36 protein-coding genes, 1 tRNA gene, 1 pseudogene and 2 riboswitches are annotated in these 53,245 nt (G+C 64.3%); of the genes and pseudogenes, 15 read left to right on the top strand and 23 right to left on the bottom strand.

Annotation, left to right across the window (positions count from 1 at the left end; translation table 11 throughout):
• The 6 genes from I603_RS12420 to I603_RS12395 all read left to right on the top strand — a co-directional run.
• Positions 1–4,500 (top strand): beta strand repeat-containing protein (locus I603_RS12420; RefSeq protein ID WP_157090874.1); only part of this gene is annotated, 4,500 nt, incomplete at its 5' end.
• A 28-nt stretch (positions 4,501–4,528) separates the two neighbouring features.
• Positions 4,529–5,251 carry an OmpA family protein gene (locus I603_RS12415; RefSeq protein WP_068865551.1) on the top strand — a complete coding sequence of 241 codons (723 nt, stop codon included), beginning with the start codon at positions 4,529–4,531 and terminating at the stop codon, positions 5,249–5,251.
• 16 nt (positions 5,252–5,267) lie between these two features.
• Positions 5,268–6,665, top strand: a complete 1,398-nt coding sequence (locus tag I603_RS12410; protein WP_232305379.1) for a TolC family protein — start codon at positions 5,268–5,270, stop codon at positions 6,663–6,665.
• A 24-nt stretch (positions 6,666–6,689) separates the two neighbouring features.
• Positions 6,690–8,828 (top strand): type I secretion system permease/ATPase, encoded by a 2,139-nt coding sequence (locus I603_RS12405; protein WP_068865550.1) that lies wholly within the window; start codon positions 6,690–6,692, stop codon positions 8,826–8,828.
• Positions 8,825–9,859 carry a cell wall hydrolase gene (locus I603_RS12400; protein ID WP_084440100.1) on the top strand — a complete coding sequence of 345 codons (1,035 nt, stop codon included), beginning with the start codon at positions 8,825–8,827 and terminating at the stop codon, positions 9,857–9,859. Before I603_RS12405 ends, I603_RS12400 begins: the two co-directional genes overlap by 4 nt.
• Before the next feature lie 5 nt (positions 9,860–9,864).
• Positions 9,865–11,121 carry an HlyD family type I secretion periplasmic adaptor subunit gene (locus I603_RS12395; protein WP_232305378.1) on the top strand — a complete coding sequence of 419 codons (1,257 nt, stop codon included), beginning with the start codon at positions 9,865–9,867 and terminating at the stop codon, positions 11,119–11,121.
• Here I603_RS12395 and I603_RS12390 read toward each other — a convergent pair.
• Positions 11,067–12,017, bottom strand: coding sequence for a transglutaminase-like cysteine peptidase (locus I603_RS12390; RefSeq protein ID WP_068865547.1), 951 nt, complete (start codon positions 12,015–12,017; stop codon positions 11,067–11,069). The two genes, I603_RS12395 and I603_RS12390, sit on opposite strands and share 55 nt — an antisense overlap.
• Positions 12,018–12,388: 371 nt before the next feature.
• Between I603_RS12390 and I603_RS14610 the strand changes: the two genes are divergently transcribed.
• Positions 12,389–12,673 (top strand): hypothetical protein, encoded by a 285-nt coding sequence (locus tag I603_RS14610; RefSeq protein ID WP_143736663.1) that lies wholly within the window; start codon positions 12,389–12,391, stop codon positions 12,671–12,673.
• A gap of 64 nt (positions 12,674–12,737) precedes the next feature.
• Here the strand turns inward: I603_RS14610 and I603_RS12385 are convergent.
• Positions 12,738–12,811 (bottom strand) — tRNA-Gly (locus I603_RS12385).
• A gap of 76 nt (positions 12,812–12,887) precedes the next feature.
• A complete protein-coding gene (locus I603_RS12380; RefSeq protein ID WP_068865557.1) occupies positions 12,888–13,616 on the bottom strand; it encodes an endonuclease/exonuclease/phosphatase family protein in 729 nt (242 codons plus the stop codon).
• Positions 13,617–13,740: 124 nt separating this feature from the next.
• On the opposite strand from I603_RS12380, the gene I603_RS12375 reads away from it, so the two are divergent.
• Entirely contained in the window at positions 13,741–15,324 is a 1,584-nt protein-coding gene (locus I603_RS12375) for a phospholipase D family protein (protein WP_068865546.1), read from the top strand.
• Positions 15,325–15,336: 12 nt separating this feature from the next.
• On the opposite strand, the pseudogene I603_RS12365 reads toward I603_RS12375, so the two are convergent.
• The 4 genes and pseudogenes from I603_RS12365 to katG all read right to left on the bottom strand — a co-directional run bounded on the left by I603_RS12365 (position 15,337) and on the right by katG (position 23,269).
• Positions 15,337–16,706 (bottom strand): annotated as a pseudogene (locus I603_RS12365) (TolC family protein).
• 8 nt (positions 16,707–16,714) lie between these two features.
• The gene (locus tag I603_RS12360; RefSeq protein ID WP_068865543.1) at positions 16,715–19,828 is read right to left on the bottom strand and encodes an efflux RND transporter permease subunit; all 3,114 of its coding nucleotides are present in this window, start codon (positions 19,826–19,828) and stop codon (positions 16,715–16,717) included.
• A complete protein-coding gene (locus tag I603_RS12355) occupies positions 19,825–20,877 on the bottom strand; it encodes an efflux RND transporter periplasmic adaptor subunit (RefSeq protein WP_068865542.1) in 1,053 nt (350 codons plus the stop codon). The genes I603_RS12360 and I603_RS12355 overlap by 4 nt, the downstream gene beginning before the upstream one ends.
• Before the next feature lie 130 nt (positions 20,878–21,007).
• Positions 21,008–23,269 carry a catalase/peroxidase HPI gene (gene katG / locus I603_RS12350; RefSeq protein WP_068865541.1) on the bottom strand — a complete coding sequence of 754 codons (2,262 nt, stop codon included), beginning with the start codon at positions 23,267–23,269 and terminating at the stop codon, positions 21,008–21,010.
• 245 nt (positions 23,270–23,514) lie between these two features.
• Here katG and I603_RS12345 point away from each other — a divergent pair, with 245 nt between their 5' ends.
• Positions 23,515–24,882, top strand: coding sequence for a M24 family metallopeptidase (locus I603_RS12345; RefSeq protein WP_068865540.1), 1,368 nt, complete (start codon positions 23,515–23,517; stop codon positions 24,880–24,882).
• Here I603_RS12345 and I603_RS12340 read toward each other — a convergent pair.
• Complete coding sequence (locus tag I603_RS12340; RefSeq protein WP_084440098.1) at positions 24,879–25,811, bottom strand: SMP-30/gluconolactonase/LRE family protein; 933 nt, start codon at positions 25,809–25,811, stop codon at positions 24,879–24,881. The two genes, I603_RS12345 and I603_RS12340, sit on opposite strands and share 4 nt — an antisense overlap.
• Positions 25,812–25,949: 138 nt before the next feature.
• Here I603_RS12340 and I603_RS12335 point away from each other — a divergent pair, with 138 nt between their 5' ends.
• Positions 25,950–27,443: a CoA-acylating methylmalonate-semialdehyde dehydrogenase gene (locus tag I603_RS12335; protein ID WP_068865539.1), complete on the top strand. Its 1,494-nt coding sequence runs from the start codon at positions 25,950–25,952 to the stop codon at positions 27,441–27,443.
• An 81-nt stretch (positions 27,444–27,524) separates the two neighbouring features.
• A complete protein-coding gene (locus I603_RS12330; RefSeq protein ID WP_068865538.1) occupies positions 27,525–28,112 on the top strand; it encodes a DUF4136 domain-containing protein in 588 nt (195 codons plus the stop codon).
• 6 nt (positions 28,113–28,118) lie between these two features.
• Here the strand turns inward: I603_RS12330 and I603_RS12325 are convergent, their stop codons facing one another.
• Positions 28,119–28,853 carry an Nmad3 family putative nucleotide modification protein gene (locus tag I603_RS12325; protein WP_068865537.1) on the bottom strand — a complete coding sequence of 245 codons (735 nt, stop codon included), beginning with the start codon at positions 28,851–28,853 and terminating at the stop codon, positions 28,119–28,121.
• A gap of 89 nt (positions 28,854–28,942) precedes the next feature.
• On the opposite strand from I603_RS12325, the gene I603_RS12320 reads away from it, so the two are divergent.
• Positions 28,943–29,761 carry an NTP transferase domain-containing protein gene (locus tag I603_RS12320; RefSeq protein ID WP_068865536.1) on the top strand — a complete coding sequence of 273 codons (819 nt, stop codon included), beginning with the start codon at positions 28,943–28,945 and terminating at the stop codon, positions 29,759–29,761.
• Positions 29,762–29,789: 28 nt separating this feature from the next.
• The gene (locus tag I603_RS12315; protein ID WP_068865535.1) at positions 29,790–31,100 is read left to right on the top strand and encodes a lipopolysaccharide biosynthesis protein; all 1,311 of its coding nucleotides are present in this window, start codon (positions 29,790–29,792) and stop codon (positions 31,098–31,100) included.
• A gap of 1 nt (position 31,101) precedes the next feature.
• On the opposite strand, the gene gcvPB is transcribed toward I603_RS12315, so the two are convergent.
• From gcvPB to I603_RS12250, 13 genes are all read right to left on the bottom strand, one after another.
• Positions 31,102–32,655: an aminomethyl-transferring glycine dehydrogenase subunit GcvPB gene (gcvPB, locus tag I603_RS12310; protein WP_068865534.1), complete on the bottom strand. Its 1,554-nt coding sequence runs from the start codon at positions 32,653–32,655 to the stop codon at positions 31,102–31,104.
• Positions 32,655–34,028: an aminomethyl-transferring glycine dehydrogenase subunit GcvPA gene (gcvPA, locus tag I603_RS12305; RefSeq protein WP_068865533.1), complete on the bottom strand. Its 1,374-nt coding sequence runs from the start codon at positions 34,026–34,028 to the stop codon at positions 32,655–32,657. Before gcvPA ends, gcvPB begins: the two co-directional genes overlap by 1 nt.
• Before the next feature lie 43 nt (positions 34,029–34,071).
• Entirely contained in the window at positions 34,072–34,440 is a 369-nt protein-coding gene (gene gcvH, locus I603_RS12300) for a glycine cleavage system protein GcvH (protein WP_068865532.1), read from the bottom strand.
• Positions 34,441–34,443: 3 nt separating this feature from the next.
• On the bottom strand, positions 34,444–35,577 hold the full coding sequence (gcvT, locus tag I603_RS12295; RefSeq protein WP_084440097.1) for a glycine cleavage system aminomethyltransferase GcvT: 1,134 nt from the start codon (positions 35,575–35,577) through the stop codon (positions 34,444–34,446).
• A 60-nt stretch (positions 35,578–35,637) separates the two neighbouring features.
• Positions 35,638–35,749: riboswitch (glycine riboswitch) on the bottom strand.
• Positions 35,750–35,846, bottom strand: a riboswitch (glycine riboswitch).
• Positions 35,847–35,924: 78 nt separating this feature from the next.
• Positions 35,925–36,875: a sulfite exporter TauE/SafE family protein gene (locus I603_RS12290; RefSeq protein WP_084440096.1), complete on the bottom strand. Its 951-nt coding sequence runs from the start codon at positions 36,873–36,875 to the stop codon at positions 35,925–35,927.
• Positions 36,876–36,878: 3 nt separating this feature from the next.
• Positions 36,879–38,084 (bottom strand): serine hydrolase domain-containing protein, encoded by a 1,206-nt coding sequence (locus I603_RS12285; RefSeq protein ID WP_068865553.1) that lies wholly within the window; start codon positions 38,082–38,084, stop codon positions 36,879–36,881.
• A gap of 32 nt (positions 38,085–38,116) precedes the next feature.
• Positions 38,117–40,744 carry a methionine synthase gene (gene metH, locus I603_RS12280; RefSeq protein WP_068865531.1) on the bottom strand — a complete coding sequence of 876 codons (2,628 nt, stop codon included), beginning with the start codon at positions 40,742–40,744 and terminating at the stop codon, positions 38,117–38,119.
• Between the two features lie 20 nt (positions 40,745–40,764).
• Positions 40,765–41,808, bottom strand: coding sequence for a homocysteine S-methyltransferase family protein (locus I603_RS12275; RefSeq protein WP_068865530.1), 1,044 nt, complete (start codon positions 41,806–41,808; stop codon positions 40,765–40,767).
• Positions 41,805–42,734 carry a methylenetetrahydrofolate reductase [NAD(P)H] gene (metF, locus tag I603_RS12270; protein ID WP_068865529.1) on the bottom strand — a complete coding sequence of 310 codons (930 nt, stop codon included), beginning with the start codon at positions 42,732–42,734 and terminating at the stop codon, positions 41,805–41,807. The genes I603_RS12275 and metF overlap by 4 nt, the downstream gene beginning before the upstream one ends.
• The gene (locus I603_RS12265; RefSeq protein ID WP_084440102.1) at positions 42,731–43,714 is read right to left on the bottom strand and encodes an ArsR/SmtB family transcription factor; all 984 of its coding nucleotides are present in this window, start codon (positions 43,712–43,714) and stop codon (positions 42,731–42,733) included. The genes metF and I603_RS12265 overlap by 4 nt, the downstream gene beginning before the upstream one ends.
• A gap of 89 nt (positions 43,715–43,803) precedes the next feature.
• On the bottom strand, positions 43,804–44,967 hold the full coding sequence (galK, locus tag I603_RS12260) for a galactokinase (RefSeq protein WP_068865527.1): 1,164 nt from the start codon (positions 44,965–44,967) through the stop codon (positions 43,804–43,806).
• Complete coding sequence (locus tag I603_RS12255; protein ID WP_068865526.1) at positions 44,964–45,998, bottom strand: UDP-glucose--hexose-1-phosphate uridylyltransferase; 1,035 nt, start codon at positions 45,996–45,998, stop codon at positions 44,964–44,966. Before I603_RS12255 ends, galK begins: the two co-directional genes overlap by 4 nt.
• The gene (locus tag I603_RS12250; protein WP_232305377.1) at positions 45,995–47,464 is read right to left on the bottom strand and encodes a sodium:solute symporter family transporter; all 1,470 of its coding nucleotides are present in this window, start codon (positions 47,462–47,464) and stop codon (positions 45,995–45,997) included. Before I603_RS12250 ends, I603_RS12255 begins: the two co-directional genes overlap by 4 nt.
• A 114-nt stretch (positions 47,465–47,578) precedes the next feature.
• On the opposite strand from I603_RS12250, the gene I603_RS14605 reads away from it, so the two are divergent.
• Both I603_RS14605 and I603_RS12240 read left to right on the top strand, forming a co-directional pair.
• On the top strand, positions 47,579–49,678 hold the full coding sequence (locus I603_RS14605; RefSeq protein WP_232305381.1) for an alpha-galactosidase: 2,100 nt from the start codon (positions 47,579–47,581) through the stop codon (positions 49,676–49,678).
• On the top strand, positions 49,645–51,576 hold the full coding sequence (locus I603_RS12240; RefSeq protein WP_232305376.1) for a beta-galactosidase: 1,932 nt from the start codon (positions 49,645–49,647) through the stop codon (positions 51,574–51,576). Before I603_RS14605 ends, I603_RS12240 begins: the two co-directional genes overlap by 34 nt.
• A gap of 17 nt (positions 51,577–51,593) precedes the next feature.
• Here I603_RS12240 and I603_RS12235 read toward each other — a convergent pair whose 3' ends face one another.
• Positions 51,594–52,544, bottom strand: coding sequence for an NAD(P)H-binding protein (locus I603_RS12235; RefSeq protein ID WP_068865523.1), 951 nt, complete (start codon positions 52,542–52,544; stop codon positions 51,594–51,596).
• Positions 52,545–53,245 lie beyond the last annotated feature (701 nt).

Raw genomic sequence — 53,245 nt, 5'->3', positions numbered from 1 at the left:
GCACAGGACCGCGACGGATCCGATGCCACCGCCAGCCTCGATGTGCGCATCATCGATGATGTGCCAACCGCCAATGCCGACGCCGACAGCGTCACCGAGGATGGACCGCTGGTCGCCGACGGCAATGTCCTGACCGGCACCGGCGGCAGCGACGCCAACACCACCGACGGGGTCGCCGACCTGCGCGGCGCAGACGGCGCAAGCGTCACCGCCGTCGCCTTCGGCGCCACCACCGGAACCGTCGGCACCGCGCTCGCGGGGCTCTATGGCACGCTCACGCTCAATGCCGACGGCAGCTACAGCTACGTGCTCGACAACAACAACCCGCTGGTCCAGGGCCTCGCCGCCGGCGAGACCCTCACCGAGGTGTTCACCTACACCATCACCGATGGCGACGGCGACACCGCAACCACCACCCTGACCATCACCATCAACGGCGCCGATGACGGCGTCGTCATCAACGGCCTGGATGTCAACGGCGGCGAAGTCGTGGTCGACGAGGATGACCTCGCCGACGGCTCATCGCCCGATGCCGCCGCGCTCACCCGCACCGGCACATTCACCATCGAGACCCCCGACGGCCTCGACACCGTCACCATCGCCGGGGTCACGATCTTCGCAAACGGCGCCTTCATCCCCGGCCAGACCATCGACACACCCGCGGGCCTGCTGACCATCACCGGCTTCACACCCGTCACCGATGCCAATGGCACCGTCATCGGCGCCACCATCAGCTACGCCTATCTCCTCCAGGACCCCATCGACCACACCGCAAGCGGCGAGGACAGCGCATTCGAGAGCTTCGAGGTCATCGTCACCGACACCGACGGATCCGATGCCACCGCCAGCCTCGATGTGCGCATCATCGATGATGTGCCGAGTGCTGTTTCCGGAGCGGTTCTGACTCTGGACGAGACCGCAGGTGTAACAGCAGGTGTCAATCTCCTAGCCAATGATACGCTAGGAGCAGACGGGGCTGTCTTGAGCCAGATCTCGATCGATGGTGGCACGACGTGGTTTGATATTGCCAGCGTGGGCACCACGACTGTCACCGGCCTGCAAGGCACCTATACTTTCAGTGCCAATGGAGACTGGACATTCGACCCTCTGTCAAACCCCAGTGGAGACGACCAGACGGCCGACTTCCTTTACCGGATAACCGATGGCGACGGCGACCAGTCACAAGCACTTCAGCAAATTGCTGTCGCGAACACGGACGTTCCAATTTTCATTGTCGGTTCAGCGGAAGACGATGAGCCTGGAGAAGGAACGGATCACGCAGTTCCAAACCCCGCCGGGCCTTTGGATGGCCCAATTCAAGGGGGAAATCTGGACGATATACTCGTCGGTGACCCTGGCGCCGTTACCATTACTCCCGGACAAGACGCGAATATCGTGCTTGTGCTCGACAGTTCCGGGAGCATGGGTAACACCATCACATTCAACGGCAGCTCCACGACGCGGTTGGCAGCGCTGAAGATCGGTGTGAAGGACCTGATTGACAGTCTGGCTGCATCAGGCGCCGAAAATATCAGAGTCACAGTGATCGATTTCGATACCTTCGGACAAAACCTGGGTACCTTTGACCTGATCGTGAACGGAGTGGTGCAGGCCGATTCAGTCCAAGATGCAAAGACTGCCGTGGATTCGATGGGTCTTGGTGGTGGCACCAATTTCGAAGACGGTCTGTTGACCGCCTTGGAATGGATCAATGGCGGCAACGGGATCGCGAACGCTGACGTCAACGATGTTGTCTTCGTATCCGATGGCAACCCAACCTACTGGATCAACAGCAGCGGAAATCTTGGCGGCACAGGTAGCGAGACGACCGACAACATCAATCTGGCGATGGCCCAGATTCTGGGTTCGGACGGTACAAACGAGCCCCAGCAAATTCTTGCGCAAGGATATTCGATCGAGGCAATCGGGATCAATGTAACTTCGGCATTGCTAGCGAGGCTTAGCGATGTCGAAGACGGCATCGCCAATGGCGGCACCGGAAGCGCTACCAACGTCACGACGGGCGAGCAATTGGCAGCGGTGCTTCAGGTTCGGGGCGGTTCGACAGACTTGGCGGCAGCCGCCAATGATACGATCAATGGCGGTGCTGGCAATGACATCATCTTCGGCGATGTACTCTTTACGGATCAATTGGCGGCGCAACTCGGTGTCAACCTCGCGCCCGGGTCTGGCTTCGCGGTTTTCCAGACACTTGAAAATCGGACGAACAACGAAAGCCTTGATCCAGCAGGCAACGGTGGAGATTGGACACGGGCTGACACGCTTGCATATATTCAGGCGAACCACCCGACCCTGGCAATCGAAAGCGGTCGAAGCGGCGGCAACGACACGATTGATGGTGGCGAAGGTAATGACATCATCTATGGTCAGGAAGGCAATGATATCATCAGTGGTGGTGATGGTATTGATCTGATCGTGGGTGGCACCGGAGCAGATACACTCACAGGCGGCGCGGGTGCCGATACGTTCAGGATCAGCTCGGCCGAAAGTTCAGTGCTGGTAGGCGGAACGGGGAATTCCGGCACTATCACTGGTTACGACCGGATCACCGACTTCGAACTGGGGCTTGATACGCTGGACTTGGTGGGCACCCCGGTGCTGGCCAACTTCAGTTCGACCAACGATTCCACTCTGACCATAAACGGTCAGACCGTGAAATCTCATTCAATCTCGAATGGGATAATTACTTTCGATGATGCGAACACCTTTGCCACGGCCCTGACCATCACCACCGATGCAGATGTGGCTGCTGTCGTGCAGTATTTGCAAAGAAATGACATCGGAAGCGCTGGTGCGACGGTTGCCTTTAATGCTGGAGGCCGGACCTTCATCTATCAGCAAGTCGGAGCAACCCCTGACGCTGCAAATGACATCCTTGTCGAACTACAAAACACACAAATCACTAATCTTTCGACGCTTATCGGCAACCGGATCACTCCTATCGTCCTTGATATGGATGGAGATGGGGCCGAATTCCTCGGTCTGTCTGCAGGTACCTCTTTCGATTACGGATCCGGTGCCATGCTTACGGCCTGGGCTGCTCCTGACGATGGCATTCTTGCGATCGACCTTAACGGTGACGGTGCTGTCAACAATGGTTCAGAAATCATCTTCGGCACGAACGGCCAGACTGATCTCGAAGGCCTAGCCGCCAATTATGACTCCAACAAAGATGGCGTGCTCGACGAACGCGATAATGCTTTCAGCCAGTTCGGCGTCTGGCAAGACCGCAACAGCAATGGCGTTACCGATGAAGGCGAATTCACCACTTTGAGTGATCTCGGCATCACGGCGATAAACCTCACAAGCGATGGCCAACGGTATGCGACTGCGAATGGCGACGTAACGGTATTCGGTACGGGTAGCTTCTTGATCAATGGCACTCTTGCTGACTTGGCGGATGCTGGTTTTGTGGTCTCTGCTACTAACGCTGCACCGGACGTTAATGCCGAGGACACTAGCGCAATCGGCTTCATGATGTTCCCCTTCCCAGGCAATCGCGCACCGCGGCACGAGAGTGTCAATTCCACACTCGAACAACGCCTTGCACCGAATGCGATCACCCAGGCGGCACTGGCTGGGATACTTGTCGGCGTACCCCTGTCAGCTGCGGCTCAAGGCAACTTCAACCAGTCCGCAAGCTCCAGCACCCCGGCCGATGCAACCGGCAATATCGTCGCCGGCAACATGGCCTTCGCTGATGACTCGAGCGTCGAAGGTTCGCGCACAGGCATGCTGGAAGACGACAATGTCGCACCGAAAGCCGAGCTGGATCTCGGCGGGCGCACTGCTGCTTCGGATGGTCTGGACGAGGCAACCGTCAACCCGCTCGACGATACCGCGGACGAACAGGAAGCCGTGCCGTCACAAGACTGGGCCGTCGACGAGACGCCTCTTCCGGGCGCGCTGGTCTTTGATGGTCCTGATGCGACAGACGCCGGGATGATGAAAGCCCTGTTGCTGCTGGGAAGCGAAGAAACCCCTCTGCCGGGCAGCGCGGCAATTGGGCCGGAAGCTTCCGCCGAAGAGAACGAGCCCGAGCATCCCGCAGCGGACGAGGCAAGTGTCCAACCCGTGGACGCGAAGCTTGGTGACGGCGAACCCGCCGAAACGACGGAACCCGGATCTGGAACCGATGTTCCGGCAACGGATCCGGCCCCGTCTGCGGCGGACACGATGGATGCCCTGCTGCTGATCGTGCCGGAAGACAAGGCCATGCCCACGCAAGTCGATCTGCTCGGCAATGACCTGTCGGAGCAAACCGTGGCGGATGCCCTCGCCGGAGGGATCATCGACAAGGTCATCGACGAGTTTGCCGGAACTTCAGGCAATGCCGACATTGCTTCAGGCGCGGCAAGTTCCGACCAACTTATTGATCTGCTGGCGTTCGACCTTTCCGGTGGATTGCCGACATCGGCCACGGCGTTTGAACCGCCAGCGGTCGACGAGGCAGCGCAAGCTGCACTGGTGCATGGTTGAGGGACAGGAACAAGGGGAGGATGTTCATATGAGACTTGCGAGACTGGCGCTCACATCTGGAATTGCCTGCAGCGTCCTGTTCGGAGCTGCCGCCAGCGCACAAACGACCGATGCGTCGGGACTTGAGGCGCTGGGTGATGATGCACTCGTGGATGAACTTGCGCGGCGCTATGATGATGCGCTGGCCGCATCGCTGGACAATAATGTGACTGCAGCGAATGACAGCAGGCATCTCTGGGCGCTCGAGGCCAAGGTCCAGTGCGCGATTGCACTGGGGTACATGAAGTCCTCGACCCGCGACGCGCCGAGCATCAGGAAATGCGCACGCGCGCATGACCTGATGCGCCGGCAAGCACCGCCACCCGTGGTGCAGGTCGCACCGCCACCTCCGCCGCCACGCCGGCCGGATTTCTGCTCTGACTCGGGCCTTGTGACTGTATTCTTCGAGTTCGATTCTACCGAGATCCAGCCTGATGCCATGACCATCCTGGATACGGTGGCACAGCAAACCGGTGTCTGCGGCTGGAAGGCTCTCGCAGTGGTCGGACATACCGATCAGGCAGGGAGTGACCAGTACAACATGGGCCTGTCCGAGGCACGGGCCCAGGTCGTGGCCGCGGCGTTGCGGGCCAAGGTACCCGCCGCCACGCAGATCAGCGTCGATGCCAAGGGTGAATCAAATCCGCGCGTGCCGCTGGCGGACGGGACACGCAGTCCGGAGAACCGCCGTGTCGAAATTACCGTGAAGTAACTGGGGGAGGCTGAAGATGAATACCACAGGCAAAATGGTCATCGCCTTCGCACTGGCGACGTGTTCGTCCATGGTGATGGCGCAGAACGAGGCCGGACCAGTATCGATGCGGGAAGCGATCGAGACTGCAATCGCCTCCAATCCCGAGATCGCTCAGGCGCAAATGAACACTGAAGCCATCCAGTTCGAGCGGGAACAGGCACAATCGCTATATTTCCCGACGATTGATGTCGAAGCGTCGGCGGGGGTGCGCCGACTGGAGAATGCGACACGCCGGGCGCTCGGAATTGCCAATAACTGGCTCAACCCGCTGGAAGCTCAGGTCAGGGGTGACTGGACACTTTTCGATTTCGGCAGGCGTCGCGGCGAATTGCTGCGGCAGGCGGCACGGGTTGATGGCGCGTCCCTGCGAGTGCTCGAGCGGTCGGAATTCATCGCACTGCAGGTGGCTCGCCAGTACCTGAACATTCTGCTGCAGGAACGAATTGTCGCGGCAGCAACCGATAATGTGCTGTTTCACGAGCAAATGACCGCCAGCTTGTCGGAAGGGGTGTCCCAGGGGTCGATCAGCATCGCCGATTTGCAGCAGGCTGAGGAACGTCTGCAGGCCGCGATCGTCCTGAAGTCCGAAGCTGAAGAGGATCTGACCAACGCCAAGACCTCGCTTCAGCGACTGACGGGCCTTGATATAACGCGGGCCAACCTGCCGCCCGCGCTCGCCCAGAACCTTCCTGCATCCGAGGAAATGGCGATCGGTCAGGCCCGCACGGCCAACCCGCTGGTCCGCGAGGCGCAGGCAGATGTTGACGCAGCCAACGCGCTGGTCATGTCGGCAAAAGGCGAACTGGCTCCGAGGATCGGGGTCGATGTGACAGGCCGGATCGGCGAAGACATCGACGGCTTCCGCGGGGAAACCAATGATGTGCAGGGCCGTGTCTACATCCGTTGGCAGTTGTTCGATGGAGGGCGCCGCGCTGCACAGGTTCAGGAGATGACCCGCAGAGCAAGCGAGGCTCGGTTTCGCCTGCATGACCGTGTGCGCGAAGCGGAAGAGGATGTGCGCAATGCCTGGACGGCGATGACCACCCAGAAATCGGTATTCTCCGCGCTCGAGCGGCAGTCGCAAGTAAGCGACGATCTGCTCCTTTCGTACCGCAGCCAGTTCAATATCGGACGCAGGTCGCTGCTCGATGTCCTTGATGCGCAGAACACCCGCTTCAATACCCAGGTTCGCCGGGAAACAGCGCGGTTCTCCGAGTTGTTTGCCCAATATCAAGTATTGGCGGCAACCAACAATTTCCTGAACGCGCTTAATGTTGCGCCGGGGACGGGGTCTGGCACCGCGGAACGCGAGCGTTTTGATTACGGTCCCTCTGTTCCGGCGGAATTGCAGAGACGTCGCTACCCGGAATAGTGGCAGGCGTTCCGGAGTATCTGAATGGAGGGTTCACAACAACACGCGGAGGTGTCCGAACGCGATCCTCTGATCCTGGCGATTGTCAGGATTGCGATGCATTTCGGCACGCCTGATCCGCGAATATTGTTTGAATCACTCCCGCGCGATGAAACGGGTTTACTGCCGTTTCATCAGGCAAGTGCAGCGCTTGATATCGCCGGCTTCAATCACGATGCCTCGTCTGCCAAGCGGTTGCCGAGACGCCCTGAGGCCTATCCGCTGATTGCGCGGATGAAAGACGGTTCGGTAGCGGCGCTGCTCGAGTTTTCGGCAACCGATGTCCTCGCCTTTGCCGATGGTGCAAGCGAACCCTCGTGGATTTCACTGTCCGAATTCGACAGCGACTTCGCAGGCGAATACATCAGTGTGGTGGCAAACCCCGACGCGCTTCGTGCCAAGGATGCTCCCTGGCACGCGAAGGGTCGCAATCATTGGTTCTGGTCGGAGCTGCGTAAGGAGCGCAAGGCATTTCGGGCCGTGCTGCTGGCCTCGATCCTGGTCAACATGCTGGCGCTTACGCTCCCCCTGTTCTCGATGAACGTGTATGATCGTGTCATCCCGAACCGCGCCGAGTCCTCGCTCTGGATCCTGACTTCGGGTGTCGTTCTTGCGTTCATTCTTGAATTCGCGCTGAGGACCGCGCGAACCAACGTCGTCGACGAAATCGGCCGGAGGCTGGATCTCAAGCTTTCTCAAAAGCTCTTCTCGAGGATTCTGTCGACCCCGATGAGTGGACGCCGGGGCAGCACCGGCGCGCTGGCCGCAAGAGTGGGAGAATATGCTCTGGTCCGCGAATTCTTCGCATCGACCACCGTTGTCCTGATCGTCGACCTTGCCTTTCTGGTCCTGTTCATCGCGGTCATCGCCTACATCGCTGGCTGGCTCGCCATTATTCCGCTGGTCACGCTCACCCTGATGGCGATTGCCGGACTCATCCTGCAGCGCAAGGTGATAGAGGCCGCTCGGGACGTGCAGGCCGATACGGGGCTTCAACAGACGGTTCTTGTCGAAGCGGTGGCCGGAATGGAAACCCTCAAGAGCATTGCGGGAGAGCGTCGCCTGCTCGGCAAATGGCAGTCCCTCGCACGGATCGGAAGCCAGTCGCAGTTGCGGCTGAAACAAATTTCATCGAATGCGATAGCGCTCGCGACGTCATTTCAGCAGATTTCCAGCGTCTCGCTTGTGGTCGGTGGCTATTATCTTTTTGCCGCCGGAAAGATCACGATGGGCGCCATCATTGCCATTGTCATGCTGTCCGCACGATCGCTTGCACCGGCCGGCCAGATCGCATTCCTGCTGACCCGCGGGCGGCAGGCCCGAGAAGCCCTCGCTTCGATCGAAGCGCTGTTCGCCGCAGATGACGAAAGAAAGCAAGGCAGCATCAGCCTGCCGCCGTCCCAACGGGAAGGCTACCGTGTGACACTGGAAGGTGTGTCCTTCGCCTACCCGGGCAGCGAACTTGCCAGTCTCAGCGATATCAATCTCAAGATCGAGCCGGGCGAGCGCATCGCGGTCGTCGGACGGGTGGCCTCCGGCAAGTCCACTCTTGGTCGCCTGATTTGCGGCCTCTACCCGCCGACCGAAGGGGCCATCAGGATCGAAGGCATCGACAGTCGCCAGTTTTACCCGTCCGAACTGCGGCGCAGTTTCCGCTTCGTGGGCCAGGATGCGAATCTTTTCACCGGAAGCATCCGTGACAACGTCGCCCTTGGTGCACCCGGAGCATCGGACGCGGAGATCATCGATGCGCTCGTGAAGACCGGCGCGGACGGATATCTCACCCGCGATGCGGCGGGGTTTGATCGCGAAGTGGGCGAGCAGGGGCGAACCCTGTCCGGTGGCCAGCGAGCGTTTCTGGCACTGTCGCGAGCCTTCATGAGTCCGTTCGAACTGCTCTATCTTGATGAACCGAGCGGCGCGATGGATTCCCATACCGAGGCCTTGCTCGTCGAGAAACTGAGGTCCGCGCTATCGAAAAACCAGACTCTGTTGGTGGCAACGCATCGTCCGGCGATGTTCGATATCTGCGACCGGATCATCGTGTTGAACGAAGGCAGGATCGTTGCGGACGGACCAAAGGTCGACATCCTGAAAAGCCTGCGCACCAAGGTGGATGCATGATGGCGGGATGGTCGAAGGCCGCGCCTTCAGGTGCCCACACAAAGCCGCTCAAGCTTATGGCCGGTGTCGCCATGCTTGTGCTGCTGACGGCCCCCAATTTTCCGTCGCCTTCCAACCCGGCGGGCGCGGCGGATGATGTACTTGCGGCGATGCCAGCCGGATTGGCTGGCGAGTTGGACAAACTCACAGTCCAGCCATCAGCGCTGCTCGATACCGGCATCTCGAGCGCCGAGGAGCGCAATGCCCGCATTCCCTTCGTCAATACTTCCAGCGGAAACGCCAGACCCTTCCATGCCGGCTCGGCAGGCACCGCCACCTACCGGACCGCACTGCACTGCCTGACGGAGGCGATCTATTACGAGGCAGCAAACGAGAGCATGGCTGGCAAGCGAGCGGTGGCGCAGGTCATTCTCAATCGGGTCGCCCACCCGGCATACCCTTCATCAATCTGCGGCGTCGTCTATCAGGGTTGGACCGATCCGGTGTGCCAGTTCAGCTATACATGCGATGGCTCGCTTGCGCGTCGCCCGCTCCAGCATCTCTGGGAGCAATCGGGAGAGGTAGCCAAGGCAGCGCTGCGCGGACACGTGGAGCAAGCCGTTGGCACCGCCACGCACTACCATGCCGATTACGTCTTGCCCTATTGGGCCTACAGGCTGGAGAAAGTGTACGCGGAAGGGCGGCACATCTTCTATCGGTTCCCCGGGCAAGCTGGCCGATCCGTCCGGTTCTCGGCACGATGGAATGCGAAGGAACACTATCCCGTGTTTGACCAGCAGCACCGCAATACCCTCGACGCGGATCGTTCGGACGGGATGAGCGAAGCTTTGCCAGCCCATCTGCAGCGCATTCCGAGCGAGCGCCGTGCGGATAATGATATCGGCGGCCGCATGGATCCGGCGGCGGGCTGGAAGCTTTCCATTCCAGACCCGGTCTCCGCCAGCAAATCGCTGCAATCCGCGCTTGAGCAACAGCACACACAAGCTAGCGCATCGCCAGAAATCACCGCTCCGGGAACGCCATTGCCATGAATTTGATGCAGCGCTTTGAAGCACTGGATCCGAACCGCAAGCTGATTCTCGTATCAACCGCGGCCCTTGCTCTCGCCATCCTGTGGGGCAGCATCGCCGAGGTTGACGAGGTCACGCGCGGAATGGGCAAGGTCATTCCATCCAGTCAGGCTCAACTCGTTCAACCCTCCGAACCCGCGATCGTGGCCGACATCCTTGTGCGCAGCGGTGAACAGGTCAAACAAGGCCAGCTCCTCGTTCGTCTTGACGACAGCATGGCCGCATCAGAGCTCGGCCAGCTTCAGACCGAGAATGAACGGCTCGCGGCGCGGGCGGCGCGTCTCGAAGGCGAGGCGGCCGGATCGATAATGGGCTGCGAACCGGGCTCGGTTTGCGCGGAAGAACAGAAGTTGCAGCGTGCGCGACTTGCTGCGGCACGAAGCCGTGAATCTGCGCTTTCGGCTGCGATTGACCAGCGCCGGCGTGATCTTCGCGAAGCCGAAGCGACTATTGCCTCACTTCAGCAGAGCGCCAGACTTGCGCAGGAGCAGGTCCGGATGCTCGAGCCGCTGGCCGCTCAAGGCATTGTTCCCCAGACCGAACTGCTCACAGCCCAGCGAGAACTGGTCGATGTGCGAGGAAGGCTTGCGGCAGCGCAACAGGCATCCGGACGAGCCTCCGCCGCCATTCGCGAGGCCCAGGCCGAATTCCAGTCGGCGCGCCTCGATTTCCAGCAGCAGGCACTCAATGAACGCAGCGAGGTTGAAACCCGGATTGCGGTCAACGAGGAAAGCATCCGCGGAGCATCTGCCAGACGCAACCGGAACGAACTGCGTTCGCCTGCAACAGGGATCGTCAACAACCTCCAGATCACGACCAAGGGTGGTTTCGTGAACGCGGGCGAAACGATCATGCAGATTGTCCCCGTGGGCGACCGCCTGCTGGTCGAAGCGAGGGTAAGTCCGCGCGACATCGGCTTCGTATCCGTGAGCGACCCTGCCAATGTGAAGGTCACGGCCTATGACTTCTCCACATATGGTGGTCTGACCGGCAAAGTCGTCGAAGTCTCAGCAGACAGTATTTATGACGAGGTAGAGCGCGAAAGCTACTATCGCGTCATAGTAGAGACGGACCGGAGCTTCGTCGAAAAGAACGGCCAGAAATTTTCGATCGTTCCCGGCATGATGACCGAGGTCGAAATCATAACCGGCTCGAAAAGCATTCTATCTTATCTGATGAAACCCGTATCGAGAGCATTCGATACCGCACTGTCGGAAAAATAGGCAACGCGTCTGTTTTCCAAGGTCTGCGCGTTCTCGACCTTTGCGGTATAGCCATGAAGCCAGGCCGACTGCTGATTGAAGCTCATTCTCGCCGAGTATTCATATGACATATCGGCCGGAAGGACCTGATCAAAGTCGCTGTCGAGCAGGTAATGGGATCCTTCCAGACGCACGATCAGCACCGCATGGTCGCGCCGGCGTATCTTGTCCCAGACAAGGGTGAGAAAGATCGAGTCGGGATCGATCCCCGAATCCACGAGAATCTGATACTTGAGGATCGCGAAATCCTCACAATCACCCTTCAACAGACGAAGCGTTTCGGAGGCGGTCGCCCAGTAGTCTGCTTGGCCGTAGAGGGTCTTGTCTTCAACGAAGGCAATCTTGCGATTGACCCAGGCATTGACCCTCTCGAGATGCTCAAGGGCCGAACCTTGCGCCTGCTTCGCGACGTAACCGGCAAACGGCGCATCAAGGTTCCTGCTCGAAACGCGGCGCCATGCGCGATCAAGAGGCGTAATGCCGATAGACACCCGAGTGCTGCCCAGGAAGGCGTCCGATCCGACAGTGCTGGCCGGGCGCGGTTCTTCATCTTGGGGGACACTCACCGGGGCCAGAGTCCCCCATGGACAGAGGAATATCTGCGGGTTTCCGGCGAGTTGCACCTGTTCATCAGCCCGTGATACGCCGCCTTCGGTGTCACTTGTCTGCTGCGCGCTGATAAGATCGAGAGCACTGGGCCGCCCACCAAGTATGGCCGAACCCTTGCTTGCCTCAAATCCCGCGGATCCTGCGGGAGTTTTTGGCGCAATCTCGCTTGTGCATCCGATCACGGCCCCGAACGCTGCCGAGGGCACATAGGCATGCGCCGGAGCCGGTCCTGCCCCGATCAAGGCCATGCCGGCCGTAGCCCACAGGAATGGGCGCAAAGAGAAGCGACATGTACGCACCCGAGTGCAGTAAGCACCAAGGGGCCACCACTAAGTTATGGACTGTGGTTAATGCGAAAATAACCAAATTTAATGCGCATTCATGACGCTGAATTTAAATATAAAATTGGAACCTCAAAAAACATATCGAAATATCTTCACTGCTAAGATCTAATTTCAACATTGTCCAATTTCGGCAGCTCTTAAGTATCGCCGCTAAATAGAATTTTTCGTTGAGATATTTATGCTCTCCTCATAGCGAAGGGCCGCACCCGCCTTTGAATTCGGCAGTGATGACATGACGTTAGGCGGTAGCCCCCATTGCAGGCAGGGCGGGTGCGATGCAGCAGTCCGCCGGCAACAACGACCGTCAGCCCGACCACTGCATGGGCATGGTTCGAAGAGTTTGGAACTCTTTTGCCGACGGGCACAAACGTGCCGATCCGGGGCTTTCACCGGGAGCAGAAAACGGACCGGTTTCAATCCGGCCTGATGACAGCCTCGACAGGCGGTCGTTTCCCAATGATCTTTTCGGGCTTGTGTTTCCGCGCCATCGCATTCGTCCATTACGGCCGTTCCTGGAACAGAAATTGGCCCTCCTAGAAGGGAGCGGATCACAAGCGTAGCCACAAACCCCTTGATCCACAGGGTTTTTTATAGCGTTTCCAGACTATGTTGGGAGGGCGGGGCTGGAGCGGGTGAAGGGAATCGAACCCTCGTCGTAAGCTTGGGAAGCTTCTGCTCTACCATTGAGCTACACCCGCAGTCCCGAAATGCCTCGGCGCGGCGCAGGGCGCTTGCCATGATTGGCGCGGGCGCGTCAACTGCTTCCTTGTGTCGTCAGCGCAAGGCAAAATCCGCCCAGACCGGCAGGTGGTCGGACGCTGTCGCGGCCAGCGCGCTATTATAAACACCGCAGGCTTTCAGCGACAGACGATCGCAATGCATGATCCGGTCAAGCCGGCCAATCGGGCGCTGGCTGTGGAAGCTGGGCCCGCAATCGAGAATGGTGAAGTGCCGTCCGAATTCGCGGAAGCATCCCGCCTGACCGCGCCATTCGTTGAGATCGCCCATCAGCACGGTCGGGCGCTCGGCCAATGCGCCTTCGGCCAATTCGGCAATCGCGCGGGCCTGACGTGCGCGCCACAGTCCCGACAGGTCGAGATGCATGCCGAACACGGTCAGCGGGCCGGCGCGTGTCTCAAGCGTCGCAGTCACCACACCGCGCGGCTCAAGGTAGGGAATGTGGATGATGTCGTGATGCGTCACGGCAATGTCCTTCTTCACAAGGATTGCATTGCCATGCCAGCCCATTGAATCGTGCTGCACGTCGAGCGGTACGGGGACGTAGTCGGTATGGTTCTCAACCAGCACCTGCGGCAGGGCCCTGCTGCGTATGCCGAACCGGCGGTCGGCTTCCTGCAGGGCGACGATATCGGCGTCGACGTCCTGCAACACCTTGAGGATCCGCAGCGGATTACGCACCCGGTCCGTGCCGATGGCCTTGCGGATATTGTAGCTTGCTACCCTGACCGTAGCCGCAGACTTGCCTCGCTTTGCATGGTTCACGTTGGCAGTACTCGCATTCTTCCGCAGCAACGATTTTGCGGCACTGCAAAGGTGGGTCAAACCTCCCGAATGCGCAAGAGCACCGGGAACGTCGAGGGAGTCGCCTTTTGCGAAGCGATAAGCCATGCTGCGCGCGCGGACCAACGAGCAGGAAGGGCAAGACAGGCGGGCTGTGTTCAAGACCGCGATGATCTGGAGCCTGTTGGGGCTGGCAGCCTATGCCGTGCTGCGGACGGTGTTCCGCTTGCCGCACCGGAAATCTGACTCCGCTCCCGGGCAAAGGCCCGTGCCGCCCAGCACGCTATCACGCATTTTCGTCCATCTCGCCGAAGATGCCGAAAGAGGCTCGGCGATCTATCCGTTGCTCGAGGGCAAGAGCGCTTTTGCAGCGCGGATGATGCTGATCGACCTCGCAGAGCACGCGATTGATGTACAATATTACATCTGGCGCGACGATCTGACCGGGCTGCTGCTGCTCGAACGGCTGCGCGCAGCGGCCGAACGCGGCGTGCGGGTAAGACTGCTGCTCGACGACAATGGCGTGGCCGGGCTCGACCCGATCCTCGCTGAACTCGACGCGCATCCCGATATCGCCGTAAGGCTTTACAACCCCTTCGTCATCCGCCGCCCGCGGCTGCTCAACTACCTGTTCGATTTCCTGCGGCTCAACCGGAGGATGCACAACAAGTCGATCACCTATGACGGGGCGCTCACCATCACCGGAGGACGCAATATTGGTGACGAATATTTCGACACGGGCGACAATCCGCTGTTCGTCGATCTGGACGTGATCGCAGCTGGTCAGGCAGCCCGGGCGGTGGCAGGTGCCTTCGAATTATACTGGAATTCGCGCTCCGCCTATCGGCTGGGCACAGTGGTACCGCTAGCGGTTGGCAAGGCCGGTGCGCTGGAGACGGCGCTGGCCGAAAAGCGCCGCAGCGCTCAGTTCCACCGCTTTTCCGAGGCGATGGCGAGTGATCCGATCACGCGCGATCTGGTGGAGCGCCGGCTCACGCTTGAACCGGCGCGTGCATTGCTGGTCTGCGATGCTCCCGACAAGACGCTTGGCAGCGTTTTGTCAGGCGATCTGCTGGTCGGGCAACTCAAGGAACTGCTCGACGAAGTCGAACACCGGCTCGATCTGGTCTCGCCCTATTTCGTGCCCGGCAAGCAGGGCGTGGCCGAATTCCTCCGGCTGGCCCGGCGCGGGGCCAAGGTACGGGTGCTGACCAATTCGCTTGAGGCAAACGATGTCGCGCTGGTCCATGCAGGCTATCGCAAATATCGCCGTCGTCTGCTGAAAGGCGGCGTCGAGCTGCTTGAACTGAAGGCCGGATCCGCGCCGCCGAGCCGCGGGGGACAAGGTCCGGGCATCGGCTCGAGCGGATCGAGCCTGCATGCCAAGACCTTCAGCGCCGATGGACGACTGATCTTCATCGGCTCGTTCAACTTCGATCCGCGCTCGGTCTGGCTCAACACCGAAATGGGGCTGGTGATCGAAAGCGAAGGGCTCGCGGGCCGGATGCACACCACCATGGAGAACCAACTCGCGGACCGCGCTTACCGGGTCAGCCTCGATGCGCGCGGGCGGATGCAGTGGGAGGACCGCGAGACCGGCGAGGTTTTCCGCAGCGACCCCCACAGCGGCATCATCAAGCGCGCGGCGATCTTCGCGCTGGGGCTGCTGCCGATCGAATGGCTGCTGTGACCCGACGCGAGGTCAGGCCGGATTCTCGCCGTCGAGCGTATCGCCGCCGACGGCAGTGAACAGGTCGACATGGGCCTGCGCGAGATCGGCATTGCCGTCGATCAGCGCCTCCCGGCTCGAGATAAGCTGGCGCTGTACATCGAGCACGTCGAACAGCGATGCAAGGCCTTCGCGGTAGAGCGCATTGGACTGTTCGAACGCGGCCTCGCTTTCGGTCACCGCATTGCGGAACTCGTTAGTGCGGTCGGCGGCGGCACTGATCGCCGTCAATGCTGTCTGACCTCGGCCAGCACGCCGAGCAGCGCCTGGCGGTAATCGGCGAGCGCGGCGGCAAGGTTGCTTTCGGCCGCGCGCACTTCCGCGCGGCGGCGCCCACCATCGACCAGCGGCACGCCGAGCACGGCGGAAAGGCTGGCTACGGCTTGCGAGAACAGGCCGTCGGCGCTCCCGTCACCCAGCGTGAGAAAGCCCGGCAGTGCAAGCGCGGGCAGCAGGTCCGCGCGCTCAATCCCGACCGTGGCGGCGGCCCGAGCGATATCCGCCTCGGCCAGTAGCAGATCGGGCCGGCGGCGCAGCAAGTCGGCGGGAACACCGATGTCCGGACCGCTTCCATAGGCCGGCACCTGCGCGTCTGCGGCAGCTCCGGGCACGCCAGATGGCGTCTCGCCCACAAGCACCGCCAGCGCATTGGCCGCCCGTGCGCGGGCCAGTAGCAGCAAGCCGCGCTGGGCCTCGGTGCGGGCAACATCGGCACGGGCGCGGCGCACATCGAGGTTGGAAGACAGCCCCGCCTCTGACCGCAGCGTGACGATACGCAGTGTCTGGCGTTGCAGATCGCTTGATTCCTCGAGCAGCCGAAGCCGCGCTGCGGTGCGCTTCAATTCGATGTACTGGCTCGCGACCGCCGCAGCGATAAGACGCCGCCGATCCGCCACGAGGTGCTCGGCACCCTCGGCTGAGGCGATAGCGGCGGCACGCTCGGCGGCAAGGCGCCCGTTTATGTCGATCCGCCATACCCCGCCAAGACTGGCTCCCGCCCGTTCAGCTCCGCTCCCGCGATCATCGACCGAGACGTCGCCCGAAAGCTCACCATCGATGGTGGGAAGGAAATCGGATTGCTCGGCCACCACAATCGCGCGCGCTGCCGCAAGCCGCTGGCGCGCCGCTTCGAGCGATGGATTGCGGGCGAGCGCCGCGCTCACCAGCCGGTCAAGCTCGGGGTCGGCAAAGCCGTGCCACCATGCTTCCTCCAGCCCCGCCTCGGGCCGTGCTCCGGCGAAATAGCCGGGCGCAAGCGAGACGCCTGCCGCCGGGTCGACCGAAGGAATGCGCGGGGTCGCGCAGCCCGCCAAGAGGGCGACGAGCGTGACAAGCAGAAGCATACGCTGCCTCATGCCGGCGCTCCCGCCGCTTCGCTGTCCTCATCGGCGCGAAGCTCGCGTTCGAGCCGGGCCAGATCGACGCTGCGCGGCTTCGCCAACGTTGCGATCAGTGCATAGAGTGCGGGGACGAGGAACAAGGTGAAGACCGCCGCGATGCCCAACCCGCCGAAGATTACCCAGCCGATCGCCTGCCGCGCTTCGGCCCCTGCCCCGCTCGCGATGACCAGCGGCACCGCACCCGCGACGGTCGATATCAGGGTCATCGCGATCGGACGCAGACGCAGGGTCGCCGCCTCGCGGATTGCGGTCGCGACATCCGCGCCCTCCTCGCGTCTCTGGTCGGCGAACTCGACCAGCAGGATGCCGTTCTTGGCCATCAGCCCGATCAGCATGACGAGGCCGATCTGCGAATAGATGTTGAGCGAGGTTCCCGAGACCAGCATCGCGAAAAGCGCAGCAGCCAGCGCGAAGGGAATCGAGACGAGGATCACGAAGGGGCTGGCGAGGCTTTCGAACTGGGCGACCAGGACCAGGAACACGATCAGGATCGCAAAGCCATAGGTCAGCAGCAATTCGCGCGAGCTTTCCTCAAGCTGCTGCGCCTCCCCCTGCAGGATCGGCTCGATCCCTTCGGCCAGCGCCTCTTCCGACAAGCGCTCAATCTCGGCAATAGCCTCGGCCAGAGGCACGCCCGGAGCAATCGCCGCCTGGACCTCGATCGCGCGGCGCTGCTCGGTGCGGTCGAGTTCTGCGGCGACGCCCTGCTCGGAAAAGCGCGTAACCGCCGATACCGGCACCAGCCCGCTTTCGCTTGAACGGACATAGAGATTGCCGAGATCGGCTGGGCGCGAGATTGCCGAGGTCTCCGAAGTCAGCAGGATCGGGACGGCCTGATCATCGACATTGAGATCGACGACCTGAATACCATTGACCATCGCCTGAAGCGTCAGCGCGAGATCATCAAGCGCCACACCGAGATCGGCGGCGCGGGCGCGGTCAATGGTGATGGACAGTTGCGGCTGGGTCGGCTGATAGGAAATATCGGGGTCGGACAGGATCGCGGAAGTCTCGATCGCATCGGCCAGTGTGCGGGCCGATCGGTAGATGCCTTCATAATCATTGCCGGTCAGCGCGACCTGGATGCCGCCTTGCCCGCCTCCGCCTCCCCGTCCGAGGGTCGAGCGTCCGCGAGCCGAGGCGCGCGAGCCGGGAATGGCGTCCAGCGGCTGCTCCAGCGCGGCAACGATATCGCTCTGGCTGCGCGCGCGGCTGTCCCAGTCGGCCAGCGTTGCCGTGACGACGACCAGATTGGGGTCATACCGGCCGACAATCGAGAGGGTGGATTCGATTTCGCCGCTGTCCTGAAGAGGCGCGAGCACCGCCTCGATCTCGTCAAGTTCGCGGTCCATGAAAGCGAGGCCCGTCCCGTCCGGCCCGCGCGCCCAGACAAAGATCGTCGCGCGGTCCTCCTCGGGCACCAGTTCCTCGTCCAGCTGAGTATAGGCCAGCCCGGCCGCCACCAGCGCCAGAAACGAAAGCGCGACCACCCGCCAGGGATGCGCGATGCAGGCGGCAACGAGGATGTCGTAGCGCTGCGCAAACCGGGTAGCGATGCCTTGCAGGCGCGGGTCGGGATCTGCATTTTCGCCTGCAAGATCGATCTTCGCAGCAAGCGCCGGCACAAGGCTTACCGCAACGAAAGTCGACAGGATCACCGCAATTGCCAGCACGAAACCGAATTCGCGGAACAGCCGGCCGGTTTCGGACGGCAGGAAGCTGATCGGCACGAATACCGAAACCAGCACCGCGGTGGTCGCGATGACCGCGAAATAGACCTGCCGCGTGCCAAGCACTGCTGCAGCCTTCTTGCCGAGACCCTGTTCCTTCTGCAATCGCTGGGCGTTCTCCAGCACGACGATCGCATCGTCGACGACAAGGCCCGTCGCCAGCACCAGCGCTAACAGGGTCAGCAGGTTGATGGAGAAGCCCAGCGCCCAGATCCCCGCAACCACCCCTATCAGCGCCACGGGAATAGCGGTGCTAGGGATCAGCGTCGGTTTCAGGTGGCCGAAGAACAGGAAGATCACCACCATCACGACCAGCACGGTGATGACCAGCGTCACCGCCACTTCGCGCACCGAAACGCGGATGAATTCGGCGTCGTCGGAGATCACCCTGATCGAAATGTCGTCGAACCGCGCGTCGAGCCGTTCGGCTGCAGCGCGGGTCGCATCGGAGATCGCGATGGTGTTGGAATTGGCCTGCCGGATGACGCCCAGCCCGATCACCGGTTCACCGTCGAGCCGGACATAGCTGGTAGCATCGGCGGGGGCGAAATAGGCCTCGGCAACGTCGCCGACGGTTACCTCGCCCTGCACCACCACTTCGGCGATGCGCGCAGGGTCGGCTGCGGTCGCCTCGGCCCGCACCAGCAGTTCCTGTGCGTCCGACCGGAACGAGCCGACCGGCGTATCGAACGGCGCCTGCCTGAGCGCGGCGGCGACATCGCTCATTGTCAGTCCGAAGCGCGCCAGCCGGATCGGATCGACCGCAACGCGCAATTGCGTTGGCCGCGCGCCGAAAGTCTCGATGCTGGCCACGCCCTCTGCCGCGAGCAGTTCGGGAATGATGTCATTCTCGACGATCTGGCTGAGTTCGGCGACATCGTAGCGCGGGCTGGCAACCGCCAGCGTCATGATCGCCTCGGCATCCTGATCGGCCTTGACCACCTGCACCTGTTCGACCCGTTCGGGCAGGTCGCGCGTTACACGGCTCACCGCCTCGCGCAGATCGGAGGCAGCGGTGTCGAGATCGGTGCCGGGGTTGAATTCGACACGGATGCGGCTGTTGTTCTCTTCGGAGGAAGAGCGGATATTGCGCACGCCGTTGACCCGCGCAGCCGCGTTCTCGAGCCGCGAGGTCACTTCGGCATCCATCGTCTCGGGCGCGCCGCCGGGCAGAACCGCGGTGACGGTAACGATCGGGCGGTCGACATTGGGAAGTTCGCGCACTTCCGTGCCGAGCAGTGCTGCGGCGCCCGCGATCACGATCAGCAGGTTGAGCACGATGACCAGCAACGGCCGCTTGACCGCCAGCAAGGGAAGATCGTTGCGGGAACTCACGAGGGCGCGACCTCGACCTTGGCCGCCTCGCGCACGGGCGGCTTGACCAGTGTGACGCCTTGCCCTTCGCGCAGCTTCTGCACGCCCTTGACGATGATCGGGGTGCCTTTGACAATTTTCGCCTCCAGCAATGCGAGCCCCTCGCGGCGGGCGGCGATGGTGACCGGCACGCGCACCGCCTTGCCCTCGCGAACGACAAAGACCGAAGAACCGTCGCCGGTCCACATCACCGCTGCCTCCGGCACCGCCGGACGCAGCTGGCCGCTATCGGCAAATCGCACGGAAAAGCTCATGCCGGGGCGGAAGGCATCGCCTGAATTGTCGATCGTGGCGCGCGCACGGTAGCTACGCTGTTCCTGCTCGATGGTGCTGTCGACCGCCTGGATTGTTGTGGCGATGGTGCGGTCGGGATCGGCAAAGGGCACGACCTCGATGCTCTGGCCCGGGCGCAGGCGCCGGAACACCGCCTCGGGTGCATTGAAGTCGATATAGAGCCGGGCGCGCTGGTCGATCTGCGCGACCAACGTCGTCGGCGTGACCCGGTCGCCAGGATCAAGCTCGGAAAAGCTGACATGGCCAGCAAAAGGCGCGCGGATGGTGCGTTCGGACAGCGCCAATGCGGCCTGGTCGCGCTCGATCCGGGCGGCAGCAAGCGCGGTCTCGCCCGCCTCGATCTGGCTGTCGGAGAGCGCGCCGGTATCTTCGATCCGGCGATAGCGTCCCAGCAATTGCTCAGCTTCGGCCACCCGCACCTCTGCGAGTTTCAGCGCCAGCTGCTCGGCCCGGGCATCAAGCTCCACCAGAACGGCGCCCTGCGGCACAAAGGCACCGGGAGAAAAGCGCACCGCCGCGATCCGCCCCGAAACCTCCGGAAAGATCTGCGCCGAGCGTACGGCCCGCGCCGTGCCGACCGCCTCGACCACGTCTTCATCGGCAAGCATACGGACCGGCTCGGCCACGACCGCGACGGTACGCTCGCCGCCACGCTGTTCGTCGGCAGAGCAGGCGGCAAGCAGCAAGACGGCCGCCAGAGAAAGGAAAAATCGCATCGGAAAAGGGCTGTTTCGCAGATTTGCAGGTTTGTCCAATCAATCCTGTGCCGGCCTTCGGGTTCCGGCGCAGACACGAAAAGGGCGCCGGGCATGAAGCTACCGGCGCCCTGTCGTTCCTTTGGACCGCTTACTTCACGTCGAAGCGGTCAAGCATCATCACCTTGTTCCAGGCCTTGGCGAAGTCGGCCACGAACTTTTCCTCGCCGCCCTTGACCGCATAGACCTCGGCCACGGCACGCAGTTCGGAGTTCGATCCGAACACCAGATCGACCTCGGTCGCCGTCCACTTGAGCGCGCCGGTCTTGCGATCGCGCCCCTCATACAGCCCCTCGGTCTCGGCTGGTTTCCATGCATTGGCCATGTCGAGCAGGTTGACGAAGAAGTCATTGCTCAGCGTGCCCGGCGTGTCGGTGAACACCCCGTGCCTGGCCCCGCCGGTATTGGCATCGAGCATCCGCATGCCTGCCACCAGCACGGTCATTTCCGGCACGGTAAGGGTCAGGGTATCGGCCTGGTCGATCAGCATTTCCGAGGGCGAGCGGCGGGCGCGTTCGCTGTAGAAATTGCGGAAACCGTCTGCGGCAGGGCGAAGCAGTTCGAAGCTCTCCGCATCGGTGTGTGCATCGGTCGCATCGACCCGGCCCGGAGTGAAGGGTACGGTGACGGAGTGACCGGCCGCCCTGGCCGCATCCTCTACGGCGACCACACCGCCGAGCACCACGAGATCGGCGATCGAGACCTTTCTGGAGCCCGACTTCGCATTGAACTGCGCCTGCACGCCTTCGAGTGCCTTCACCACTCTGGCGATCACCTCGGGGTCGTTCACGCCCCAGTCCTTTTGCGGCGCGAGGCGGATCCGCGCGCCATTGGCGCCGCCGCGCATATCGGTATCGCGGAAGGTGACCGCCGAGGCCCAGGCCGTGCGCACCAGTTCCGAACGGGAAAGACCGGTCTTGCGGATGCTGTCCTTGAGCGCCGCCACATCAGCCGCAGCAATCATGGCGTAATCCGCCTTGGGCAGCGGGTCCTGCCAGATCAGGTCCTCGGCCGGCACCTCGGCACCGACATAACGCGCCTTGGGGCCCATGTCGCGGTGAGTCAGCTTGAACCACGCGCGGGCAAAGGCCTCGTCCATTGCCGCAGGATCCTTCACCCACTTGCTCGTGATCGCGCCATAGGCAGGATCATAGCGCAGCGCGAGATCGGTGGTGAGCATCACGGGTGCGTGGAACTTGTCGGGGTCATGGGCATCGGGAACGATCTTGAGATCATCGGCATTGACCGGCTCCCATTGCTTGGCCCCTGCCGGGCTGGTGGTGAGCTTCCACTCGAAGGCATACATGTTGTCGAGATAATTGCTGCTCCACTGGACCGGCGTGACGGTCCAGGCGCCTTCAAGCCCGCTGGTCACCGCATCCGGCCCGGCGCCGGTACCGCAGCTGTTCTTCCAGCCCAGACCCTGCGCCTCGACGCCTTCGGCAGCCGGTTCCTTGCCGACGCAATCGGCCGCCTTGTGCGCGCCGTGCATCTTGCCGAGTGTGTGCCCACCGATGATCAAGGCGGCGGTTTCCTCGTCATTCATGCCCATCCGCGCGAAGGTGGTTCGGATCGCCTTGGCCGCGGCGAGAATGTCGGGATTGCCTTCCGGCCCTTCGGGATTGACGTAGATGAGGCCCATTTCGGACGCGGCAAGCGGGTTTTCGAGGTCACCTTCCTCGCTCTGGCGCTCGGAGGTGAGGAACTTGGTTTCAGGCCCCCAATAGACCAGCTCGGGCTCCCATGCGTCGGCACGGCCACCGGCAAAACCATAGGTCTTGAAGCCCGCGTTCTCGAGCGCAACATTGCCCGACAGGATGATGAGATCGGACCAGGACAGCGCGGCCCCGTACTTCTGCTTGACCGGCCACAGCACGCGGCGGGCCTTGTCGAGATTGCCGTTGTCAGGCCAGGAGTTGAGCGGCTCGAAACGGATCTGCCCGCCGTCCGAACCGCCGCGCCCGTCGCCCGAGCGATAGGTGCCGGCCGAGTGCCAGGCGAGGCGAATGAACAATCCGGCGTAATTGCCGTAATCAGCAGGCCACCAGTCCTGCGAATCCGTCAGCGCCGCATCGATATCGGCCTTGACCGCCTTAAGGTCGAGTTTGGCGAATTCGGCGGCGTAGTCGAAGGCTTCGCCATTGGGATCGGGATCATATTCGTTCTGGCGCAAGCGCGAGAGGTCGACCACATTCGGCCACCAGTCCTGCACCGAACGCGGGGCAGGCTGGCCTTGCGGCATGCCCACGCGGCCCATGCCCGGTTCGTTGAACCCCGGAGGAGTGGCGGAAGCGGGGATGGCGAGGAGGAGGCTCGAAGACAGGAGCAGCAGCCCCTTCATTTTGTGCGACATGATTTAGTCCCTGTTTGGTTGGCGAGTATCTTGCACCGGAATTGCGGGCAGGCGCGCTTCGGGTATATCCCGATAGGCTGCCACGTTCCTGACAGCGCCGTGACTAGGTGCATCGACGGGACAGGAAAAACGGGTTGTCCCGATAACAGTAATCCGAATTTTTCGATGATCGTTCGCACGGCTTGCCGCACCGGCGCGGGCGCGGCATGGTCGGCGAGGAACGGGCAACAGGGGCTATCGCATCAATGAGGCAGGCAAACACCGGCGCGGCAATTCTGGCGGGGCTGGCATTGGCAAGCGTGCCGGCGAGCGCGCACGACAGCGCGCCGATCGCGATGAGCGAAACCGAACAACCCGCCCCCGCGCTACCGCCGATACTCCCGCCGCGCGAGCGTGCAGCGCTTGAAAACCGCATCCTGGCCGAGCGGCTCGAAACGCTGATCCCGCAGATCATGCGTGCGGAAGGCATCGACTTGTGGCTGTTGGTGGCGCGCGAATATTTCGAGGAGCCGGTGGTCGCCACCATGCTCGATGCCGAGAACATGCATGCGCGCCGCCGCACGATCCTGATCTTCCATGATCCGGGCGAGGGAAAGCCTGTCGAACGCCTTACGGTGAGCCGATACGGCCTTGGCGGGCTGTTTGCCCCATCATGGAACCCGAACGAACAGCCCGACCAGTGGCAGGCGGTGGCGGAGATCATCGCTACACGCGATCCTGCGAAAATCGCGATCAACACCAGCGATCTCTACCAGTTCGCAGACGGCATGACGCTGAGCCAGCATGACCGCTTCATGTCGGCCCTGCCTGCCGAGCTGCACCACAGAGTTGTCAGCGGCGAGGGGCTGGCGATCCGCTGGCTGGAGACTCGCACCCCGTCGGAAATGGAGCTCTACCCCGGCATCGTTCGCATCGCCCATGCCGTGATTGGCGAGGCCTTCTCGCGCAAGGTCATCACCCCCGGCGTCACCACCGCGAGCCAAGTGCAATGGTGGTATCGCGACCGCCTGCTGCAATTGGGGCTCGACCCGTGGTTCCACCCCTCGGTCGCGATCCAGCGGCAGGGCACCGAAGGAATGCTGGAGGGTGACGTGGTGATCCGCCCCGGCGACCTGTTGTGGACGGATTTCGGTATCACCTACCTGCGCCTCAACACCGACACGCAGCATCTCGCCTATGTTCTCAGATCCGGCGAGACCGAGGCCCCGGCGGGCCTGCGCGTGGGGCTCGCCAATTCGAACAGGGTGCAGGATTTCCTGACCCGCGCCTTCAAGGTGGGCCGCTCCGGCAACGAGACGCTCGCGATTGCCCGCGCGGACGCCATCGCGGCGGGGCTCGACCCGTCGATCTACACCCACCCGATCGGCCACCACGGCCATGGCGCGGGGCCGGCCATCGGCTTCTGGGACAACCAGAAGGCCGATCCGCGCGGAGAGGGGCCGATCCGGGCGAATACGGCATGGTCGATCGAGCTCACGTCCTATGCCGCAGTGCCCGAATGGGGCGGCCAGAGGGTCGATTTCCGTACCGAGGAGGACGCCTTCTTCGACGGGACAAGCGTGCGCTACATCGATGGGCGCCAGACCGAGATCACGCTGATCCCTTCGGATTAACGGCTCGACGAACCGATGCCCTTGGCGCGGGTTTGCACCCGGTACACGTCGGTCAGCGCGGTAATGTAGAGGTCCGACAGGTCCGCCCCGCCCCAGGCGAGGTTGGTCGCGCGCTTGGGCGTTGCAAGCCGTGCCAGAACCGTGCCGCTTTCCGGATCGACGACGCACAGCCCGCCGGGGCAGGTGAACCAGACGCGCCCTTCGGTATCTACTCTGACACCATCAACCCGCCCCGCCTTGCTGTCATCGGTCACATCCGCGACCAGTCGTTTGCCCGAGGCCGTGCCATCCGCTGCAAGATCATAGGCCCACAAGGTCTGGGTGGCGGTATCGCCGACATAGAGCACTGTCTCGTCAGGCGAGAGCGCAAGGCCGTTGGGACGCGACAGCGTATCGTCGATCAGCACCATGCGGCCCGTCCCCTCGTCGAGCGCGAACACGCCGGAGAAACCCAGTTCGCCTGTCCGCTGACCGAGGCCATAGGGGGGATCGGTGAACAGGATCATCCCGTCGCTGCGCACAACGACATCATTGGGGCTGTTGAGCCGCTTGCCCTCGTAGCGCGCGGAAATGGTCTGCCGCCCGCTCTCGGCCGTCCAGCGGGTAATCTCGCCGCTGCCGTGTTCGGCATTGAGCAGCCGACCCTGAAGATCGAACGTGTGGCCGTTGGCATTGTCGCTCGGCGTGTAGAGCACCTGCGCCGCCCCCTCCCCCGGCGTGTAGACATAGACCGTGTCGCCCGGAATATCGCTGAAGATCAGTCGCGACCCGTCCCACGCCGGGCCTTCGGTGAAGGTGTAGCCGGTGGCCGCAAGCTCGAGGCTGCCCTCGACGAACAAGCCATCACCCGGCGCAGCTTCATCAGCCAGCGCGGTGCCTGCCGCCATTGCCGCGGCAATCCCGGCGATCATGGTCAAGGCTCTGCCCATCGCGCGTTACTCCTTGTGTCGTCCTGCACACAGACTGCCCTGCTCCGTTCGCCCGCGCCAGCACTTTTGAGGAGAGGTGCAAGGCTTGCGAAACCCTGGCGCGAGGGCCAAAGGGAGGGCCAGACAGGAGACCCCCAAATGCGTCAGATCGACCACTTCATCGTCGGCGAGACCCCCGCCCCCACCCGCAAGCATTCCATCTGGAACCCGTCCACCGGCGAGGTGCAGGGCGAAGTTGCCCTCGGCGATGCCGCGCTGCTGGCCCGCGCGGTAGAGACCGCCAAGCGCGTCCAGCCCGGCTGGGCCGCCACCAACCCCCAGCGCCGCGCGCGGGTGATGTTCGCCTTCAAGCAGCTGGTCGAGGCGAACATGCAGTCGCTCGCAGAGATGCTTTCGAGCGAACACGGCAAGACCGTGCCCGACGCCAGGGGCGATGTGCAGCGCGGGCTGGAAGTGATCGAGTACGCCTGCGGCATCCCGCAGATCATGAAGGGCGAATATACCCACGGCGCGGGGCCGGGTATCGACGTCTATTCGATGCGCCAGCCGCTCGGCATCGGCGCTGGCATCACCCCGTTCAACTTCCCGGCGATGATTCCGATGTGGATGTTCGGCATGGCGTGTGCTGCGGGTAATGCCTTTATCCTCAAGCCGAGCGAGCGTGACCCGTCGGTGCCGGTGCGCCTCGCCGAACTGTTCCTCGAAGCGGGCGCGCCCGAAGGCCTGTTGCAGGTCGTCCACGGCGACAAGGAGATGGTCGATGCGATCATCGACCACCCCGATATCGCCGCGATCAGCTTCGTCGGAAGCTCCGACATCGCGCAGTATATCTACGCGCGAGGGAGCGCCAACAACAAGCGCGTGCAGGCCTTCGGCGGCGCGAAGAACCACGGGATCGTGCTGCCCGATGCCGACCTCGACCAGGTCGTGACAGACCTGACCGGCGCGGCCTTCGGCTCGGCGGGCGAGCGCTGCATGGCGTTGCCGGTGGTGGTGCCGGTGGGCGAGGAGACGGCCGAGCGGCTCAAGGAAAAGCTCCTGAAGTCGATCGCCGGATTGCGCATCGGCGTCTCCAACGATCCCGATGCGGATTACGGACCGGTCGTTACGCCCGAGCACAAGGCGCGCATCGAACAGTGGATTACCACCGCTGAACAGGAAGGCGCGGAGATTGTCGTCGACGGGCGCGGCTTTACCCTTCAGGGCCACGAGAAGGGCTTCTTTGTCGGCCCGACCCTGATCGACCACGTCACCCCGCAGATGAAGTCCTATCAGGAGGAAATCTTCGGCCCGGTGCTCCAGATAGTGCGCGCGGCGGACTTCGAGGAAGCGGTGCGCCTGCCGTCCGAACACCAGTATGGCAACGGCGTCGCGATCTTCACCCGCAACGGCCACGCTGCACGCGAATTCGCTGCACGCGTGAACGTCGGCATGGTCGGCATCAACGTGCCGATTCCGGTCCCGGTCGCCTATCATTCCTTCGGCGGGTGGAAGCGCTCGGGCTTCGGCGATATCGACCAGTATGGCGTGGAAGGCCTGAGATTCTGGACCAAGAACAAGAAGATCACCCAGCGCTGGCCCGATGGGGGCGGCGATGGGTCAAACGCCTTCGTCATCCCGACCATGGGGTGACGAGCGGCGGCGGCACGAGGGGCTTGCGGGAGCGGCCCGTTCGGAGCAATAATGCGGTAATGCGAGGAGGGAGGATATCTCGTGAAACCGATCAAGCTCGCTCTCGCAGCCGCAGTCTTGGCGCTGTCGCTTTCGGCCTGCTCCACCACCGGGCGGATCGTCACCGATTTCGACCGCGAGCAGAATTTTGCCGCCTACCAGACCTTCGCCTGGGCCGATGAAAGCCCCATGGCCGTTTTCGGCGGGCGGATCATACCACCGACAATCGAGCCGCGCGTAGCGCGGGCGATCAAGGCAGCACTTGAAGCAAAGGGCTACCGCTATCTCGATGATGTCGCCAAGGCCGACTTCGCCGTGTCCTTCACCATCGGCACGCGCGACGGAACCGATATCGTCGAGACCCCGGACTACTTCTGGGCCAATCGTACCAACTGGCGCTGGGGTCTGGGCTATTATCCGATGCTGCTCGCACCTGTGCCGATGACCCGCACGGAAGTCCGCGAATATACCGAGGGAACGCTGGCGATCGACATTTACGATGTGCAGCGCCGCGCTCCAGTCTGGCATGGCGCCGCGACCAAGACCCTGAGCCGCGCGCAGCTGCGCGGCGAGCCGGGCGACGTCGAAGGTGCGGTGAACACGATCCTCACCGGCTTTCCGCCGGGCTGAAGCGCCTCACGCGGCGGTGATTGCGGCAAGAACCCGGTCGAGCCACGCGCGCGGTTCGCCATCATCGCCGACATGGGCGACGAATTCCTGCCCGCGCGAGACGGCCTGCAGGCGCCCCTCCTCGCCCCAGCGCCATGCTGCCTCGTGACAGCTCAGGCCGGTGCGGTGGAGCCAGTTCGGCACGATCCACTGGCTCGGCTTTTCTCCAGGCGCGGTGAGGCGCAGGCCTGCCGGCGCGCTCTGCGCTGCGGCGCCGCGCCCGATGTAGAGCATGTCGTTGGCGGAATGGAGCCCGAAGGCATGCGGCTGGCCCAGCGCGCGATAACGGGCGCGGGTCGCCTCGTCGCAGGTGACGAGATCGATGCGCTGCTCGATCGTCAGGTAGGCAAAGATGCGGTGATGGCGTCCCTCCCCTTCGCCGTCGAACAGGCCGAAGAACACGAACACATCGCCCTCGCTCACGCCCTGTTTCACAAGGTGACCTTGCGCCGCGTGGCATTGGCCGAGGATTGCGGTGCCGTCGGCGCAGAACATCGGATCATGGTGACAGGCATCCCCCGCCCCGAGCTTGCCGCGGCTGGCCTTGGCAACGTGTTCCCCAAGCCCGAGGTCGCCATAGGTGACGGGCGACAAGCCCTTGCTGTCGGGGATCGGCAGGCTCAGCGGACGGCCCGCGACAATCGGCGAAGGCCCGCCGCCCGCCGCGCTGTCAAAACCCTTGCGCGAGAATATGATACGCATGACCCTTCATCGCCGCTCCGGGATTGTTGCACAAGGCTCACCATCCAAGCTTGGCTTTTGCACCCGCAAACGGCTAAGGGCCGCGCGCTATGGTAAACGATGCAAAGGTCACTGCGCTGGTCATGGCGGGCAAACGTTCGGGCGTGCTCGATCCGCTGGCCGCGCGCGCGGGCGTAGCTCAGAAGGCGGTGGTGCCGGTCAACGGTGTGCCGATGATCGAGCGGGTGGTGGCGCAGGTCGCCGCCTGCACCGCGGTGGGCCAAATCCGCGTCGTGGCGCATGACGAGGGCGAAATCGCCCGTCTGCCGACCATCGCCGGGCTGATTGCGGAAGGCCGCCTTGTCATGGTCGAAGGCCGCTTCAACATTGTCGACAGCGTGTTCGCCGGAGCAGAAGGCGCGGAATTCCCCCTGCTGATCACCACCGCCGACAATTGCCTCGTCACCCCTGAAGGCTACGGCGAGTTCATTGCCAAGTGCCTTGATGCGAAGGCGGGCGGCGCTGCGGGGCTGGCCCGCAAGGAAGACGTGCGTGCCGCAGACCCTGAGGGGCAGAAGCGCTTCTACGAATTCCGAGACGGCGGATATTCCAATTGCAACACCTACTGGCTCGGCAGCGCCGAAGCTCTCGAGGCAGCTGAAATCATGCGCGAAGGCGGGCAGTTCATCAAATTCCCGCGCCGTATCATCAAGGCCTTCGGGCTGGTCAATCTCGTCCGCTTCCGGCTGGGCACGGGCTCGAAAGAAAAGCTGTTTGAGCAGATTTCGCGCCGCTTCGGTTTCAAGCTGGTTCCGGTGGTGCTGTCGGACGGGCATTTCGCCATCGACGTCGACAACGAGCGCACCTTCGCCGTGACCGAGAAGATCCTGAAGCTCCGCGAGGGCGACCGCACGGGGGCCGCAGCCTGATCCGGTCGGGGGCCTTGCGAGAAATGCGATGAAGCGCCTGTTCTCCAACATGGGCTGGCTACTGGGCGGGCGCGGCTTCAACGCCGTGCTGAGCCTGGTCTACCTCGCACTTGCGACGCGTGCGCTGGGCACAGTCGGGTTCGGCCATTTCGCGCTGATCGTGGCGCTGGGCCAGGCGATCACCGGCCTCGCCAATTTCCAGACATGGCAGTTTATCGTGCGCTGGGGCGCGAGCGGGGACGGCGGCTCGGTCGATCCCGAAAAGGCGCGCGAGGCGACCGGTTTTGCCATCGCGCTCGATTTGGTCTCGGTGGTGCTTGGCATCGCTCTGGCGGGCGTGGTGATCGCAAGTGCGCCCTACTGGCTCGAGGTACCGGCCAACCTGCTGTGGCTCGCTTTCGGATATTGCGTGGTGAGCCTTGCCGCGATCCGTACCACGCCGACCGGCATCCTGCGCCTGCATTTCCAGTACGCCCGTGCCGCTGGAGCCGAGGCCGTGCAGCCGATCATACGCGCCGCCGGATCGGTGCTCGCCTTCCTGTTGATGCCCACGGTGACCGGGTTCATCATCGCCTATGCCGTGGCCGAGATCGCGGTGGCGGTTGCCCTGTGGGTGGTCGCAGCGCGGGTTCAGCCGGTCAGCTGGAGCGCGGTCAGCCTCAAGGCAATCCCGGCGCGCTACAAGGACGCATGGCGTTTCGTCGTTGCGACCAACCTTTCGGGCAGCCTCTCGATCGCGGGCAAGCAGGTAATGATCCTCTTGGTCGGAACCTTTGGCGGGGCGGCGCTGGCGGGGGGCTTCCGGGTAGCGAGCCAGCTCGGCCAGGCTCTGGTGAGCCTTGCACAGACCGTTTCCAAGGCAATTCTGCCAGAGCTCGTCCATTCGCGCGACCGCTCGCTTGAACTCGCGCGGCGCATGGCCAATATCGCCGCCATCGGCGGCGTGATCGCAGTGGTGACAGCGCTGCTGTTCGGACGGCTCGGCCTCGAACTGATCGCGGGCGAGGAATTCGGCGTATTCTACTGGGCGATGGTAATCCTCGCCATCGCGGGCGCGGTGGAACTGGTGGGTGCGAGCCTTGAATCGCTGCTGGTCTCGGCCGGAAAGGCGCATGTCGCCTTCATCGTGCGCGCAGTGCCGACGGTGCTGGCGCTGGTGCTGCTCGATGCAGCGATCGACTGGAACGGCGCCAAGGGCGCGGCCTTCGCGCTGCTGGGATCAAGCAGCCTCGCGGTGATCGGCTTCTATGTCGCGATCCTCAACCTCGGCCAGATCCGGCTGATCGTGGAGGACGAGGGAGAGACGGGGCCGCAGCCAGTCCCTCCCCCGCAATCCTAGATCACCCCTCGAAAGCCAGCTTCGGCTTCCGCGCCGCCGCCGTCTCGTCCAGCCGCCGGCGCGGCGCGTAATAGGGCGCCTGCTTCAGCCCCTGATCGCCTGCGAGCGCGCGTTCCACGACAGCGCGGAAGGCGGTGATGAACTGGTCGATCGCCGCCTTGCTCTCGGTTTCGGTCGGCTCGACCAGCATCGCGCCGTGGACCACTAGCGGGAAATAGACCGTCATCGGGTGATAGCCCTCGTCGATCAGGCCCTTGGCCACGTCCAGCGTCGTCAGCCCCTCGGTGAAGTCCTTGTCGCCAAACAGCGCCTCGTGCATGCACGGGCCGCTGGCGGCGAAAGGTGCATGGAGGATGTCCTCCATCGAGCGCAGGATATAGTTGGCGTTGAGCACGGCGTCCTCGGCCACCTGCTTCAGCCCGTCCGCGCCGTGGCTGAGCATATAGGTCAGCGCACGGGTGAACATCCCCATCTGGCCGTGGAAGGCGGTCATGCGGCCGAACGACGGTCCGCGCTCCGCACGGTTCTCTTCCTCGACGAGGTAGAAAGTGCCACCCTCATCCTGCCGCACAAAGGGTAGCGGGGCAAAGGGCGCGAGCGCTTCGGAGAACACCACCGGCCCCGAACCCGGCCCCCCGCCGCCATGCGGGGTGGAGAAGGTCTTGTGCAGGTTGATGTGCATCGCATCCACGCCAAGGTCGCCCGGGCGCACGCGCCCGACGATGGCGTTGAAGTTCGCCCCGTCGCAATAGACATAGCCGCCAGCCGCGTGAACGGCATCAGCGATCTCGCGGAAATCCTTTTCGAACAGGCCGCAAGTGTTGGGATTGGTGATCATCACTGCCGCCACATCCGGGCCGAGGCGGGCCTTCAATGCCGCCACATCGACCCGGCCTTCGGGCGTCGCGGGGATATCCTCGACGCGGTAATTGGCGAAAGCGGCGGTGGCGGGGTTGGTGCCATGGGCGCTTTCGGGCACCAGCACCACTTCACGGGCATCACCGCGTGCCTCGTGCGCGGCACGGATCGCGAGGATACCGCACAACTCGCCATGCGCGCCCGCCTTGGGGCTCATCGCGACGGCCGGCATACCGGTGAGCTTGCACAGCCACTCGCCAAGCTGGCTGATCACCTCCAGCGCGCCCTGCACCGCGTTCTGGGGCGCCAGAGGGTGGATATCGGCGAACCCGGGCAGCCGCGCGACCTTCTCGTTCAGACGCGGATTGTGCTTCATCGTGCACGAGCCGAGCGGGAAGAAGCCGAGGTCGATGCCGTAGTTCTGGCGCGACAGGCGGGTGTAGTGGCGCACCGTCTCCGGCTCGGTCAGACCGACGAGGCCGATGGCATTGCTGCGGGCAAGACCGCCCAAGCGGGTCGGCGCACTGGCATCCACGGCGGGCAGGTCCACACCGGTCACATCGGTGCGGCCGATTTCGAACAGCAGCGGCTCTTCCAGCATCAGCGCGCGATTGCCGGTGGTGGTGGCGGGTCCGGAATGCATCCCGTCCGCAGCGGTCATTTCGGGCTTCCAGCCGGAGGTGTTGGGGGCGTTCATCACACGGTCTCCTTGATGCTGGTTTCAAGCTCGCGGGCGAGCGCCTCGATATCTTCCTCGGTGGTGGTCTCGGTCACGGCGACGAGCAGAGCGTGCTCGAGCGCCTCGACGCCGGGGTAAAGCCGCCCGAGCGACACCCCGCCCAGCACGCCCCGGTCAGCGAGATCACGCACGATCTGCCGCGCAGGCTTGCCGCCGAGCATCAGGGTGAATTCGTTGAAGAAGGCGGTGTTGAGCACTTCCACACCTGGAACCTTGGCCAGGCGGTCGGCGGCGAGGCAGGCGAGGCGGTGGTTTTCTGCTGCCAACTCGCGCAGGCCGCGTTCACCCAAAAGGGTCATGTGGACAGAGAACGCCAGCGCACACAGGCCCGAATTGGTGCAGATGTTGCTGGTCGCCTTCTCGCGGCGAATATGCTGTTCGCGGGTCGAGAGCGTCAGCACGAAGCCGCGCTTACCCTCGGCGTCCACCGTCTCGCCGCACAGCCGGCCCGGCATCTGGCGCACGTGCTTGGCATCGCGCACCGCGAACAGGCCGAGGTAGGGTCCGCCGAATTGCAGGCCGACGCCGAGCGACTGCCCCTCGCCCACCACGATATCCGCGCCCATTTCGCCCGGCGACTTGATCGCGCCCAGCGCCACCGGCTCGGTGTTGACCACCACCAGCAGCGCGCCCTTGGCATGGGCGGCCTCGGCCACCGGGGTCAGATCACTGATGCGGCCGAGAATGTCGGGATATTGCACCACCACGCAGGCGGTTTCCTCGTCGATGCGGGCAATCAACCCGTCGAGGTCGGGTTCGGGTTGAATCGCGGGCTGCGCATCGGCGATTTCATCGCCGGTGAAGTGCGCCATGGTCTTGACCACGCTTGCGTAATGCGGATGCAGCGCGCCCGAAAGCACAGCGCGCTTGCGCCGCGTAACGCGGGTCGCCATCGCCACCGCCTCCCAGCAAGCGGTCGAACCGTCATAGAGCGAGGCATTGGCCACCGCACAGCCATAAAGCCGCGCGACCTGCGTCTGGAACTCGAAGAGCATCTGCAAGGTGCCTTGCGCGATTTCCGGCTGGTAGGGCGTGTAGGCGGTCAGGAACTCGCCGCGCTGGATGATGGTGTCGACGCTCGCCGGAACATGGTGGCGATAGGCCCCTGCGCCGAGGAAGAACGGCACGTCGCCCGCGACGAGGTTCTTGGCCGCGAGGCTTTTCATATGGCGTTCGACCGCCATCTCGCCCGCGTGCATCGGCAGGCCCCGGATCGGGCCGTCGAGCCGGGCGACTTCGGGCACGTCGACGAACAGGTCATCGACGCTGGCGGCGCCGATTTTCGCCAGCATCGCCTGCCGGTCAGTGTCGGTGAGGGGGAGGTAGCGCATCGGGGTTCACCCTGAGAAATAGAGAGGAAAGGGGGCTCGCGAGTCAGAGCGAAGCGACGAAATCCTTGTAGGCAGCCTCGTCCATCAGCCCTTCGAGCTGGCCGGCATTGGCGATGGTGATGCGGAAGAACCAGCCTTCGCCTTCGGGCGCGGTGTTGACCAGCGCGGGGTCTTCTTCCAGCGCGCCATTGGTCTCGGTCACTTCGCCGTCGATGGGGGCATAAACGTCCGACGCAGCCTTGACGCTTTCAACCACGGCGGCGTCCTTGCCCTTTTCGACCTTCGTGCCGACGGCGGGCAGTTCGACAAAGACGATATCGCCAAGCTGGCCCTGCGCGTAGTCGGTGATGCCGACCGTCGCGACATCGCCGTCGACGTCGATCCATTCGTGTTCGTCAGTGAAATAGCGCATGGGTCAGCTCCCTCGGTAATAGCGGTGGGGTACGAAAGGCGTTGGCGAGACGGTGGCGGCGAGGCGCTTTCCCCGGACTTCCACCTCAAGCTGGGTGCCGGTGGCGGCATGGCCGCTGGCGACGTAGGCCATGGCGATCGGCGCGCCGAGCGTGGGTGAAAAGCCGCCGCTGGTGACAGTGCCAATTTTCTCGGAGCCGCTGAACACCTCGGCCCCTTCGCGCGCGGGCAGGCGGCCTTCGATCTTCAGGCCGGCCCACCTGCGCTGCGTGCCATCGGCAATCTCGCGGATGATGCGGTCAGCGCCCGGAAAGCCGCCTTGGGTCCGGCGGCGCTTGTTGATGCCGAAGATCAGCCCTGCCTCGACCGGCGAGGTTTCGGGCGTCATGTCATGCCCGTAAAGCGGCAGGCCTGCCTCCAGCCGCAGCGAATCCCGCGCGCCAAGGCCAATCGGCTTCACTTCGGGCTCGGCGCAAAGCAGGTCTGCGATTTCGGCAGCAGCATCAGCAGGCAGCGAGATTTCGAACCCGTCCTCGCCGGTGTAACCCGCCCGCGCGATCTGCACCGGATGGCCGTCGAGGGTAAACCTGCCGAACTTCATGAAGGTCAGCGCGGCGGCTTCCGGCACGTGCCGCGCCAGCGCGTCCGCCGCCTTGGGGCCCTGCAGCGCCAGCAGCGCCTGTTCGTCGAGGTGATTGAGCGTGATATCGTCGGGCAGCGCCTCGCGCAGCGTTCCGATGTCGTCCCACTTGGTCGCGCCGTTGACCACCAGATACAGGCTGCCGTCTGCAAGGCGCGACACCATCAGATCATCGAGCACGCCGCCTTCTTCGTCGAGCAGCAGCGAATAACGCTGCGCACCGGGTTTGAGGGTCGACAGGTCGATCGGCAGCACCGCCTCGACCGCGGTATCGAGACCGGGGCCGGAAAGCAGCAATTGCCCCATGTGCGACACATCGAACAGGCCCGCGCTCTGGCGGGTCCAATTGTGCTCGGCGACGATCCCTTCATACTGGATCGGCATTTCATAGCCCGCGAAAGGCACCATCCGCGCACCCCGCGCGCGATGCCAGTCATCCAGTGCCAGCTTGTCCAGCGGCAGGTCCTCGAGAGTCTCGTCGGTATCGTGGTCGCTCATCAAAGGCCTTCCGGGGCAGAAAACGGCAGTTCGGTCGGAGCCCAGCGGCGCCGCCATGATACTGCCCCCTCTGTCGGGTGACCTGAGAGCTTCGGCAGGGGCGCCAAAGGACGGCCTGCCTCCCCTTCGGTGGCCCACGGCACGAACGCCGCGGGCGCTTTCCAGAGTGTCACGCAGCCGAGCGGTCCGGTGGCCTGAGAGTTTCCGGGGCGGTTGCTCCTTCGGCGCCGCGTCCGGTGAGGGACGACGGGCTCTCCCGCTCGTCTGCCCGCACGAGAATCGTTTCACGCGCGGAAGACGGCCTAGCCCTGCGCGAAATGCTGCATCGCGTCAATCGGGCGAAAGCGCTAATTCGTGTTCAGCCACAGCAAATAGAGTGCCGAAAGCACGATCCACGCGCCATCGAGCGTCTTGAGGCGCTTTGCCCCCAGCCACAGGGCGATGGGCCGGGCAAGGAAACCGCCCAGCATGGCTGTCGGCGCGGCAAGCAGAACCACTTCCCAGGCGATGGTCCCGGCCTCGATATGCCAGACCACGCCCGCAAGGCAACTCAGCGCGGAAATCACGCAGGCCGCTCCGGTGCACAGCAGCACCGGATAGTGGCGGATGAACAGGTAAAGCGCGACCAGTTCGCCCATCCCGACCGAGAACAGTGCGGTCAGCACACCGCCGGGGATCGCCAGCAATAGCAGCACGAAAAGATCACCACGCGACAGTTCGGCCCGTTCGGGGCGCGCGGCGTTGACGGTCCAGGTCGCCGCGATCAGCGCGCAGCCCAGCAGGATCGAGAAAGCCTTGTAGGCATAAAGCACCGCGCCCTGGTCGAAGGTCGTCAGCCGCTGGGTCGCCAGCATCGCCGGGAGCGACAGCGCCAGCACGCCGAGCACGACGGTGGCAAAGTCGTTCAGGCGCACGCGCGCTTCGAGCGGGCCGGGCTCAGGCTGGTGCAGCAGGCGATCAGTCCAGCGCAAGGAACCCATGGTCATGCCGAAGCTCTGGATGCCCATCGACACGCCGACCACGGCGAGCGGCGAGAGGCTCATGATGCCCAGTTCGCGCAAGGCGTTGAACACCGGCACGAAGACCACCCCCCCGCCCGTGCCCGAAGTATTGGCAATGATCGCGCCGATCACGCCGACGCCGGGGAGGAACCACAGCTTGGTCAGCAGTTCCGGATTGGCAGGCACCAGCGCCCAAAGCGCTATATAGGCGGCGAGCAGCACCAGCCCGCCGATCCAGACAATCCGGTGGGGCGGCAGGGTGCGCGAACCTGCCGCCATCTGCGTGCCATTGGTCATCACCTAATCGTCGCGCTCGCCCGCCAGTGCCAACGCGCGCTGCATCAGTTCCGTCTCGCGCGGGTCGGATGCGGCGGTTTCGACCTCGCCCGACGGCGGAGGGACGGCGGTGGTGAAATAGGCGAAACTCGTCCCCTGCCCCAGCGCAATCCACAGGCCTGAGCGCAGCCCATAGGCCTCGCCGCCATGACCGAAACGTTCGACTCCATCCATGAACAGATCATCGAGACAGGGCGGCGCATCGACCAGCACGTAAGAGGCGAGGGCATAGCCGCAAAAGCCTGCCTCGGAACCGAACGGCGGGTTCTCGTTGATCGCCGAGACCATGCTCTGGAGGAACAGCGTCTGCGCGTTTGCCGACAGAAAATGCTCTGCGCCACGATTATCAAACAACGCCTGCCCGATCTTCGCGAGGTCCATCATCCCGATCCGCACCCCGCCCTGCGGCGAGAAGATCGAGGCATTGGTGCCGGGGACATAGTTTTCGAGGCTGCATTCCACGCCCTCGGCCACGGGGATGGTGCAGGCGGGCGGCAGGCGGTCCGGGGCGTCGGCGGCGACTTCGCCGGTATGGCGATAGAGAGTGACGGCGCGCGCCTCCAGGTCAGGGCCGCAGCCCACCCAGTTGAAGCAGGCCTTCACCCCCAGCGGCGCAAAGACCAGCCGTTCCACGAGCCTGTCATACCGTTCGCCGCTCGCCGCTTCGAGCGCGGTCGCGACCAATGGCGAGCCAAGATTGGCATATTCGAACGCAGCCGCGCCCGGCGGGCCGGTGTCGCGCCATGCCGCAGGGTCGGCGAGTTTCGCTTCGAGGCTGGCACCCAGCGGGATGAAATAGCCGCCTGCATCCGACAGACCCGCACGGTGCGACAGCAGGTGCGCGAGCGTGACCGGCGCATCGGGGTGATGGGGCGAGCGCAGCTTCCACCCGAGATAGTCCGAGACATCGCGGTCGAGATCGAGCTTGCCCTCGTCCATCAGGCGCAGAGCGGCGAGCGCCATGATCAGCTTGGAAATCGAGGCGATCCGCACCGGGTCGTTGAACTCGACCGGCTCGCGGCTATCGAAATTGCGCATCCCCTCGGCGATCAGCGGGGTGATGCTCTCGCGGTCGAAGGCGACAACCACCGAAGCGGGCGGCGGCGGTGTGTCCTGCGCGGCGGCGGGGACGGCGAGAGACGCGAGTGCGGCGATGAGCGGGCGGATCATGGCCTGCATCATTGCCGCCCGCGCCCGCGCAATCAATCGAGATTCGGCCTGAGCCAGCGTTCGGCCTGCTCGATGCTGACCCTGCGCCGCGCGGCATAGTCCTCGACCTGGTCGCGGCCCACGCGCGCCACACCGAAATACTGGCTTTCCGGGTGGCCGAAATAGAAGCCGCTGACCGCCGCCGTCGGCCACATGGCGAAGCTTTCGGTCAGCGTCAGCCCGGCATTGGCAGGCGCGTCGAGCAGGTCGAACAGGATCGGCTTCAGCGAGTGATCGGGGCAGGCGGGATAGCCCGGCGCGGGGCGGATACCGCGATACTCCTCCTTGATCAGCGCCTCGTTGGTGAGTTGTTCGTTCGGCGCATAGCCCCACAGCGTGGTGCGCACGTGCTGGTGGAGCGCCTCGGCGAAGGCTTCGGCGAAACGATCCGCCAGCGCCTTCAGCAGGATGTCGGAATAATCGTCCTTGTCGGCCTGGAAACTGGCGATGTGCGGCTCGATCCCGTGGATGCCGACCGCGAAGCCGCCGATCCAGTCGCCATCCGGGTCGATGAAGTCGGCAAGGCACATATTGGCCCGGTCGCGGCTCTTCTTGACCTGCTGGCGCAGGAAGGGAAGGCGAACATGCTCCTCGGTGTCGGCGAGGTGGATCGTCACATCATCCCCGTCGCGTGCGCAGGGCCACAGGCCGGCGACTCCGCGCGCGGTCAGCCACTTCTCGGCAATGATCCGGTCGAGCATCGCATTGGCATCGGCGAACAGCTGGGTCGCCGTCTCGCCCACCACTTCGTCGGTCAGGATCGCGGGGTAATTTCCGTGCAGCTCCCACGCGCGGAAGAACGGGGTCCAGTCGATGAACTGCCTGAGATGCGCGAGATCCCAGTCGGGGAAGACATGCACGCCGGGCTGTTCGGGCGGGGCGGGCTTGTCCGACAGGAAGGCGTCGTAGAAATTCGCCCGCGCCTCTTCCAGCGGCAGCAGCACCGAAGCCGATTTGCCCGCGCGCGCATCGCGGACATGGGTGTATTCATCGGCAACTTCGGCAACGTAATCGTCGCGCTGGGTGTCTGACAGCAACTTCGAGGCGACCCCCACCGCGCGGCTCGCATCGAGCACGTGGATCACCGGACCATCGTAAGCCGGGTCGATCTTCAATGCGGTATGCACCTTGGAGGTGGTCGCCCCGCCGATCAGCAGCGGCATCGTCATGCCGGCGCGCTGCATTTCCTCGGCCACCGTTACCATCTCGTCCAAAGACGGGGTGATAAGGCCCGACAGGCCGATCATGTCGGCCTTGTTGTCATTGGCCGCGGCAAGGATTGTCGGCCACGGCACCATCACGCCCAGATCGATCACGTCATAGCCGTTGCACTGTAGCACGACGCCGACAATGTTCTTGCCGATGTCGTGCACATCGCCCTTGACCGTCGCCATGATGATCTTGCCCTTGGCCTTGCGGTCTTCTTCGGGAAGCAGGTCCTTTTCGGCCTCGATGAAGGGGATGAGGTGGGCGACCGCCTTCTTCATGACGCGCGCCGACTTCACCACCTGGGGCAGGAACATCTTGCCGCTACCGAACAGGTCGCCGACCACGTTCATGCCGTCCATCAAGGGGCCTTCGATCACCTCGATCGGTCGCCCCCCGCGATCCTGCGCAGACTGGCGCGCTTCCTCGGTGTCCTCGACGATATGCGCGTCGATGCCCTTGACCAGCGCGTGTTCGAGCCGCTTGGTCACCGGCCACCCGCGCCATTCCTCGGCCTCCTTCTCGGCCTTTGCGTCCTTGCCCTTGAAGCTTTCCGCCAGCGCGATGAGGCGCTCGGTGGCGTCCGCATCGCGGTTGAGGATCACATCCTCGCAGGCCTCGCGCAGCGCCGGGTCGATCTGGTCGTAGACGTCCAGTTGCCCGGCATTGACGATCGCCATGTCGAGACCGGCGGGGATCGCGTGATACAGGAACACCGAATGCATCGCGCGGCGCACGGGTTCATTCCCGCGGAAGCTGAACGAGAGATTCGACAGACCGCCCGAGTAATGCGCGTGGGGACAGATTTGCCGGAGTTCGCGCACCGCCTCGATGAAGTCGACCCCGTAATTATTGTGCTCCTCGATCCCTGTCGCCACCGCGAAGATGTTCGGATCGAAGATGATATCCTCGGGGGGGAAGCCATCGCGCACGAGCAGGTCGTAGGCGCGCTTGCAGATTTCGACCTTGCGCGCCTTCGTATCGGCCTGACCCGTCTCGTCGAAGGCCATCACGACCACGGCAGCGCCATAATCCATGCACTTGCGCGCCTGCGCGAGGAAGGCTTCCTCGCCCTCCTTCATGCTGATCGAATTGACGATCGGCTTGCCCGAAACGCATTTGAGCCCCGCCTCGATCACCTCCCATTTGGAGCTATCGATCATCACCGGCACGCGGGCAATGTCCGGCTCGGCGGCGATCAGCTTCAAGAAGGTGGTCATCGCATGGACCGCATCGAGCAGGCCTTCGTCCATGTTGACATCGATCACCTGCGCGCCGTTTTCGACCTGCTGGCGCGCGACTTCGACCGCGGCGGCATAATCGCCCGCCATGATCAGCTTCTTGAAAGCTGCGCTGCCGGTGACGTTGGTGCGCTCGCCGATATTGATAAAGCGGGAGGAAGAGGGTTGGGTCACTTACGTTCTCTCGAAGGTCATCAGGCCGCAACGAAGGCTTCGAGCCCAGCCAGCTTCATCGCCGGCTCGGGGTGCGGGATGACACGCGGCTCGCTGTTCGCCACCGCCTTGGCAATCGCGGCGATATGTGCCGGGCTGGATCCGCAGCATCCGCCGAGGATATTGACCTGCCCGTGATCGGCCCAGTCCTTGACCAGTCCGGCGGTCGTGTCAGGCATCTCGTCATATTCGCCGAGCTCGTTCGGAAGCCCTGCATTGGGGTAGATCATAAGCAGCGTGTCGGCGATCTGCGAGAGCACCTTGACGTGCGGGCGCAATTGCTCTGCGCCAAAGCTGCAATTGAGGCCGATGGTAACGGGCTTGGCGTGGCGCACCGCATACCAGAACGCCTCCACGGTGTGACCGGAGAGGTTGCGGCCCGACAGGTCGGTGAGGGTCATCGAGATCATCACCGGAACCTCGCGGCCCAGCTCGCGCTCCAGCCGCTTGACCGCCATCACCCCGGCCTTGGCGTTCAATGTGTCGAACACCGTCTCGATCAGGATGAAGTCCACACCCCCCTCGACGAGGGCCGCCGCCTGTTCGTGATAGACGTCCACAAGATAGTCGAAATCGATCTCGCGATAGCCCGGGTCTTCGACATCGGGGCTCAAGGAGAGCGTCTTGTTGGTCGGCCCGATCGCGCCCGCCACGAAGCGCGGCTTGCCGTCCTTGGCGGCATATTCATCCGCCAGCTCGCGCGCGATCCGGCCGGAGGCGAGGTTGATCTCGCGCACCAGATGTTCGGCCTTGTAATCGGCTTGGCTGATGCGGTTGGCCGAGAAGGTGTTGGTCGAAACGATGTCCGATCCAGCCTCGAAATAGGCGCGGGTGATGTCGGCGATCACGTCGGGGCGGGTCAGGGCGAGGATGTCATTATTGCCCTTCTGGTCGGCGGGCAGGTCCAGCGCCTCGGCGTAATCCGCCTCGGACAGCTTGCGGTTCTGGATCTGCGTCCCGAACGCGCCGTCGAAGATCAGCACGCGCTCGGCGGCCTCGGCGAGGAGTTGCTGGCGGGCGCTCATGCGGCTTCTCCTGTGGGCCGCTTCCCGAGCAGGTGGCAGATCGCATAGGCGAGTTCGGGGCGGTTCAGGGTATAGAAGTGGAAATCGCGCACCCCGCCCGCATAAAGCCGGCGGCACAGTTCGGCAGCAACGGTTGCCGCGACCAGCTGGCGCGCGGCGGGCATGGCATCGAGGCCTTCGAACAACCCGTCCATCCATGCCGGGATCGCCGCCCCGCAGGCGCTGGCGAACTTCCTTGCCTGTGCGACATTGGTGACCGGCAGGATGCCGGGCAGGATCGGTGCATCGATCCCGGCCGCAGCGCAGGCATCGCGGAAGCGGAAAAAGGTATCGGCCGAGAAGAAGAACTGGCTGATCGCGCGGGTCGCGCCAGCATCGAGCTTGCGCTTCAAATTGTCGATGTCCGACTGCGGCGAGGCGGCGTCGGGGTGGGTTTCGGGATAGGCTGCGACCGAAATCTCGAAATCGGCGATGTCCCTCAGTCCCGCGACCAGTTCCGCCGCGCTGGCATAACCTTCAGGATGAGGGGTGAAGGGCGCGCCCGGCTCGCCCGCATCGCCGCGCAGCGCGACGATATGCCGCACGCCCGCTTCCCAATATTGTTCGGCCACCTCGCGGATGTCCGCCTTGCTCGCGGCAACGCAGGTCAGGTGGGCGGCGGCGGGCAGCTTGCCTTCGGAAATGATCCGCGCGACCGTTGCATGGGTGCGTTCGCGGGTCGATCCGCCCGCGCCATAGGTGACCGAAACGAAGCTCGGGCCGAGCGGGCGCAACTGGGTGACCGCGTCCCACAATTGCGTTTCCATCTTCTCGCTCTTGGGAGGGAAGAACTCGAAACTCACCGCGACATCGCCCGGCAGGCCGGAAAACAGCGGCGTATCGGTGGCGGTGCGATATTCGTGGAGCTGGTCGAGCGTCGGGGTCATCGGGCGGCTTCCAGATCAGGTGACTTGGGGGAAGGGGCTGCGGCACAGCGCTTGCCGAGCCAGATCTTGACCACCAGCGCACCGCCCGCAAGCGCGATCGGAGGGCTGGCGGAAAGGCCGGCCGCACGCAGCAACTCGGCCATCTGGCGGTCGCCGAAACCGAGGCGGGCGTGCTGGTGGCGGGTGCGCAGCTCCTCGTGATCATGGCTGGCAAAATCGACGATCGCGATGCGCCCGCCGGTGCGCAGCACGCGCGCGGCCTCGGCCAGCGCCGGAGCGGGATCAGGGGCAAAGTGCAGCACCTGGTGCAGCACCACCGTATCGAAGCTCGCATCAGCAAAGGGCAGGTCGGAAAAATCGCCCTGCACCAGTTCGATCTGCGCCGTCGGCAGATGCTGCAGCTTCGCGCGGGCGACGCGCAGCATCTCCAGGTTCTTGTCGAGCGCGACAATCCGCGCGGCATGCGGCGCGAAAAGTTCGGCCATGCGCCCGGTCCCGGTGCCGATATCGAGCACATCGCCAAGCGGGTGATCGGCCAGCGCCTCGGCAAGGCGGCGTTCGACCTCGTCATCAGGGCTGTGGAGCGCGCGGAGTTCGTCCCATTCGCCAGCGTGACGGGCGAAATAGGCTTCGGCGGCGCTTTCGCGCGCATCGCGGATCGCGGCAAGCTTGCGCCGGTCGGCCTCGCACAGCGCGGCGAAACCGGGTTCGGCTGTCTCGGCAACGGCGAGCAATTGCTGGATCGCGTCGACTACCGGGCCACCAGCCTCGCTCTGGCGCAGGAACACCCAGCTGCCCTCGCGGCGGCGCTCGGCAAGGCCGGCATCGCACAGGATGCCGACATGGCGCGAGACGCGCGGCTGGCTCTGCCCGAGCACCTGAGCAAGCTCGCCCACCGCCAGCTCCATCGCCGAAAGCAGCCGCGCGATGCGCAGCCGGGTCGGATCGGCGAGTGCCTTGAAGATGTCCTCGATCACCATTGCCGAGAACATATAAAGATATTTTTATATCTGTAAATCGGTTCTGTGGACGCTGGCAGCCTCGGTTTTGCACAGGATCCTGCCAGCGTCTAAAGCGGTATCCGCACCGCCCCTGCTCCGGGCTTGAAGACCTCGAACCGCGCCGGAATCGCCGCTTCACGATTATAGCACGAAACCGCGCCGGCGATCGCCTCCCCAGCAGCCGCGTCGCTGACCGTCACCAGACAGCCGCCGAAACCTGCCCCGGTCAGCCGCACGCCGCCCGCATCGCCCAGCGGCGCCTGCACCAGCTCCGCCAGCCGGTCGAGCGCGGGCAGCGAGACTGCGAAATCCTGCGCCAGCGAGCGATGCCCTTGGGCAAGCAACCGCGCCAGAGCGGCGCTATCCCCGCTGGCAAGCGCAGCGGCGACCGGCTCGACCCGGGCGATCTCGGACACGACGTGACGCGCGCGGGCATAAAGCACGCTGTCCAGCCCGCCGCGCCCCGCCTCCAGCATTGCCGGATCAAGATCGCGCAGTGCCGCGACGCCGAAATGCCGCGCTGCCGCCTCACACTCGTCGCGGCGCTCGTTGAACGCGCTTTCCGTCAGCTGGCGGCGGATCCCGGAATCGATCACGGTAATGGCAAGGCCCGGATGGACCGGAACGCTGCGCGTTGCGAGCGTGCGGCAATCCAGCAGCAGCGCCGCCCCCGCCGTGCTTGCCGCCGAGGCCATCTGGTCCATGATCCCGCAGGCACAGCCGACGAAATCATTCTCCGCGGCCTGCGCGATCAGCGCCAGCCGGTCGGGCGCGAGGGCGTGCCCCGAATATTCCGACAGCGCCAGTGCCAGCGCGACCCCGAAGGATGCCGAGGAGGACAGCCCCGCCCCGATCGGCACATCCCCCGCGACCGCAATCCGCGCCGGGCAGACCGGATGCCCATACTCTCCGAGGAAATGCGCCACCCCGCGCAGGTTGTTGTGCCAGTCGTCCGGCCCGCGCGCGATGGGCGCCGCCGGATCGAAGGCATCGCGCGCGCCCGCGCCCATGTCGAGCGCCACCGCCTCGATCAGTCCGCCCCCGCCCGCGCCAATCGCGACGATAGTCTCGCGGTCGATTGCACAGGGGAGCACCAGCCCGTCATTATAATCGACATGCTCGCCGATCAGGTTGACCCGCCCCGGCGCGGCGAACAGCGCCTCCGGCTCGGCGCCGAAAGCCTCGCGATAGCCCTGCGTCACGCGGGCAATCAGGGCGTCGCGCCGGTTCATGCGCGCTCCCGGTAGTGGACCGTGCCGCTTACGCCGCGCAACATCTCGGCGGCGCGTTCGGGCGTCAGGTCGCGCTGCGGCTCGGCCAGCATTTCATAGCCGACCATGAACTTGCGTACCTGCGCGGAACGCAGCAGCGGCGGGTAGAAATGGGCGTGAAGCTGCCAATGCGCCCTATCGCCGGCCACGAACGGCGCCTGGTGCCAGCCCATCGAATACGGGAAGCTGGTCTCGAACAGGTTGTCGTAGCGGGTGGTCAGCGCCTTGAGCATGGCCGCAAGACTATCGCGCTGCCCGTCCGTCAGTTGCGGCATGCGCTGGACGGCAAAGCGCGGCAGCAGCAAGGTCTCGAACGGCCAGGCCGCCCAGAAGGGGACGATGGCGAGCCAATCGTCGCTCATCTCGACCACCCGCTCGCCCCCCGCCTCGCGTGTCGCCACGGCGGAGAGCAGCGCCTCGCCATGTTCGGCCATCCAGCCACGCTGACACGCGTCCTCCGTGGCCACTTCCTGCGGCACATGCGCGGTTGCCCATACCTGACCGTGGGGGTGGGGATTGGAACAGCCCATCATCGCCCCCTTGTTCTCGAACAGCTGCACATTCGCAAAGCGCTGCCCCAGTTCGGCGGTCTGGTCGGCCCAGCAATCGACCACCGCCCGCAGCTGTTCCGGCGCAAGCAGCGGGAGCGATTTGCCATGGTCGGGCGAAAAGCAGATCACCCGGCACGCGCCTGCCGAAGCCTCGGCCCGCAGCAGGGGATCATCGCTCGCGGTGCCATGGCGATCCTCGGCCAGAGCGGGGAAATCATTGTCGAAGACGTAGGCCCCCTCATAGGCAGGGTTGGCCTCGCCTCCGACGCGGGCATTGCCGGGACACAGGTAACAGGTCGGATCGTAAGCGGGCGGCGGCGGATCGGACGGACTGACCTCGCCCTGCCAGGGCCGCCCCATGCGCTGCGGCGAGACCTGCACCCAGCCGCCGGTCAGGGGGTCGTATCGCCGGTGCGGCCTCGCCCGATCGGCTGCCATCATGCCTGCCCCGCAAGCGCGGCGCGCGGCGCGAACTCCGCCCGCCCGCCCAGCACGAAGCGGTTGACCGCCAAGGCGGCGGCAACGCTTGTCACCAGCGTCACCACCATGAAGTGGATATAGTGCAGCGCGATGATCCCCTGCGGCTGCAACCAGAAAGTGAACAGGCCATAGAGCGCCACGCCCCACACCACCCCGGCAATCGCCGCCGGCGCCTGCACCCCGCGGAACAGCAGCCCCGCGATGAACGCGCTGAGGATGGGCATGGAAAGCAGCCCGTTCAATTGCTGCAGCAGATTGATGATGCTGGTGGCGGATTGATACATCGGCACCAGCATGATCGCGACCACGGCCAGCAGCGACGAAACCGCCGCCGACAGCTTCCAGTGGTCCTTCACCTCGCCGATGAACTGCTCGTGGAAATCGACCGCATAGAGCGCGACCGAGGAATTGAGCACCGCGCTGAAGGTTGTGATCACCGCCGCCGCCACCATCGCCGCAAAGGCGCCCGACAACCACGGCGGCAGGATGTCGGCCACCAGCATTCCGTAGGCATTGTCGCCCACCTGCCCGAACAGCTTGAAGGCGACGATGCCGGGGATCACCACGATCGGCGGCACGATCAGGATGCGGATGACGGCGGCCACCAACACACCCTTCTGCGCCTCGCGTATGGTGGGCGCGGCCATCGCCTTCTGGGTCAGGTTCTGGTTGGTCGACCAGTAAAAGATCTGGATGAAGATCATCCCCGTCAGCAGGGTCTGCCACGGGATCGGGCTGTCAGGGCCGCCGATCATGCTTATACGCTCTGCCGGAACGCCGGAGACGATGTCCCAGTCGACCGCCGCCAGCCCCAGCACCACTATCAGCATGGCAAGGCCAAGGATGCCGATACCCGACCAGGTGTCCATCACTGCCACCGCCCTCAACCCGCCGAAGATGGTATAGGCCGCCGAGATCACCGCGAGCACGCCCGCAAAGGCCAGCAGCGGCACCCCCTCGCCGAACAGCGCGCGCATGAACAGGCTGCCCGAATAGAGCGCCGCCGGCAAATAGATCAGCACGTTCCCGGCCAGGAACAGGGCCGAAATCAGCGTACGGATGCTGCGTCCGCCATAGCGCTTTTCGAGCAATTGGGTGACGGTGGTGCAATTGTTGCGATAGTAGATCGGCACGAACACGAAGGCGAGGATCATCAGGCCGACAAAGCCGCAGATCTCCCACCATGCCAGCAACGCCATCTGGTTGCCGTTCATGCCCACCAGCTGGTCGGTGGACAGGTTGGTGAGCGTGATCGAGCCCGCCACGAACAGCCACGACAGCTTGCCGCCCGCAAGGTAGACGTCCTTCGAGGAACCGTCATGCGCGCTGCGCCGGATGGTGAGCCAGGTCGCCAGCCCCACAGCCGCGGTCAGGCCGATGCAGACCGCGATCTGGACCAGACTGCCGGTCGGCATGGCATCGAACATTGCGTGCTTTCCCCTCTCGATTGGCGGGGTTACAGCCGATTGCGGGATGCCGGACAAGCCTCGCGGCGAAATTCATCACCGGCATCGCTAACGGGAGAGGCCTGCTTGGAACACGTGCGGCTTGATGGCGAAGCGATAACGCTGGTGTTCGCGCTCGAACATGGCGGCACGGCGGACCTCGTCTATTGCGGCGCACGGCTGCCCATGGGCGAGGATCTCGCCGCGCTTGCCGCCGCCTCTGCGCGCGGGCGGCACGAGAGCCAGCCCGATGCCCCGCCCCGCCCCGGCCTGCTGCCCGAGCGCAAGAACGGGTGGAGCGGAACGCCCGCGATCCTGCTGCGGGACGAGGGCCAGCTACTCGATACCGACTTCCGGCTCGCGCGCTGGAAGCTGGACGAGGGCGCGCTGGTGCTGACGTGGCACGATCCGGGGCACGATCCGGCGCACGAACTCGAAGTCGAACAGTGCTGGTGGATCAGCGACGCGGGCATGGTCCATGCGCACGCCGCGATGGTGCATTACACCCGCCGCCGCCTCGTGCTCGAACGGCTGAGTGCGCTGGCCTTGCCCGTCCCGGCGCGCTTTACCCACATGATCGGCTTCTCGGGCCGCTGGGCGAGCGAGATGCACGAAACCCGCCGCCCCCTCGCTCCCGACGGCTTCGCGCGCCAGTCCGGTGCCGGGAAGCCCGGCTTCGGGGGTGGCAACTGGCTGATCCTCGAAGACCCAGCAAGCGGCGAGGTGCTGGGCCTCCACCTCGCGTGGAGCGGCGATTACGACACGCGGATCGAATACGACAGCCAAGGCACCGCCGACGGGCGCGCAGTGCTGCAAATGGCGGCGGTAACCGGCGACGGCGAGATCAACTTCAGCGGCTATCCGCACCACCAGACCCCCTCGGCCCAATTCACCCTCGCCCCCAATCGCAACGCGCTGGCGCAGGCCTTCCACCGCCACCTGCGCGCCGAAGTGCTGCCGAAGCGCGCCACATGGGGGCCGCGCAAGGTGCACCTCAATTCGTGGGAGGCGCTCGGCTTCGGCCTGTCGGAGCCCAAGCTGATCGCGCTCGCCGACAGCGCGGCGGAGCTCGGCGTCGAACGCTTCGTGCTTGATGACGGGTGGTTCGGCGGACGGCGGAATGATCGTTCCAGCCTCGGTGACTGGCAGGTTTCGCCAGACATCTTCCCCAACGGTCTCGGCCCGCTGATTGCCCATGTCCACGCGCTGGGCATGGATTTCGGCCTGTGGGTGGAGCCGGAAATGGTCTCGCCCGACAGCGACCTTTACCGTGCGCACCCCGACTGGTGCCTGCACCATGAGGGCCGCGAGCGCCCGACGATGCGCGGGCAGCTTGCGCTCGACATGGCGCGCGCGGAAGTGCGCGATTACCTGTTCGCGCGGCTCGACGCGCTGCTGCGCGAGAACCCCATCGCCTACCTCAAGTGGGACCACAACCGCGACCTGTTCCCCTCGGCGTCCGGGCAGACGCAGGGCTTCTACGATCTGGTTGACCGCCTGCGTTCCGCACACCCCCATGTCGAGATCGAGAGCTGCGCCAGCGGCGGCGGGAGGATCGATCTGCGCATCCTCGGTTATGTCCAACGCGTCTGGCCCTCAGACAACAACGATCACCTCGAACGCATGCGGATCATGCGCGCGTGGAGCCAGTTCCTGCCCCTCGAGGTGCTCGGCAACCATGTCGGCCCCTCGCCCAACCCGATCACCGGACGCCAGACGGCGATGGATTTCCGCGCCAAGGTGGCGCTGTTCGGGCATATGGGCATCGAGGCCGATCCCGGCGCCATGAGCGAGGTCGAGCGCCAGGTGCTCGCCGCGCATATCGCGCTCTACAAGACATGGCGCGGGGTGCTGCATACGGGCGACCGGTTCGCGCTCGACCATCCCGACGCGGGCGTTTTCGCGCAGATGGTTGTGCGGGACGACACGGCGCTGGCCGTGGCGGCGCAGACAGGCTTTTCACCCGTGTTCGATGCCGCGCCGCTTCGCCTCAAGGGGCTGGAACCTCAAGCGCTCTACCGCGTCACCTTGCCGCGTCCATGGCCGGGCAAGGCGGCGCTCTACCTCGGCGACTGGCAGGCGTGGGAGGCGGGCCTCACCCTGTCGGGCGCGGCGCTGATGCAGCATGGCCTCGCGCTCCCCCTCACCCATCCCGAAACCGCGTGGCTCGTCGCGCTGGAGAGATTGCCGCAATGAAACTCGGCTGCTGCTACTATCCCGAACACTGGCCGGAAGACATCTGGGCCGAGGACGCGCGCCGCATGGCCGAAATGGGCTTGCGGCTTGTGCGGATCGGCGAATTCGCGTGGAGCCGGATCGAGCCAGAGCCGGGACGCTATGACTGGGACTGGCTCGACCGCGCGATCGAAACGCTGCATGCGGCGGGCTTGCATATCATCCTCGGCACCCCGACCGCGACCCCGCCCAAATGGCTGGTCGACCGGATGCCCGACATGGTCGCCATCGACGAGCATGGCCGCCCGAGGGGCTTTGGCTCGCGGCGGCATTACTGCTTCAGTCACGAAGGCTACCGCACCGAATGTGCGCGGATCGTCACCGCCTTGGCAGAGCGCTACGGCCAGCACCCCGCCATCGTGATGTGGCAGACCGACAATGAATATGGCTGCCACGACACCGTGCTGAGTTTCTCGGACGCTGCCGCATCCGCCTTTCGCGGCTGGTGTGCGGCGCGTTACGGCTCTCCGCAAGCGCTCAACGAAGCCTGGGGCAACGTGTTCTGGAGCATGGAATATCGCAGCTTTGCCGAGATCGATCCACCGCATCTGACCGTGACCGAGGCAAACCCCGCGCATTGGCTCGATTACCGCCGCTTCGCCTCGGATCAGGTAGCGCGCTTCAACCGCGAACAGGTGGCCATCATCCGCGCCCGCGCGCCCGGCGTTGATATCACGCACAATTTCATGGGCTTCTTCACCGAGTTCGATCATCACGATGTCGGCCGCGATATCGACGTGGCCACGTGGGATTCCTATCCGCTGGGCTTTCTCGAACAGTTCTGGTTCTCCGCCCAGGAAAAGGCAGCTTACCTCAGGCAGGGCCACCCCGATATCGCTGCCTTCCACCATGATCTCTATCGCGGCTGCTCGAACGGCCGCTGGGGGGTGATGGAGCAGCAGCCCGGGCCGGTGAACTGGGCGCGTTTCAACCCCGCGCCGCTGCCCGGCATGGTCGCCCTGTGGACGCTGGAGGCTGCCGCGCACGGGGCCGAACTCACCAGCTATTTCCGCTGGCGGCAGGCCCCCTTCGCGCAGGAACAGATGCACGCCGGCCTGCTGCGGCCCGACAGCACCGAGGCCGAGGCAGCGGACGAGGTGCGGCACGCGGCGAAGGTGCTCGCGCAGATCGGCCCGCAAGCGGCAGCGCGCGCTCCGGTCGCACTGGTGTTTTCCTACGAGGCGGCATGGGTGCTAGGCATCCAGCCTCAGGGCGCAAGCATGCGCTATCTGGAGCTGGTGTTCGAATGGTATTCCGCGCTGCGTCGTCAGGGTCTGGATGTCGACATTGTTTCCCCGCAGGCGGACCTGTCGGGCTACCGCATGGTCTGCGTGCCGAGCCTGCCGATCGTGCCGGAAGGCTTTGCCGAGCGGCTGGCGGCGCTCGAATGCCCGGTGCTGCTGGGGCCGCGCTCGGGCAGCAAGACGGCGAGCTTCACGATTCCCGAGGGGTTGGCTCCGGGCGCCTTGCGCACGGCGATCCCCCTCACCGTCACCCGCGTGGAGAGCCTGCGCGACGGGGTGGCGGAACCGGCCGATGGCTTTGCCGTCACCCGTTGGCGCGAGGATGTGGCGACTGCTCTGGCACCGGAACTGGCCGATGCGGCGGGACGCGGGGTGGTCTTCAGGCATGGCAAGATCCGGTACTGCACGATCTGGCCCGACCGTGCGCTGCTCGCCCTGCTGGTCGAACGCATGGCGGGCGAGGCCGGCGTCGAACGGACCGAATTGCCCCGGGGAATCCGGCTACGCCGCACACAAAGCCATGTTTTTACGTTTAATTATTCAGCACAAGGCGTTTTTGTGCCCCATCTAGGGGCCACTTTGCCCCCCGCCAGCTGGCATTTAGCCCCCCTTTAGCCCCCGCTAGCCCCCGGTTAGCCCCCCTCCAGCAGCCGCCGGTAATGCGTTTCCAGCGTCTCTGAGCCGAATTCGGGAGTGAGATCGGGGGAATAGGTGCCGGTTGCCGGATCGAGCACAAGCATCGATTCGGTGGCGTAATAGCGCGCGATCCGGGCATATTCGGCCTTCTCGGCAAACCAGTCGGAAAAGCCGGCACCAAGGTTCAATAGCCGCTCGGCCCTGGTGAACAGCATGGGCGATACCGACTTGAACCGGGGCTCTTTTCCCGCGACACGGAACAGCAATTCGCCCTGCTCTTTCAACGAGATCGCAGGGCCGGGCCCGCCAATCGGAAGGATCCTGCCAGACATTTCCGGATTGCCCACGGCAGAGACGATGAAGCGCGCCAGATCATCGTCGCTGATCGGCTTGCAGCGCGTGAGTTCGCCATCCCCGAAGATCAGGAATGGCTTGCCGGCCTTCACTCTTTTCACCTGCCCGGACAAGGACTTGAAGAAGGCGGTCGGGCGGATGATCGCATAGTCGATCCCGCTCGCAGCAAGGCGCGCCTCGAACTTGAGCTTGGCGTGCTGGAAGGCCAGCAGCGGCTTCTGCACGCAAATCGCCGAGAGCAGGATGAACTGCCGCGCGCCCGCCGCTTGTGCCGCTTCGAGCAGGGCGAGATTGGCGGCATAGTCCACCGCCTCGGCATCCTTGGGCGCACCGCTGCGCGAGGCGATGCAGGAGATGATGCAGGATGGCGCAAGTCTCTCCATCAGCTGCGCCAGAGCCGTCTTGTCCGACAGCGCCGCATGGGCGATGGCGGCACCGGAAAGTTCGGGCAATTGCGCCGCATCGCCGCCGGGCCGCAACAGCGCAGTGACGGCATGGCCATCGGCGACCAGCCGCCGCACCACGGCCCGGCCGATGGTGCCGCTCGCTCCGGCGACGAGAACGGGTGAAGACGATGAACGAGGCTGCGTCATGCGGCGCACACTAGCGCGGCGCGGATTGCGGTCAAATGGCATCAGCGCGCGGGAAACGGGACGGCCGCGCCGGGGCGAAATGCACCGGCGCGGCTGGCGCTTGCCTTAGGTCTTCTTGCCCCCGCCGAACCAGTTGCGGAGGCGGGTCCAGAGGGACCTGCTGTTCTTGCCTGATTTCGACTGCTGCTGTGCGGGCGCGGAGATCGGAGCGCCCCCGCCAATCGGGGAGAATGCCCGCGTCACCATCGATGACGCCTCGCTGGCAATCCGGTCTTCCTTGCGTGCTTTCGATGCCGCTTGTTTGGCGGGTGGGGCAGTCGCCTTCATCTTCTTGCGCGGCGATTGCGCAGTTCGGGTCGGCGCATTTGGCGCCGGTGCGGCTGCCGTCGATGCCGGGACCCCGGAGATGGCGTCTACGGTGGCATTCCTGTTCTTGCCGCGTCTGGTTCTCTTGCGCGACGGGCCAGCCGACTTGCCAGCGACCCGCCTTGTCTTTGACCGGGCGGTCTTGCCACCATCGGCGCGCGTGGCCTTCTTGCGCGAATTCGCGGCCTGTTTGGCTGCCGCTGGCCTTGCTTTCGCGCCCGGCGACGTGGCTGGCGTGGGCGGCAGCGGCGGGGGCGGGCCCGGCGGGGGCGGCGGCGGCGGCGGTGGAACCGGCGGCGGCGGGGGCAGCGGCGGCGTGCCCCGACTGGCCGCTG

The sequence above is a fragment of the Erythrobacter dokdonensis DSW-74 genome, from assembly GCF_001677335.1.
Taxonomy (GTDB): Bacteria; Pseudomonadota; Alphaproteobacteria; order Sphingomonadales; family Sphingomonadaceae; genus Erythrobacter; species Erythrobacter dokdonensis.
The sequence above is the reverse complement of the archived record's forward strand: the minus strand, read 5'-3'. Positions and strand labels throughout refer to the sequence as shown.

Excerpts from the sequence above, each read along its gene's own strand:
- I603_RS12355 (WP_068865542.1), bottom strand. The coding sequence starts at position 20,877 with ATGCGATTTTTCCTTTCTCTGGCGGCCGTCTTGCTGCTTGCCGCCTGC.
- I603_RS12265 (WP_084440102.1), bottom strand. The coding sequence starts at position 43,714 with ATGGTGATCGAGGACATCTTCAAGGCACTCGCCGATCCGACCCGGCTG.
- I603_RS12235 (WP_068865523.1), bottom strand. The coding sequence starts at position 52,544 with ATGACGCAGCCTCGTTCATCGTCTTCACCCGTTCTCGTCGCCGGAGCG.
- gcvPB (WP_068865534.1), bottom strand. The coding sequence starts at position 32,655 with ATGAACGCCCCCAACACCTCCGGCTGGAAGCCCGAAATGACCGCTGCG.
- I603_RS12320 (WP_068865536.1), top strand. The coding sequence starts at position 28,943 with ATGGTAAACGATGCAAAGGTCACTGCGCTGGTCATGGCGGGCAAACGT.
- I603_RS14610 (WP_143736663.1), top strand. The coding sequence starts at position 12,389 with ATGCAGCAGTCCGCCGGCAACAACGACCGTCAGCCCGACCACTGCATG.
- I603_RS12345 (WP_068865540.1), top strand. The coding sequence starts at position 23,515 with ATGAGGCAGGCAAACACCGGCGCGGCAATTCTGGCGGGGCTGGCATTG.
- I603_RS12285 (WP_068865553.1), bottom strand. The coding sequence starts at position 38,084 with ATGATCCGCCCGCTCATCGCCGCACTCGCGTCTCTCGCCGTCCCCGCC.
- I603_RS12250 (WP_232305377.1), bottom strand. The coding sequence starts at position 47,464 with ATGTTCGATGCCATGCCGACCGGCAGTCTGGTCCAGATCGCGGTCTGC.
- I603_RS12390 (WP_068865547.1), bottom strand. The coding sequence starts at position 12,017 with ATGGCCTTGATCGGGGCAGGACCGGCTCCGGCGCATGCCTATGTGCCC.
- katG (WP_068865541.1), bottom strand. The coding sequence starts at position 23,269 with ATGTCGCACAAAATGAAGGGGCTGCTGCTCCTGTCTTCGAGCCTCCTC.
- gcvPA (WP_068865533.1), bottom strand. The coding sequence starts at position 34,028 with ATGCGCTACCTCCCCCTCACCGACACTGACCGGCAGGCGATGCTGGCG.
- I603_RS12400 (WP_084440100.1), top strand. The coding sequence starts at position 8,825 with ATGATGGCGGGATGGTCGAAGGCCGCGCCTTCAGGTGCCCACACAAAG.
- gcvT (WP_084440097.1), bottom strand. The coding sequence starts at position 35,577 with ATGAGCGACCACGATACCGACGAGACTCTCGAGGACCTGCCGCTGGAC.
- I603_RS12395 (WP_232305378.1), top strand. The coding sequence starts at position 9,865 with ATGCAGCGCTTTGAAGCACTGGATCCGAACCGCAAGCTGATTCTCGTA.
- I603_RS12410 (WP_232305379.1), top strand. The coding sequence starts at position 5,268 with ATGAATACCACAGGCAAAATGGTCATCGCCTTCGCACTGGCGACGTGT.
- I603_RS12325 (WP_068865537.1), bottom strand. The coding sequence starts at position 28,853 with ATGCGTATCATATTCTCGCGCAAGGGTTTTGACAGCGCGGCGGGCGGC.
- I603_RS12405 (WP_068865550.1), top strand. The coding sequence starts at position 6,690 with ATGGAGGGTTCACAACAACACGCGGAGGTGTCCGAACGCGATCCTCTG.
- metF (WP_068865529.1), bottom strand. The coding sequence starts at position 42,734 with ATGACCCCGACGCTCGACCAGCTCCACGAATATCGCACCGCCACCGAT.
- I603_RS12275 (WP_068865530.1), bottom strand. The coding sequence starts at position 41,808 with ATGAGCGCCCGCCAGCAACTCCTCGCCGAGGCCGCCGAGCGCGTGCTG.
- I603_RS12290 (WP_084440096.1), bottom strand. The coding sequence starts at position 36,875 with ATGACCAATGGCACGCAGATGGCGGCAGGTTCGCGCACCCTGCCGCCC.
- I603_RS12375 (WP_068865546.1), top strand. The coding sequence starts at position 13,741 with ATGCTGCGCGCGCGGACCAACGAGCAGGAAGGGCAAGACAGGCGGGCT.
- gcvH (WP_068865532.1), bottom strand. The coding sequence starts at position 34,440 with ATGCGCTATTTCACTGACGAACACGAATGGATCGACGTCGACGGCGAT.
- I603_RS12340 (WP_084440098.1), bottom strand. The coding sequence starts at position 25,811 with ATGGGCAGAGCCTTGACCATGATCGCCGGGATTGCCGCGGCAATGGCG.
- I603_RS12415 (WP_068865551.1), top strand. The coding sequence starts at position 4,529 with ATGAGACTTGCGAGACTGGCGCTCACATCTGGAATTGCCTGCAGCGTC.
- I603_RS12255 (WP_068865526.1), bottom strand. The coding sequence starts at position 45,998 with ATGATGGCAGCCGATCGGGCGAGGCCGCACCGGCGATACGACCCCCTG.
- I603_RS12335 (WP_068865539.1), top strand. The coding sequence starts at position 25,950 with ATGCGTCAGATCGACCACTTCATCGTCGGCGAGACCCCCGCCCCCACC.
- I603_RS12315 (WP_068865535.1), top strand. The coding sequence starts at position 29,790 with ATGAAGCGCCTGTTCTCCAACATGGGCTGGCTACTGGGCGGGCGCGGC.
- galK (WP_068865527.1), bottom strand. The coding sequence starts at position 44,967 with ATGAACCGGCGCGACGCCCTGATTGCCCGCGTGACGCAGGGCTATCGC.